General features: G+C 66.1%; 54 protein-coding genes (2 of these 54 only partly in view). 25 read left to right on the top strand and 29 right to left on the bottom strand.

Annotation, left to right across the window (positions count from 1 at the left end):
• Together ASC45_RS02255 and ASC45_RS02260 are read right to left on the bottom strand one after the other, a co-directional pair.
• Positions 1-425, bottom strand: partial view of a M23 family metallopeptidase gene (locus tag ASC45_RS02255; protein ID WP_055449386.1) — the start only. It extends 976 nt beyond the left edge of the window; the window shows 425 of its 1401 coding nt (coding positions 1-425); it begins with the start codon at positions 423-425; the stop codon falls past the left edge of the window.
• Positions 418-1851 carry a M23 family metallopeptidase gene (locus ASC45_RS02260; RefSeq protein ID WP_055449387.1) on the bottom strand — a complete coding sequence of 478 codons (1434 nt, stop codon included), beginning with the start codon at positions 1849-1851 and terminating at the stop codon, positions 418-420. The genes ASC45_RS02255 and ASC45_RS02260 overlap by 8 nt, the downstream gene beginning before the upstream one ends.
• 274 nt (positions 1852-2125) lie before the next feature.
• Here ASC45_RS02260 and tyrS point away from each other — a divergent pair, with 274 nt between their 5' ends.
• Positions 2126-3361 carry a tyrosine--tRNA ligase gene (gene tyrS / locus ASC45_RS02265; protein ID WP_055449388.1) on the top strand — a complete coding sequence of 412 codons (1236 nt, stop codon included), beginning with the start codon at positions 2126-2128 and terminating at the stop codon, positions 3359-3361.
• Between the two features lie 78 nt (positions 3362-3439).
• Here the strand turns inward: tyrS and ASC45_RS02270 are convergent, their stop codons facing one another.
• Positions 3440-3685 (bottom strand): GlsB/YeaQ/YmgE family stress response membrane protein, encoded by a 246-nt coding sequence (locus tag ASC45_RS02270; RefSeq protein WP_055449389.1) that lies wholly within the window; start codon positions 3683-3685, stop codon positions 3440-3442.
• 76 nt (positions 3686-3761) lie between these two features.
• Entirely contained in the window at positions 3762-6638 is a 2877-nt protein-coding gene (gene uvrA / locus ASC45_RS02275) for an excinuclease ABC subunit UvrA (protein ID WP_055449390.1), read from the bottom strand.
• Between the two features lie 454 nt (positions 6639-7092).
• Here uvrA and ASC45_RS02280 point away from each other — a divergent pair, with 454 nt between their 5' ends.
• The 12 genes from ASC45_RS02280 to ASC45_RS02325 all read left to right on the top strand — a co-directional run bounded on the left by ASC45_RS02280 (position 7093) and on the right by ASC45_RS02325 (position 18152).
• Positions 7093-8346, top strand: a complete 1254-nt coding sequence (locus tag ASC45_RS02280) for an MFS transporter (protein ID WP_245609916.1) — start codon at positions 7093-7095, stop codon at positions 8344-8346.
• 101 nt (positions 8347-8447) lie between these two features.
• The gene (gene ssb, locus ASC45_RS02285; RefSeq protein ID WP_055449489.1) at positions 8448-8930 is read left to right on the top strand and encodes a single-stranded DNA-binding protein; all 483 of its coding nucleotides are present in this window, start codon (positions 8448-8450) and stop codon (positions 8928-8930) included.
• A gap of 48 nt (positions 8931-8978) precedes the next feature.
• Positions 8979-11750: a type I restriction endonuclease subunit R gene (locus ASC45_RS02290; RefSeq protein WP_055449392.1), complete on the top strand. Its 2772-nt coding sequence runs from the start codon at positions 8979-8981 to the stop codon at positions 11748-11750.
• A gap of 17 nt (positions 11751-11767) precedes the next feature.
• Positions 11768-12076 carry a nucleotidyltransferase family protein gene (locus ASC45_RS02295; RefSeq protein WP_055449393.1) on the top strand — a complete coding sequence of 103 codons (309 nt, stop codon included), beginning with the start codon at positions 11768-11770 and terminating at the stop codon, positions 12074-12076.
• Positions 12066-12407, top strand: coding sequence for a HepT-like ribonuclease domain-containing protein (locus ASC45_RS02300; RefSeq protein WP_055449394.1), 342 nt, complete (start codon positions 12066-12068; stop codon positions 12405-12407). The genes ASC45_RS02295 and ASC45_RS02300 overlap by 11 nt, the downstream gene beginning before the upstream one ends.
• Positions 12404-12532 carry a hypothetical protein gene (locus ASC45_RS16135; RefSeq protein ID WP_281173286.1) on the top strand — a complete coding sequence of 43 codons (129 nt, stop codon included), beginning with the start codon at positions 12404-12406 and terminating at the stop codon, positions 12530-12532. Before ASC45_RS02300 ends, ASC45_RS16135 begins: the two co-directional genes overlap by 4 nt.
• 55 nt (positions 12533-12587) lie before the next feature.
• Positions 12588-12833 carry a type II toxin-antitoxin system Phd/YefM family antitoxin gene (locus ASC45_RS02305; protein ID WP_055449395.1) on the top strand — a complete coding sequence of 82 codons (246 nt, stop codon included), beginning with the start codon at positions 12588-12590 and terminating at the stop codon, positions 12831-12833.
• A complete protein-coding gene (locus ASC45_RS02310) occupies positions 12823-13110 on the top strand; it encodes a type II toxin-antitoxin system RelE family toxin (RefSeq protein ID WP_055449396.1) in 288 nt (95 codons plus the stop codon). The genes ASC45_RS02305 and ASC45_RS02310 overlap by 11 nt, the downstream gene beginning before the upstream one ends.
• Entirely contained in the window at positions 13107-13265 is a 159-nt protein-coding gene (locus ASC45_RS15670; protein WP_156346978.1) for a hypothetical protein, read from the top strand. The genes ASC45_RS02310 and ASC45_RS15670 overlap by 4 nt, the downstream gene beginning before the upstream one ends.
• Positions 13262-14728, top strand: coding sequence for a restriction endonuclease subunit S (locus tag ASC45_RS02315; RefSeq protein ID WP_055449397.1), 1467 nt, complete (start codon positions 13262-13264; stop codon positions 14726-14728). The genes ASC45_RS15670 and ASC45_RS02315 overlap by 4 nt, the downstream gene beginning before the upstream one ends.
• 19 nt (positions 14729-14747) lie before the next feature.
• Positions 14748-16652: a DUF262 domain-containing protein gene (locus tag ASC45_RS02320; RefSeq protein WP_055449398.1), complete on the top strand. Its 1905-nt coding sequence runs from the start codon at positions 14748-14750 to the stop codon at positions 16650-16652.
• Between the two features lie 21 nt (positions 16653-16673).
• Entirely contained in the window at positions 16674-18152 is a 1479-nt protein-coding gene (locus ASC45_RS02325) for a type I restriction-modification system subunit M (protein ID WP_055449399.1), read from the top strand.
• A gap of 36 nt (positions 18153-18188) precedes the next feature.
• Here the strand turns inward: ASC45_RS02325 and ASC45_RS02330 are convergent, their stop codons facing one another.
• Together ASC45_RS02330 and ASC45_RS02335 are read right to left on the bottom strand one after the other, a co-directional pair.
• Positions 18189-18842, bottom strand: a complete 654-nt coding sequence (locus ASC45_RS02330; protein ID WP_055449490.1) for a class I SAM-dependent methyltransferase — start codon at positions 18840-18842, stop codon at positions 18189-18191.
• 38 nt (positions 18843-18880) lie between these two features.
• Positions 18881-19330, bottom strand: a complete 450-nt coding sequence (locus ASC45_RS02335; protein ID WP_055449400.1) for an OsmC family protein — start codon at positions 19328-19330, stop codon at positions 18881-18883.
• Between the two features lie 141 nt (positions 19331-19471).
• Here ASC45_RS02335 and cydD point away from each other — a divergent pair, with 141 nt between their 5' ends.
• Positions 19472-21235, top strand: a complete 1764-nt coding sequence (gene cydD / locus ASC45_RS02340; protein WP_055449401.1) for a thiol reductant ABC exporter subunit CydD — start codon at positions 19472-19474, stop codon at positions 21233-21235.
• Positions 21235-23022 carry a thiol reductant ABC exporter subunit CydC gene (cydC, locus tag ASC45_RS02345; protein WP_055449402.1) on the top strand — a complete coding sequence of 596 codons (1788 nt, stop codon included), beginning with the start codon at positions 21235-21237 and terminating at the stop codon, positions 23020-23022. The genes cydD and cydC overlap by 1 nt, the downstream gene beginning before the upstream one ends.
• A gap of 6 nt (positions 23023-23028) precedes the next feature.
• Here cydC and ubiM read toward each other — a convergent pair whose 3' ends face one another.
• From ubiM to ASC45_RS02365, 4 genes are all read right to left on the bottom strand, one after another.
• The gene (gene ubiM / locus ASC45_RS02350) at positions 23029-24297 is read right to left on the bottom strand and encodes a 5-demethoxyubiquinol-8 5-hydroxylase UbiM (RefSeq protein ID WP_055449491.1); all 1269 of its coding nucleotides are present in this window, start codon (positions 24295-24297) and stop codon (positions 23029-23031) included.
• Between the two features lie 34 nt (positions 24298-24331).
• A complete protein-coding gene (locus ASC45_RS02355; RefSeq protein WP_055449403.1) occupies positions 24332-25735 on the bottom strand; it encodes a dihydrolipoyl dehydrogenase in 1404 nt (467 codons plus the stop codon).
• A gap of 78 nt (positions 25736-25813) precedes the next feature.
• Positions 25814-26146, bottom strand: coding sequence for a YegP family protein (locus ASC45_RS02360; protein WP_055449404.1), 333 nt, complete (start codon positions 26144-26146; stop codon positions 25814-25816).
• 191 nt (positions 26147-26337) lie between these two features.
• Positions 26338-27183, bottom strand: coding sequence for a 23S rRNA (adenine(2030)-N(6))-methyltransferase RlmJ (locus ASC45_RS02365; protein WP_055449405.1), 846 nt, complete (start codon positions 27181-27183; stop codon positions 26338-26340).
• A 169-nt stretch (positions 27184-27352) separates the two neighbouring features.
• Here ASC45_RS02365 and pyrE point away from each other — a divergent pair, with 169 nt between their 5' ends.
• The 6 genes from pyrE (at position 27353) to ASC45_RS02395 (ending at position 32434) form a co-directional block, all read left to right on the top strand.
• Complete coding sequence (gene pyrE / locus ASC45_RS02370) at positions 27353-28039, top strand: orotate phosphoribosyltransferase (RefSeq protein ID WP_055449492.1); 687 nt, start codon at positions 27353-27355, stop codon at positions 28037-28039.
• Between the two features lie 27 nt (positions 28040-28066).
• Positions 28067-29539: a sensor histidine kinase gene (locus tag ASC45_RS02375; RefSeq protein WP_055449406.1), complete on the top strand. Its 1473-nt coding sequence runs from the start codon at positions 28067-28069 to the stop codon at positions 29537-29539.
• Positions 29536-30033, top strand: coding sequence for a hypothetical protein (locus ASC45_RS02380; RefSeq protein ID WP_055449407.1), 498 nt, complete (start codon positions 29536-29538; stop codon positions 30031-30033). The genes ASC45_RS02375 and ASC45_RS02380 overlap by 4 nt, the downstream gene beginning before the upstream one ends.
• A 13-nt stretch (positions 30034-30046) precedes the next feature.
• Positions 30047-31417: a sigma 54-interacting transcriptional regulator gene (locus ASC45_RS02385; protein ID WP_055449408.1), complete on the top strand. Its 1371-nt coding sequence runs from the start codon at positions 30047-30049 to the stop codon at positions 31415-31417.
• 448 nt (positions 31418-31865) lie between these two features.
• On the top strand, positions 31866-32063 hold the full coding sequence (locus tag ASC45_RS02390) for a hypothetical protein (protein WP_055449409.1): 198 nt from the start codon (positions 31866-31868) through the stop codon (positions 32061-32063).
• A 53-nt stretch (positions 32064-32116) separates the two neighbouring features.
• On the top strand, positions 32117-32434 hold the full coding sequence (locus ASC45_RS02395) for a BON domain-containing protein (protein WP_245609917.1): 318 nt from the start codon (positions 32117-32119) through the stop codon (positions 32432-32434).
• Positions 32435-32557: 123 nt separating this feature from the next.
• Here the strand turns inward: ASC45_RS02395 and ASC45_RS02400 are convergent, their stop codons facing one another.
• The gene (locus ASC45_RS02400) at positions 32558-33196 is read right to left on the bottom strand and encodes an MBL fold metallo-hydrolase (RefSeq protein ID WP_055449410.1); all 639 of its coding nucleotides are present in this window, start codon (positions 33194-33196) and stop codon (positions 32558-32560) included.
• A gap of 438 nt (positions 33197-33634) precedes the next feature.
• Between ASC45_RS02400 and ASC45_RS02410 the strand changes: the two genes are divergently transcribed.
• From ASC45_RS02410 to ASC45_RS02420, 3 genes are all read left to right on the top strand, one after another.
• On the top strand, positions 33635-36409 hold the full coding sequence (locus tag ASC45_RS02410; protein ID WP_055449412.1) for an EAL domain-containing protein: 2775 nt from the start codon (positions 33635-33637) through the stop codon (positions 36407-36409).
• A gap of 110 nt (positions 36410-36519) precedes the next feature.
• On the top strand, positions 36520-38325 hold the full coding sequence (locus ASC45_RS02415) for a diguanylate cyclase (RefSeq protein ID WP_245609918.1): 1806 nt from the start codon (positions 36520-36522) through the stop codon (positions 38323-38325).
• Between the two features lie 81 nt (positions 38326-38406).
• The gene (locus ASC45_RS02420; protein WP_055449414.1) at positions 38407-38784 is read left to right on the top strand and encodes a c-type cytochrome; all 378 of its coding nucleotides are present in this window, start codon (positions 38407-38409) and stop codon (positions 38782-38784) included.
• Positions 38785-38790: 6 nt separating this feature from the next.
• Here the strand turns inward: ASC45_RS02420 and ASC45_RS02425 are convergent, their stop codons facing one another.
• From ASC45_RS02425 to ASC45_RS02440, 4 genes are read right to left on the bottom strand one after another with little or no spacing between them, the layout of a single operon-like run.
• A complete protein-coding gene (locus ASC45_RS02425; protein ID WP_055449415.1) occupies positions 38791-39231 on the bottom strand; it encodes an ExbD/TolR family protein in 441 nt (146 codons plus the stop codon).
• Between the two features lie 4 nt (positions 39232-39235).
• Entirely contained in the window at positions 39236-39889 is a 654-nt protein-coding gene (locus tag ASC45_RS02430; RefSeq protein ID WP_055449416.1) for a MotA/TolQ/ExbB proton channel family protein, read from the bottom strand.
• An 8-nt stretch (positions 39890-39897) separates the two neighbouring features.
• Positions 39898-40722: a 4-hydroxy-tetrahydrodipicolinate reductase gene (gene dapB / locus ASC45_RS02435; protein WP_055449417.1), complete on the bottom strand. Its 825-nt coding sequence runs from the start codon at positions 40720-40722 to the stop codon at positions 39898-39900.
• A 17-nt stretch (positions 40723-40739) separates the two neighbouring features.
• Positions 40740-41396, bottom strand: coding sequence for an outer membrane protein assembly factor BamE (locus tag ASC45_RS02440; protein ID WP_055449418.1), 657 nt, complete (start codon positions 41394-41396; stop codon positions 40740-40742).
• Between the two features lie 93 nt (positions 41397-41489).
• On the opposite strand from ASC45_RS02440, the gene fur reads away from it, so the two are divergent.
• Positions 41490-41963: a ferric iron uptake transcriptional regulator gene (gene fur / locus ASC45_RS02445; RefSeq protein ID WP_055449419.1), complete on the top strand. Its 474-nt coding sequence runs from the start codon at positions 41490-41492 to the stop codon at positions 41961-41963.
• A 49-nt stretch (positions 41964-42012) separates the two neighbouring features.
• On the opposite strand, the gene hprK is transcribed toward fur, so the two are convergent.
• The 14 genes from hprK to ASC45_RS02515 form a co-directional block, all read right to left on the bottom strand.
• Complete coding sequence (gene hprK / locus ASC45_RS02450; RefSeq protein WP_055449420.1) at positions 42013-42966, bottom strand: HPr(Ser) kinase/phosphatase; 954 nt, start codon at positions 42964-42966, stop codon at positions 42013-42015.
• Between the two features lie 76 nt (positions 42967-43042).
• The gene (locus ASC45_RS02455) at positions 43043-43513 is read right to left on the bottom strand and encodes a PTS sugar transporter subunit IIA (protein ID WP_055449421.1); all 471 of its coding nucleotides are present in this window, start codon (positions 43511-43513) and stop codon (positions 43043-43045) included.
• A gap of 128 nt (positions 43514-43641) precedes the next feature.
• Complete coding sequence (gene hpf / locus ASC45_RS02460) at positions 43642-43974, bottom strand: ribosome hibernation-promoting factor, HPF/YfiA family (RefSeq protein ID WP_055449422.1); 333 nt, start codon at positions 43972-43974, stop codon at positions 43642-43644.
• A 329-nt stretch (positions 43975-44303) separates the two neighbouring features.
• Complete coding sequence (locus tag ASC45_RS02465; RefSeq protein ID WP_055449493.1) at positions 44304-45326, bottom strand: substrate-binding domain-containing protein; 1023 nt, start codon at positions 45324-45326, stop codon at positions 44304-44306.
• Between the two features lie 33 nt (positions 45327-45359).
• Positions 45360-46148, bottom strand: a complete 789-nt coding sequence (tetH, locus tag ASC45_RS02470) for a thiosulfate dehydrogenase (protein WP_055449423.1) — start codon at positions 46146-46148, stop codon at positions 45360-45362.
• Positions 46149-46312: 164 nt separating this feature from the next.
• On the bottom strand, positions 46313-46645 hold the full coding sequence (locus ASC45_RS02475) for a DMT family transporter (protein WP_055449494.1): 333 nt from the start codon (positions 46643-46645) through the stop codon (positions 46313-46315).
• 65 nt (positions 46646-46710) lie between these two features.
• Positions 46711-47100 carry a lactoylglutathione lyase gene (gloA, locus tag ASC45_RS02480; RefSeq protein WP_055449424.1) on the bottom strand — a complete coding sequence of 130 codons (390 nt, stop codon included), beginning with the start codon at positions 47098-47100 and terminating at the stop codon, positions 46711-46713.
• 61 nt (positions 47101-47161) lie between these two features.
• A complete protein-coding gene (cls, locus tag ASC45_RS02485) occupies positions 47162-48586 on the bottom strand; it encodes a cardiolipin synthase (RefSeq protein WP_055449425.1) in 1425 nt (474 codons plus the stop codon).
• Between the two features lie 7 nt (positions 48587-48593).
• On the bottom strand, positions 48594-49466 hold the full coding sequence (locus ASC45_RS02490) for a M48 family metallopeptidase (RefSeq protein WP_055449426.1): 873 nt from the start codon (positions 49464-49466) through the stop codon (positions 48594-48596).
• Positions 49453-50190: a lysophospholipid acyltransferase family protein gene (locus tag ASC45_RS02495; RefSeq protein ID WP_055449427.1), complete on the bottom strand. Its 738-nt coding sequence runs from the start codon at positions 50188-50190 to the stop codon at positions 49453-49455. Before ASC45_RS02495 ends, ASC45_RS02490 begins: the two co-directional genes overlap by 14 nt.
• 10 nt (positions 50191-50200) lie before the next feature.
• The gene (gmhB, locus tag ASC45_RS02500) at positions 50201-50761 is read right to left on the bottom strand and encodes a D-glycero-beta-D-manno-heptose 1,7-bisphosphate 7-phosphatase (RefSeq protein ID WP_055449428.1); all 561 of its coding nucleotides are present in this window, start codon (positions 50759-50761) and stop codon (positions 50201-50203) included.
• Between the two features lie 22 nt (positions 50762-50783).
• Positions 50784-52910: a glycine--tRNA ligase subunit beta gene (gene glyS, locus ASC45_RS02505; RefSeq protein ID WP_055449429.1), complete on the bottom strand. Its 2127-nt coding sequence runs from the start codon at positions 52908-52910 to the stop codon at positions 50784-50786.
• Between the two features lie 62 nt (positions 52911-52972).
• Positions 52973-53917 carry a glycine--tRNA ligase subunit alpha gene (gene glyQ, locus ASC45_RS02510; RefSeq protein ID WP_055449430.1) on the bottom strand — a complete coding sequence of 315 codons (945 nt, stop codon included), beginning with the start codon at positions 53915-53917 and terminating at the stop codon, positions 52973-52975.
• A 57-nt stretch (positions 53918-53974) separates the two neighbouring features.
• Positions 53975-56054, bottom strand: partial view of a penicillin-binding protein 1A gene (locus ASC45_RS02515; protein ID WP_055449431.1) — the 3' portion only. Its footprint extends 485 nt past the window's final position; the window shows 2080 of its 2565 coding nt (coding positions 486-2565); the start codon falls outside the window, past its right edge; it ends in the stop codon at positions 53975-53977.

Genomic DNA, 56054 nt, shown 5'->3' on the forward strand with positions numbered 1-56054 from the left:
CCCTGCGCATTGACCACGGCCCGCACCGGCTGCGACGACGCCCCACCCGTCACCAGAGCGCGCATGCGCGCATCCGAGCCGAGCTGGCGCACGGCCTCGGGGTCGGTGACGCCCAGACGGCGCAGCAGTTGCTGCACCGTGTCCTGGCGGCGCACGGTGGTGCTATGGGTGTAGCGCAGATCGGCGTCGGCGATGGCGGCAGTCTGCGCCAGCACCTGGGCGTCGAACTCGGTCGCCACCGTGGCGCGCGGGGGCAGTTGCGGCTGGGCCTCAACCAGGGCGTAGGCCCCGGCGCTGCTCAGCAACAGCGCACCGCCCACGCCTGCGGCGAGGCGACGCGGATGGGCGCGCAGCGCCGAGTAAACCGAGGCGGACAGTTGGGTGAGCCGCAGGACGGCGAGCTTGCCACGGGAAAGATCAACCATGCCGCGCCTCCTTGCCGGTGGCGGCGTCGGCCTGCATCACCGCATCGGCGCCGCCGTCGATCAGCGCCAGCAACTGCCGCGGCTCCTTGGTCTGGGCCAGGAATTCGGCGCGCAGCGCGGCGGGCACCGGCGTGCCCTTGGGCGCGTATTGCGCGATGGTCAAGGGGTTGACCGGCGTGCCGTGGACGAAGAACTGGAAGTACAGGTGCGGCCCGGTGGACCAGCCGGTGTTGCCCGACAGCGCCACCACCTCGCCCTGCTTGACCTGCTCGCCCACATGCACCTTGAAGGCACTCAGGTGCGAGTAGATGGTGGCAAAGCCGCCGGGATGCTCGACCTTGACGTACTTGCCGTAGCCCGTGCCCCAGCCGGCGTACACCACACGGCCATCGGCGATGGTCTTGACCGGCGTGCCCACGGGAATGGCCAGGTCGATGCCCTTGTGAAACTCGTGGAAGTGCATCACCGGGTTTTCGCGCCAGCCCCAGCCGGAGGTGATGCGGTCGTAAGGCAGGGGCGACAGCAGGAAGGCGCGGCTCAGACTATCGCCATTCGGGGCGTAATAGCCCGAGGCCTTGGTATCGCCCTTGGCATCGAACCAGACGGCCTTGTAGTCGTGACCTTGATTGACGAATTCCGCAGACACCAGGCGGCCGTCGGTCAGCGTCTGGCCCTGCGCCTGGTACACCCGGTAGACCACGTTAAAGCGGTCGCCCGGACGCAGATTGCGGCGGAAATTGATCTGGGTGTCGAACACGTCGATCAGCTGCGAAGCGACGTTGTGCGGCATGCCGGCCTCGTCGGCTGCGGCAAAGAAAGTGGTTTTCACCGTGCCGCTGGCCACGCGCAGGGCCGCCTTCACGGTGCGCGACTGGGTCTGCACGTCCCAGCCGCTGGGCGTGGCCTTCACACTGAGTTCGCGCCACTGGCGGGCGTCCGCAGGGCCACCCTCCACCGGCTTGAGACCGGGCAGGCGGCCTTGAAGGGATTGCATCTCACCCAGATTGCTCACCTGGGCACTCACCACGCGGCCCGGATCGCCGCTCACCAGCGCACGCATCTCGGCGCTCGCGCTGAGCTGGCGCAACTGCTGCGGATCGGTCACCTGCAGCCTGCGCAGCAGCGACTCGACCGTATCGTTCGCCCGCACATGCGCGGTGGTGTAAACCACCTCATCGGCGACGGAGAGCTGGTCGGCCTGCTGCGGCGCGGTGCTCGCCACGGCCACGCTCACCCAGGTGGGCGCCGGCGGATGCGCCTGCGGACCTTCGTAAGCCAGCGCGAAGGCGGCGGCGCTGGTCAACAGCAAGCTCCCCCCCACGCCTGCCAACACCCGTTTGTGATGCTGATGCAGCCAGACCGTCAGATCGCGGCCCCAGGCCTGCGCGCTTTGCGCGGCGGCCTGCCTGAATTCGACAAAAGACATTCCCACTCCTCACACTTCAGGCCGGAAGCCCGACAATGGAAAGTGGCGCCAGAAACCCTGTTTCCGACACCGTGATGGCTCCACCGACAACGGGCTGCGAGGCGAACCATGCGCCTTCGAGCACACCCTGGGCGCGGCTGGAACCCACCCGGCTGAGCGCCGGGCTCCAACAGTCACGCTGTGGCACCGAATACACTGCACCCCTGAAACAGGGTGCAGCACGGACAAAGGCGCGAGTCTAGCAGCCCGCTTCACCTCCATTTTGATTTCCCCCATGACCGACTCAAACTCCCCCGCAGACCTGCCGGACGGCGTGCGCCAGGCCCTCGACATCACCAAGCGCGGCTGCGCCGAACTGCTGGTGGAGGCCGACTGGATCGCCAAACTGACCCGCAGCGCCCGAACCGGCCAGCCCCTGCGCATCAAACTCGGCCTCGACCCCACCGCTCCCGACATTCATATCGGCCACACGGTGGTGCTCAACAAGCTTCGACAGTTGCAAGATCTGGGCCACACGGTCATTTTTCTCATCGGCGACTTCACCTCGCGCATCGGCGACCCTTCCGGGCGCAACGCCACCCGCCCGCCGCTGACCCTCGAGCAGATCAAGACTAACGCCGAGACCTACTACGCCCAGGCCAGTCTGGTGCTCGATCCGCAGAAAACCGAGATTCGCTACAACTCCGAGTGGAGCGAGCCGCTGGGAGCCGACGGCATGATCCGCCTGGCCGCCAAATACACCCTGGCGCGGCTGCTCGAGCGCGACGATTTCACCAAGCGCTTCAAGGAAGGCGTGCCGATTGCCATGCACGAGCTGCTCTACCCGCTGATGCAGGGTTACGACTCGGTGGCGCTCAAGAGCGATCTCGAACTCGGCGGCACCGACCAGAAGTTCAATCTGCTGGTGGGGCGCGAACTGCAGCGCGAATACGGCCAGGAGCCGCAGTGCATTCTCACCATGCCGCTGCTCGAAGGGCTGGACGGCGTGGAAAAAATGTCCAAGTCCAAGGGCAATTACATCGGCATCCAGGAGCCGCCCGCGACCATGTTCGCCAAGCTGCTCTCCATCAGCGACACGCTGATGTGGCGCTACTTCGAGCTGCTGTCGTTCCGCCCGATGAGCGAAATTGCCGCGCTGAAGGCTGAAGTTCAGGCCGGGCGCAACCCCAAAGACGCCAAGGTGATGCTGGCGCGCGAAATCGTCACGCGCTTCCACTCGGCCGTCGCGGCCGACGCGGCCGAGGCCGACTTCGCCCTGCGCGCCAGCGGCGGCATTCCCGACGATATTCCCGAACTGCGCCTGTCCCTGCCTGAAGGCGGGCTCGCCCTGCCGCAGGCGCTCAAGCAGGCCGGGCTGGTGCCCTCCACCGCCGAGGGCGTGCGCATGATCGAACAGCGCGGCGTGCGCATCGACGGCACGGTCGCCGATGACCGCACCCTCAAGCTCGCAGCGGGCACGGTGGTGCTGCAGGTGGGCAAACGCAAGTTCGCCCGGGTGACGCTGGGCTGAACCTGAGGCGCCGCCGGGCGCGCGCCATCAAGACGCGGCACCCGTCGACGTTTTTCGTCGCCCAACCTGCAAAAGTTGTCAGGCTCTTTTCACCAGCCGGATCAGGAACAGCAGGATGATGGCGCCGATGGTCGCCACGATCAGACTGGGCAGGATGCCCGCGCCCGGAAACAGCCCCAGCGCGCGGAACACGAAGCCGCCGATGAACGCGCCCACCACGCCGACGACCAGATCGCCCAGCACGCCGAAGCCACCGCCGCGCATGATCTTGCCTGCAAGCCAACCCGCGATCAGACCGATGATCAGAAATCCGATGAGTCCCATCTCACCCTCCTTGGCCCGCAGGGGCTGTTGACATCGACGATGGGCGCGAAGGTAACAGCTTCGGAGTGTTTTCGTCTTACGCCATTCGCAGCACCCGCCCCAGGTACGGCCCGGTCACGCTGTCGGGATGCGAGGCGATGGCTTCGGGCGTGCCTTCGGCGATCAAACGGCCGCCGCCTGCGCCGCCTTGCGGGCCGAGCTCGACGATCCAGTCTGCGCTGGCGAGCACGTCGAGGTTGTGCTCGATGATGACGATGGTGTTGCCCGCTTCGCGCAACTGGAACAGCACGCCCAGCAGCAGTTCGATGTCGGCGAAGTGCAGGCCTGTCGTCGGCTCGTCGAGGATGTAGAGGGTGCGGCCGGTGTCGCGCTTGGAGAGTTCGAGCGCGAGTTTCACCCGCTGCGCCTCGCCGCCCGACAGGGTGATGGCCGACTGGCCGAGGCGGATATAGCCCAGCCCCACGTCCTTGAGCGTCTGCAACTTGCGGGCGATGGCGGGCACGGCCGAGAAGGTTTCCAGCGCCTGCTCCACCGTGAGGTCGAGCGCCTGCGCGATGCTCAGGCCGCGGTAGGTGACTTCCAGCGTTTCGCGGTTGTAGCGCTGGCCGCCGCACACGTCGCAGGGCACGTAGAGGTCGGGCATGAAATGCATTTCCACCTTCACCGCGCCGTCGCCCTGGCACGCCTCGCAGCGGCCGCCCTTCACATTGAAGGAGAAGCGTCCGGCGTCGTAGCCGCGCTCGCGCGCCACGGGGGTCTGCGCGTAAAGCTCGCGGATGGGGGTGAACAGCCCGGTGTAGGTGGCCGGATTGCTGCGCGGCGTGCGGCCGATGGGCGACTGATCGACCGCGATCACCTTGTCGAGCTGATCGAGCCCGTCGAGGGTGGCATAGGGCGCGGGCTCCACAGACGCGCGGTTGAGCTCGCGAGCGCAGGCGGCATAGAGCGTGTCGTTGATGAGGGTGGACTTGCCCGAGCCCGAAACCCCCGCCACGCAGGTGATGCGCCCCAGCGGAAAGCGCGCGGTGACGTCGTGCAAGTTGTTGCCGCAGGCCCCGCTCAGGGTAAGCCACTTTTCGGGCGCGGCGCTTTGCCGTGGCTTGCCGCGAAACACGCTGCGCTGGCCGCTCAGATAAGCGCCGGTGATCGAGTTGGGATCGGCCATGACCTGCTGCGGTGTGCCCTGGGCGATGATGCGCCCGCCGTGCTCACCCGCGCCGGGCCCCATGTCCACGACATGATCGGCGCAAAGGATGGCGTCGCTGTCGTGCTCCACCACCAGCACGCTGTTGCCCAGATCGCGCAGGCGTTTGAGGGTGGCGATCAGTCGGTCGTTGTCGCGCTGGTGCAGGCCGATGGAGGGTTCGTCGAGCACGTACATCACCCCGGTCAGCCCCGAGCCGATCTGGCTGGCCAGGCGAATGCGCTGCGCCTCGCCGCCCGACAGGGTGTCGGCGCTGCGGTCGAGGGTGAGGTAGTCAAGCCCGACGTCGATGAGAAAACGCAGGCGGCTGCCGATCTCGTGCACCAGACGCGCGGCCACTTCGGCGCGCTGGCCCTCGAGCCGCAGCGCCTCGAACCAGTCGTGCAGCTCGCGCAGGGGACGATGCGCCAAAGCCTGCAACCGCTCGCCGCCGACGGTGACGTTGCGCGCCACAGGCCCGAGACGCGCTCCCAGACAGTCGGGACAGGTCTGCACGGTGCGCATGCGCGCGAGTTCTTCGCGCACCGCCGGGCTGTCGGTCTCGATCCAGCGGCGCTCCAGATTGGGCACGATGCCCTCGAACGCATGCGTCTTGACCGTGGGCTTGTTGCGGTCGTTGAGATAGGTGAAGGCGATGGCCTCGGCCCCGCTGCCATGCAGCAGCACCTGGCGCACCGGCTGCGGCAACTGCTCGTAGGGCGTGTCGAGATCGAAGCCGTAATGCGCGGCCAGCGCCTGCAGCATCTGAAAGTAGAAGGCGTTGCGCCGGTCCCAGCCGCGAATCGCGCCGCTGGCCAGACTGAGCTCGGGGTGCGCCACCACCCGCGCCGGGTCGAAGCGCTCGACCTGCCCCAGCCCGTCGCAGGTGGGGCAGGCGCCGGCCGGATTGTTGAAGGAAAACATCTTCGGTTCGAGCAGCGGCGCGGTAAAACCGCAGACCGGGCAGGTGGGGCGGCTGTGGAAGGTGGTCAGCTCGCCGCTGTCGGCGTCGAGCGCGCCGACCTGGCCATCGGACAGGCGCAGCGCCGTCTCCAGGCTCTCGGCCAGACGCTGGCGCAGATCGGGGCCGGTCTTGATGCGGTCCACCACCACCTCGATGCGCTGCGGCGCCGGTGCATCGGGGCCGGGCAGGCTCTGCGCATCGACCACCACGCCATCGAGCCGAAAGCGCACGAAGCCCTGCGCCCGCAGCGCCGCCAGCCGCCCGGCTGCCGACGCTCCGGTCTGGCCCGTCGGCAGAGGCGCAAGGATGAGCAGACGACGCCCCTGCGGCCAAGCGACGAGGGCATCGACCATCTGCGAAATCGTCTGCGCCTGCAAGGGCTCGTCGGGATGGTTGGGGCAATGCGGCGTGCCCGCGCGGGCGTACAGCAGCCGCAGGTAATCGTGGATTTCCGTCACCGTGCCCACGGTGGAGCGCGGGTTGTGGCTGGTGGCCTTCTGCTCGATGGCAATCGCCGGGGCAAGCCCTTCGATCAGATCGACGTCGGGCTTTTCCATCAACTGCAGAAACTGCCGCGCATAGGCCGACAGGCTTTCCACATAGCGGCGCTGCCCTTCGGCGTACAGCGTGTCAAAAGCCAGCGACGACTTGCCCGAACCCGACAGCCCGGTGATGACCACCAGTTTGTTGCGCGGCAGATCGAGCGAGATGTTTTTCAGATTGTGAGTCCGCGCCCCGCGCACGCGAATCAGCGCCTCGCCCTGCACACTGGCCAGCGGTTCAGACGAAGGGGTGAGGTCGATCATGGGAGCAAGCGGAAAAAAACCAACCCGACACTATAAGGTGCCGAAGCGATCCGACCCCAACACGGACATTCGAGCGACGCGAACAGCACAAACCAGGAGTCAGTCGGACTTGAGGATCGCAGGCTGCAAAATGGCCCTGTGGCGCCCTGCGGCAGCGTCTTTTTGTCCCATAGTCCCGCTATGGGGCAAAAAGCCGTCGCCACATGCCCCTTTTTTCGCCATCCGCGCCCCAAGCCCGACAGACTCCTAGCCTAAAGAGAGCTTCGGATGAAACGGCATGTAAACACGGGCACTTCTCGACAGATTCCGTGACGAAACGGCTCGGCGCTTGCGCGAAAATGCGGGGAAATCGCAGCTTGCTCCAAACGTGTACACGTGTACGTGCGCAGGCCTTCATCAAGCGACCGCTCATGCGCGCCCCGATGCGTGCAGCGGTCCTTTCGAACTCCAGACCATGGCTTCCAAATCCTCCCGACGATCACCCTCCACCGCCGCCGATGCCATGACCCCGGCCGAGCGTCGTGCCAGCAACACGCTGGCGTCGATCTACGGCCTGCGCATGCTCGGGCTGTTTTTCATCCTGCCGGTCTTCGCCGTCTATGCGCAGCATCTGCCACATGGGCACGACAAGTTTCTCGTCGGTCTGGCGCTGGGCATCTACGGCCTCACCCAGGCCATCATGCAGATTCCCTTCGGCGTGGCCAGCGACCGGCTGGGGCGCAAGCCGGTGATGGTGTTCGGGCTGGTGCTGTTCGCCATCGGCTCCTTCGTGGCCGGGGCGAGCGACAACCTCTACCTCATCATCATCGGCCGCGCCATTCAGGGCTCGGGCGCCATTTCGGCCGCCATTTCCGCCATGATTGCCGACTCCACCCGCGAGCAGCATCGCACCAAGGCCATGGCCATGGTGGGCATGACCATCGGCTTTGCCTTCATCCTCTCGCTGGTGGCGGGCCCGCCGGTCTATCACGCCATCTCGGTGCCCGGCATGTTCGACCTCACCGGCATCCTCGCCATCGTGGCCATCGCCGTGGTCATCTGGGTGGTACCGCCCGCGCCCATGAGCACCTACTCCGAAGAGATCGAGGGTCATTGGGCCAAGGCGGTATTCACCCCGGCGCTGCTCAAGCTCGACTTCTCGATCTTCGTCGTCAACTTTCTGCAGGTGAGCATGTTCGTGGTCGTGCCCGTGGCGCTGGTGCAGTACGCCGGCATTCCGCTGCTGCACCACTGGATGGTCTATCTGCCCGTCACGCTGATCTCGTTCGCCCTGGCAATCCCCGGCATCATCTGGGCCGAGAAGTACGGCTACATGAAACCCGTCTTCGTCGGCAGCGTGGCGCTGCTGGTGCTCACCATGCTGGGCTTCGCCGCGGGCTACAAGCACCCGGTGGCGCTCATCGCCGCGCTGTTCTTCTTCTTCCTCGCCTTCAATGTGATGGAAGCGCTGCTGCCCTCGCTGGTGTCGCGCACCGCGCCGCCCAACCGCAAGGGCCTGGCGCTGGGCATCTACAACACCGGGCAATCGCTCGGTTTGTTCGCCGGGGGTGCCGTGGGCGGCTTGCTGGCCCAATACGCCAGCAAGGAAGGCGTGTTCCTGGCGGCCGCGGCGCTTGCGGCACTGTGGCTCGTCGTCGCGGCCACGATTCAGCCGCCGCCTAAGCGGCACAAGCCCAGCGAGGCCGAAGCAGCCCCCGCGCAGGCGTAGAGCGCCTGACCGATCGCATCCTGACCGGCTTGACGGCGGCTGGCGCTATGCTTGCCGCCATCGTTCCGCAGCCCGCGGGGCGCCGCAATTCAGGACACCTCATGGCCTCCGTCAACAAAGTCATCCTCATCGGCAATCTCGGCCGCGACCCCGAAACCCGCTACGCCCCCAGTGGCGCAGCCATCTGCAACATCACCCTCGCCACCACGCGCAACTGGAAAGACAAGGCCAGCGGCGAAAAGCGCGAGGAAACCGAGTGGCACCGAGTGGTTTTCTACGACCGCTTGGCCGAGATCGCAGGCGAATACCTGAAGAAGGGCCGCCCGGTGTACGTGGAAGGCCGCCTGAAAACCCGCAAGTGGACCGACAAGGACGGCATCGAGAAATACACCACCGAGATCATCGCCGAAGAAATGCAACTGCTCGGCAGCCGTGAAGGCGGAGTCGGCGCAGAAGACGACGGCGGCTACAGCCGCTCGCGCGACACCGTGCCCAGCCGCACCGCACCCAGCCGCGCCCCCGCCCCGGCCGCCAGCAAGCCGGCAAGCGACTTCAGCGACATGGACGACGACATTCCGTTCTAACCGGGCTCTTGCAAAGCTGACGGCTCGCCACCGCCCCCTGCGCCGCGCATGGATGCCCCCGAACAGCAGGCCCGCCGCGCCATCGATGACCTCCTCACCGCCGCGGGCTGGGCGGTGCAGGATGTGGCCACAGCCGACATCCGTGCCGCGCGCGGGGTGGCGATCCGTGAATTCCCGCTGAAGGCCGGCCACGGCTTTGCCGATTACCTGCTGTACGTGGACGGCAAGGCGGCCGGCGTCATCGAAGCCAAGAAGGAAGGCTTCGCGCTCACCGGCGTCGAAACCCAATCCTCCAAATACACCCAGGGTCTGCCCGACGGCCTGCCGCGCTGGCGCAGCCCGCTACCGTTTGCCTTTCAATCCACGGGCGTCGAAACCCGTTTCACCAACGGGCTGGACCCCGAACCGCGCTCGCGCCCGGTGTTCGCCTTTCACAGGCCGGACATGCTGGCCGATTGGCTCAAGCTCCTTCCAGCGGGTTCGACGCTCCACACCGGCATGGGAACGCCGATCCACGCCGTTGGGCAGCCTGCCGAAACCTTTCTGCAGCGGCTACGCCACATGCCGCCGCTGCAAGACGACCGCCTCTGGCCCGCCCAGCGCGAGGCCGTGCAGCGCCTGGAGCAGTCGCTGCGCGACAACCGCCCGCGTGCGCTCATTCAAATGGCCACCGGCAGCGGCAAGACCTTCACCGCCATCAGCTTCCTCTATCGGCTCATCAAGCACGCGGGTGCCCGGCGCGTGTTGTTCCTGGTCGATCGCGGCAACCTGGCCGACCAGACGCTCAAGGAATTCCAGCAATACCAGTCACCGGACAACAACTTCAAGTTCACCGAGGAATACATCGTCCAGCGCCTGCAGGGCAACACGCTCGATACCACCGCGCGTGTGTGCATTGCCACCATCCAGCGCGTGTACGCCATGCTCAAGGGCCGCGAGTTGCCCGAGGACCTGGAAGAAGCATCGCTCGATCAGGTGGGCGGCCTGTTCAAGCAGCCCGACCCCATCGACTACAACCCGGCCATCCCCATCGAGACCTTCGACCTCATCGTCACCGACGAGTGCCACCGCTCCATCTACAACCTGTGGGCGCAGGTGCTGGAGTATTTCGACGCCTATCTCATCGGCCTCACCGCCACGCCCTCTAAGCAGACCTTCGGCTTCTTCCACCAGAACCTGGTGATGGAATACAACCACGAGATGGCCGTGGCCGACGGCGTCAACGTCAACTACGACGTCTACCGCATCCGCACCGCCATCACCGAGCAGGGCGGCAAGGTGGAAGCCGGCTACAGCGTGCAGATCCAGGAGCGCGACACCCGCAGGAAACGCTGGGAACAACTCGACGACGACTTCGCCTACGACCCCGCGCAGCTCGACCGCGCCGTGGTCGCCCCCGACCAGATCCGCACCGTCATCCGCACCTTCCGCGACAGGCTGTTCACCGACATCTTCCCCGGCCGCACCTGGGTGCCCAAGACGCTGATCTTCGCCAAGGACGACGCCCACGCCGAGAACATCGTGGAGATCGTGCGCGAGGAATTCGGCAAGGGCAACGACTTCGCGCAGAAGATCACCTACCGCAGCACCGGCGCCAAGCCCAAGGACCTCATCAACGCCTTCCGCACCAGCCCCCTGCCGCGCATCGCCGTCACCGTGGACATGATCGCCACCGGCACCGACATCAAATCGGTGGAAGTCGTCATGTTCATGCGCGCGGTGAAGTCGCGCGCCTTCTTCGAGCAGATGAAAGGCCGCGGCGTGCGCGTCATCAAGCCCGACGACTTGCAGAGCGTCACCCCCGACGCCCGCGCCAAGGACCACTTCGTCATCGTCGATGCCGTGGGCGTGTGCGAGCAGGACAAGACCGACTCGCGCCCGATGGAGACCAAGCCCACCGTCAGCTTCGAAAAACTCCTGCAGGCCGTCGCGTTTGGCAACACTGAGGACGACGTGCTCACCTCGCTCGCCGGGCGGATGGCGCGCCTGGAGCACCGCATCCAACCGGCCGACGACGCACGCGTGCGCGAGGCCACCGGCGGCTACGGCCTGCGCGAACTGGCCCACGGCATCATCGCCGCGCTCGACCCCGACGCCCACCCCTCGCCAGACGCCCACCGCCAGGCCATCGAAACCGCGGTGCGCCCGCTGCAAGACCCCAAGGTGCGCGAGCTGCTCGCCGACCTCAAGCGCCGCGACGACCTGGTCATCGACACCGTCAGCGCCGACGAAGTGCTCGAAGCCGGCTTCAGCCCCGACGCCCTCGACCGCGCCCGCGGCATGGTGCAGAGCTTCGAGCAATTCATCGCCGAGCACAAGGACGACATCACCGCCCTGCAGGTGCTCTACAGCCTGCCCTACCGCCAGCGCCTCAGCTTCGCCGCCGTGAAGGAACTGGCCGAGCGCATCCAGGCGCCGCCCTACCTGTGGAATGAATCGCAGCTGTGGAACGCCTACGCCGCGCTGGAAAAGAGCAAGGTCAAAGGCGCCAGTGGCCGCCGCATCCTCACCGACCTCGTCTCCCTCGTGCGATTCGCCATCCACCAGGACAACGAACTCATCCCCTTCCCCGAGCGCGTGGGAGCCAACTTCAGGGCGTGGCTGGCGAGTCAGGAAGGCAACAGCAAGCAGTTCACCGCCGAACAGCGCCGTTGGCTGGAAATGATCCGCGACCACATCGCCGCCAACCTCGGCATCGAGCCCGACGACTTCGAATACGCGCCGTTCGCCCAGCACGGCGGCCTCGGCAAGGTCCACCAGCTCTTTGGCGACATGCTGCCCGAGTTGCTGGCTTCGCTGAACGACGCCCTCGCGGCATAATCGACCCCAGAGACACCATGACGAATCCCATCGACCTGCACCACGAAGAAGTCGCCCAACTGTGCCGACGTTCCGGCGCGCGGCGACTGGACGTTTTCGGCTCGGCCATACGGGACGACTTCGACCCCGACCGCAGCGACCTCGACTTCCTGGTCGAGTTCGACGACGTGCCTCCTGCCCACTACGCCCAAGCCTATTTCACCCTCAAGGAAGGGCTGGAGAAACTGTTCGGCCGGCCCGTCGACCTTGTCACCGGCAGCAGCCTCGCCAACCCCTACTTTCGTCAGCGCATCGCGAGCGAAAGTCGCACTGTCTATGCACGCTGACTCCCGTAAGCTGCTTTGGGATGCCCAGCAGGCCGCCGAGCGCATCGCGCGCTTCACTGTCGGCAAGGGGTTCGCCGACTACGAAGCGGACGAGTTCCTGCGATCCGCCGTCGAGCGCCAGTTCGAAATCATCGGCGAAGCCCTGAATCACCTCGCGCGAGTCGATCCCCAGCTCGCCGGCCGGATCGTTGAACTGCCGCGCATCGTTGCCTTCCGCAACGTCCTCATCCACGGCTACGCCACGGTCGATAACCGCTTGGTCTGGGGCGTTGTCGAAACCAGCCTGGGCCCGCTTCGCGACACCCTCGCAAACCTGCTCGGCCGGCCATGAGCCGCGCCCCACGCAGCGTGATCCGTCAACTCTCGAAAGACGGCGGCCTCGGCAAAGTGCATCAATGGTTTGGCGACAAGCTGAACACCCTCATCGAAGAGCTGAACGAAACGCTGGCCGCATAAAGACCAAATAAACGACTAAAATAAAGACCTATTTATGTTTCTGAAGGAGCGTCCCATGGAACTGCTCTACACCAACGCCTCAGTCAGCATCAGTGAGCTGAAGAAGAATCCCACCGCCGTCATCGACGAAGCGGACGGCTTCCCCGTCGCCGTGCTCAACCACAACAAACCCGCCGCCTACCTGGTGCCAGCCGCCGCCTTCGAAGCCATGATGGAAAAGCTGGACGATCTCGAACTGGTCAGGCTGGTGAAGGCACGCGAGAACGAGCCCACGGTCAAAGTCGATCCGAATGACCTATAGCCTCGAATTCCGGGACAGCGCCTGGAAGGAGTGGCAAAAGCTCGACCGGACGCTGCGCGAGCAATTCAGGGCCAAGCTGCTGGAACGGCTGGAAAACCCCCGTGTCGAATCCGCACGGCTCTCCGGCCTGCCGGACTGCTACAAGATCAAGCTGCGCGCCGCCGGCTATAGGCTCGTGTATCAAGTCTTCGACGACCGCGTAGTGGTCGTCGTCGTGGCCGTGGGCAAGCGGGAGGACAGCGCGGTGTATCGCAAGGCCAGAGGGCGGATGAAGTGACCTTCGACCACATCGCCACGGATCTAGGCATCGAGGCGGGAAACCCCAGACACGCGCCGTTTTCCCAACACGACGGGCTTGGTAAAGCGCACCAACTGTCTAGCGAGAAGCTGAATGCGATGATTGAAGAATCGAACGAGACGTTGGCGGCATGAGCGCAGTTATTGAAAGCCGCGACATACCGGTCTCTTGGCAGCTAGTGCCACTGAAGGAACTCGGCGTGTGGTCAGGTGGCGGCACGCCGTCGAAAGCAAAGCCAGAGTATTGGACGAATGGCAGCATTCCTTGGGTTTCGCCCAAGGACATGAAGACCGAACGCATCATCGATAGCGAGGACCACATAACTAAAGCCGCTGTTGAAGAATCAACCGCGAAGTTAATACCGGCTGGCGCCGTGCTAGTCGTTACACGAAGCGGGATATTGAGCCACACCCTTCCGGTGGCGATCTCCACTGTGCCAGTAACGGTCAATCAAGACTTGAAGGCCATAGCGCCGAAAGACGGCGTATTGCCCGATTATTTGGCGTGGGCGCTTCGCTGTTTTGCTCGGGAGATACTTAACACCTGCTCAAAACAGGGTACCACTGTCGCCAGTATCGAGACGGCTGCTTTGCACCGTTTCGAGATTCCAGTCGCACCCCTCGACCAACAAAAGCGCATCGTCGCGGAAATCGAAAAACAATTCTCCCGCCTCTATGATGCCGTCGCCAACCTCAAGCGCGTCAAGGCCAATCTCAAGCGCTACAAAGCCGCCGTCCTCAAAGCCGCCGTCGAAGGCCGCTTAGTCGTTACCGAAACCGAACTCGCCCGCCGCGAAGGCCGCAGCTTTGAAACCGGCGCACAACTCCTGCAACGCATCCTCGAAACCCGCCGCAGCCAGTGGAAAGGCAAGGGCAAATACAAAGAACCCGCCGCGCCCGAAACCTCTGACCTTCCCGAATTGCCGGAGGGGTGGGTGTGGGCGTCTATCGACCAGTTAGCTGCGCCGGAGCCTAACTCAATCACGGACGGCCCGTTCGGCTCGAATCTCAAAACGGAGCACTACCAAGAGTCTGGTCCCCGCGTTATTCGCCTTCAGAACATCAAAGACGGGGAATTCGCGGATGAGTATGCCCATATTTCCCAAATGCACTTTGAACGGCTTCGCAAACACGAGATTCAAGCTGGTGATCTTGTCATTGCCACCTTGGGTGACAATCCACCGCGCGCTTGCATTATTCCGGCGTTCGTCGGGGCTGCGATCGTTAAAGCAGATTGCATAAGGTTCAAGCCACATTCAGCACTGACGGTTGCCTACCTGAATGCCGCATTGAACTGTCAGCCTACGCGGAAGCGTGTCAAGAATGTGCTCCACGGTATAGGCAGGCCGCGCCTTTCACTCGGTGAGATTCGTGCAATTGCACTTCCAATTCCACCTGAAACGGAGCAGCGCCGCATCGTTGCGGAAGTGGGCCGCCGCCTCTCCCTCCTGCGCGACACCGAGGCCCAGGTGGACGCCAACCTCCAGCGCGCCGAGCGTCTGCGCCAGTCCATCCTGAGTCGGGCGTTTTCCGGTGGCTTGGTCAATGACAACTCAACAAACCCGATGAGCACCGCGGCAGTATCGGGCGCTGCATAACAATCCAAGGAACTAGCACATGGCCGGCTCGACCTTCAAGACCAACCCCATTGACCTGATCGAGCTGCTGGAGGATTGCCACCGTGGCAAGCTGCAGTTGCCGGACTTCCAGCGCAGCTGGGTATGGGACGAGGACCGCATCAAGAGCCTGATTGCATCGATCTCGCGCGCCTTTCCGGTCGGCGCGCTGATGACGCTGGACACCGGTGGCGAGGTGAACTTCAAGCCGCGTCCGGTGGAGGGCGCGCCGACCGAGGCGAAGAACGTGGCACCACAATCGCTGTTACTGGACGGCCAGCAACGCATGACCTCGCTGTATCAGGTGACGCTGCGCGGCAAGGTGGTGGAGACGGTCACGCCGAAGAACAAAAAGGTGAAGCGCTGGTTCTACATTGACATCCGCAAGGCGCTGGACCCGACCGTCGACAGGGAGGAGGCCATCGTAGGCGTGCCGGAGGATCGGATCATCCGCACCGACTTCGGCCGCGAGGTTGTGCTGGACCTGTCCACGCCCGATGGGGAGTACGTGGCGCTGATGTACCCGCTGACCCAGGTGTTCGACTGGGACCGCTGGCAGGACGGCTTCGATCAGCAATGGCTCGGCGACGAGCATGAGGCCATGCGCGAAACCTTCCGTGCCTTCAAGCGCCAGGTGCTGGAGAACTTCAAGTCTTACCGCGTGCCCGTGATCTCGCTGGACCGCTCCACGTCCAAGGAAGCAGTGTGCGTGGTGTTCGAGAAAGTCAATACAGGCGGCAAGGCGCTGGACGCCTTTGAACTGGTCACAGCGATGTATGCGGCGGAAGGCCACGAGCTGCGCAAGGACTGGTACGGCGACGACGAGCACAAGGGCCGGCACCGGCGCTTCGCGGATACTCTGCGGCCTGCTGATTCCGAGGCCGGGATCATTGCCGGTGTGAGCAATACAGATTTTCTCCAGGCGATCTCGTTGTTCTACACGCGCGAGCGTCGCCGCGAGGCGGAGCGTGCCGGCAAGACAGGCAAGGAACTGCCGGCGGTTATCGGCAACCGCCAGGCGCTGTTGAACCTGCCGCTGGCGGCCTATAAGCAGTACGAGAAGCCGGTGGAACACGGTTTCGTTCAGGCGGCTAAGTTCCTGCACATGCTGCACATCTACCGCATCTTCGACCTGCCCTATCGGTCGCAGATCGTGCCGCTTGCAGCGATCATCGCCGACATCGGCGAGGCTTGGGAGCATGAGGCCAACCGGGCCAAGCTGGTGCGCTGGTACTGGAACGGAGTGTTCGGCGAGCTGTACGGCTCGGCGGTGGAGTCGCGCATCGCCCGCGATTTCATGGAGGTGCCACGCTGGTTGCAGGGCGGGCCGGAACCGTCCACGGTGAGCGAGGTCATCTTCCGCGCCGACCGCCTGAAAACCATGCGCATGCGCCTGTCCGCCGCCTATAAGGGCGTGAATGCATTACTCATGAAGGAAGGCGCGCAGGACTTTCGCTCCGGGCAGAAGTTCGACCACACGGTCTTCTTCGGCGAGAACGTGGATATCCACCACATCTTTCCGCAGGACTGGTGCAAGAAGCAGGACATCAAACCGGCGGTATACGACTCCATCATCAACAAGACTCCGCTGTCGTATCGCACAAACCGGATCATTGGTGGTGTCGCGCCATCTGAATACTTGGCCAAGTTGGAAAAGGGCGACAAGCAGACCCCGGCCATTGACCAGACACGACTGGACGGCTATCTCCGTTCGCACCTGATCGATCCCGCCATCCTGCGCAGCGACGATTTTGAGGCGTTCATGGCAGACCGGCAGAAGCGCTTGCTGGGCTTGATAGAGCAGGCAACTGGGAAAGCTGCCTACACGGGCGAGGTGCCAGAAGAGGGTGAGGACGTCGGCGCGGACGAAGACGCTGTTGAGGCCGAAAAGATCATCGCCTCATGAAAACGACAAAGCAATTTAAATATGAATACATCAACCATCGTCGATAAACTCTGGAACTACTGCAACGTGCTGCGCGACGACGGCATGAGCTACGGCGACTACGTCGAGCAGCTCACCTATCTGCTGTTCCTCAAGATGGCCGACGAGCGCACCCGCGCGCCGTACCATCAAACCAGCCCGGTGCCGGAGCCCTACGGCTGGGCCAGCCTTCTCGGGAAAGACGGCGACGCGTTGTTCGATCACTACCGCCACACGCTGGAGGCGCTGGGCCGGGAGCGCGGCCTGCTCGGGCTGATCTTCGCCAAGTCGCAGAACAAGTTCCAGGACCCGGCCAAACTGCGGCGGCTAGTGGTGGACCTCATCGACAAGGAACAGTGGGTGTCGATGAGCGCCGACGTGAAAGGCGATGCTTACGAAGGCCTGCTGGAAAAGAACGCCCAGGACACCAAATCCGGCGCTGGCCAGTACTTCACCCCGCGCCCGCTGATCCAGGCGATTGTGGAGGTGATGGCGCCGAAGCCCGGCGAAACCGTGTGCGACCCGGCCTGCGGCACCGGCGGCTTTCTGCTCGCGGCGCACGACCATGTGGTGCAGCACAACCCGCACCTCACCAAGGACCAGCGCAAGAAGCTCAAGGAGGAAACCTTCAAGGGCTGGGAGCTGGTGCAGGCGACCGCCAGGCTGTGCGCCATGAACCTGCTGCTGCACGGCATCGGCAGCCAGGACTTCGAGCCCATCGTGGTGGGTGATTCGCTGGCCGCCGACCCGGGTGACCGCTTCGATGTGATTCTCACCAATCCGCCCTTCGGCAAGAAGAGCAGCACCACCATCGTGGGCGAGGAGGGCAAGGTCAGCAAGGAACGCGACGTGGTGGAGCGCGGCGACTTCTGGACCACCACCTCGAACAAGCAGCTCAACTTCGTCCAGCACGTCAAAACCCTGCTCCGGCAGAACGGCCGCGCCGCCGTGGTCGTGCCCGACAACGTGCTGTTCGAAGGCGGCGCGGGTGAGACGATTCGACGTAAACTGCTGCACGAGTGCGACGTGCACACCCTGCTGCGCCTGCCCACCGGACTGTTCTACGCCCAGGGCGTGAAGGCGAACGTGCTGTTCTTCGACAAGAAGCCCGCCAGCGAAACGCCATGGACGAAAACGCTGTGGGTCTACGACCTGCGCACCAACCGGCACTTCACGCTCAAGACCAACCCGCTGCAGCGGGAGGACTTGGATGAGTTCGTACGTTGCTTCAACTCTGCCAATCGGCATGCGCGCACGGCGACGTGGTCGCCCGCCGCACCCGAAGGCCGCTGGCGCGCCTACGACTACGAGGAACTCATCAACCGCGACAAGGCCAGTCTGGATATTTTCTGGCTGAAGGACGAATCGCTGTCCGACTCGGACAACTTGCCCGCACCGGAGGTAATCGCCGCCGAAATCGTGGACGATCTCGAAGCCGCGCTGGAGCAATTCCGGCTGATGGCCGCCGAGGCCGAGCCCTGATCAGGGACGGTCGGGAGGCCTGTGAGGCGCAGGCGATCAGCCGGGTTTGCGCGCCACGCCGTCGATCAGCGCGGAGCGGCCAACATGGCCGCGGCCTTCGTGAAGCTCCGCTTCGCGTTGCTCCAGCAGCAGCCAATCGGCCTGAGGCAGCAGGTCGCGCAGCAATTGCAAGGTGTAGAGATGGTCGGGTCGGCCGGGACCGCCGGTGCCGTAAGCCATCTGCTCCAGCGCATAGCCTTCCACCAGCAACAGACCGCCGGGTTTGAGGGTGCGCCACAGGCCGGAAAACAGCCGTGCGCGCAGGTCCGGGTCGGCAAACTGCACGAAGATGGCGGCAACCGCGTCGAATTGGTCGGGTTTCCAGTCCCATTCGTCCACCGCTGCTACGTGGAAGTCCACGGCGACGCCGCGTTCCTGTGCCCACACGCGTGCCTTGTCCACTGCAACCGGCGAAAGATCGAACGCGGTGACTTGGTGGCCTTGCTCGGCCAGCCAGATGCTGTTGCGGCCTTCGCCGTCTGCCGCGCTGAGGACGCGGCTGCCCGGAGCGAGTCGGACGGATTCACGCACCAGAAAGGCGTTGGGCTCGGCACCGTAATGCAGGCCAGGCTGGGCGAAGCGGGCATTCCAGGTGTCGCGAGGGTTGGCAAAGCCGCTTGCAGGCTGTGTGGCGGGAGTGTGCGTTGTCATGATGGGCAATGCGATGAAAAAGCCGTCATTCTGCGGGCTTATTTGAGTTTCTGCCCGGTGCCGTCAAACACTGAAACCGTCACCGGAATGCCCTGGCGTACGCTCTCGCCCACGGTGCAGAACTGCTCGAACTGCATGAGCACGCGGTCGAGCCGCTCCATGCCCTGGGCGGGAGCTCCCATGTGGATGTCCACCGCGATGGACAGCACGCGCAGGCGGCCTGCGGCGTTGCGACCGATCTCGCCGGTGGCGGTGGTGGTCAGGCCCTTGGGGTCGAGCTTGAACTTGCTCAGCGCGAAGTACAGGCTGGAACTCATGCAGTTGCCCACGGCGGCAAGCAGCAGGTGCGAGGGCGACGGCCCCGCGCCTTCGCCCAGTGGCGGCGGTTCGTCGGTGACGATGGGGGATTGGCCGTCGGCGTAGTGCAGATCGAACTGGTACTGGTTGAACTGCTTGAGGGTGACGCTGGGGGGTTGTTTGTCGTCCATTTGGGCTCCTGAAGGCGTGCTGCGATGCTGCATTGTCGGCCGCGGCGCTCAGCCAGGTGCATGATGCCAGTGCGCGCGGTCTATAAGATACGGATTGTCTCGCGCCACACACCGCTTGGCGCCCCACCTCCCGCCCCGATCTTGGCAACTCCCGAAGAACTCTGGCTGAAAGCCCGCAAGAAGGATATTCGCCCCGCGCTGAACCGCGCCGTGGGGCTGGGCCTGTTCGCGGGCTGGCTCATCATCGTGCAGGCCTGGCTGCTGGCGCGGGTGGTGGCAGGGGTCATCATCGAGCACCAGACACTGGGTGAGGTGTGGGTTTATCTGGCGGCGATGCTGCCGATTTTCGCGCTGCGCTTCGTGCTGATGCGCGCCTCGGAGAACGTGGCCTTCGAGGCTGCGGCGCAGGTGCGCCGCGATCTGCGCGAGCGCTTGTACGCACATCTGCAGACGCTGGGCCCGCTGTGGCTGACGCGTCAGTCCACGGGCGATCTCGCCAACAACGTGGTGACGGGCATCGACGCGCTGGAGGCCTATTACGCGCGCTATCTGCCGAATATGTCGCTCACCGCGCTGGTGCCGCTGTCCATCCTGGTGTTCGTGTTGCCGCAGGACTGGATCAGCGGCTTGGTGCTGCTGGGCACGGCGCCGCTGATCCCGATTTTCATGATCCTGATCGGCAAGGGCACGGAGTCGCTCAACCAGCAGCAGTGGCAACTGCTCACCCGCATGAGTGCGCGCTTTCTCGACTCGCTGCAGGGGCTGACCACGCTCAAGCTGTTCGGCGTGAGCCGTCACGAGGCCGAGGTGGTGGCCGCGCTGACCGAGGACTACCGCATCGGCACGATGAAGGTGCTGCGGGTGGCCTTTCTATCGTCGGTGGTGCTGGAGTTTCTCTCCACCGTCAGCATCGCCATGGTGGCGGTGTTCATCGGCTTTCGGCTGTTTTACGGCGAGATGGCGTTTTTTAACGGCTTTTTCGTGCTGCTGCTCGCGCCGGAGTTCTATCTGCCGCTGCGCAATATGGGCACGTTCTACCACGCCCGCATGGAGGCGATCGGTGCCGCGCAGGGTCTGTTGAAGCTGCTCGACACCCCGGTGCCGCCGCACGCCCGCGCCACCGGCGGCACGCAGCGCATCGACGGCGATGCGGTGCAGATCCGCTTCGATGCCGTCACGGTGCGCCATGCCGACGACCTGCCCCCGGCCCTCGACGGCGTGAGCTTCACCGCCCCGCCGCGCGGCCTCACCGCGCTGGTCGGCGCCAGCGGCGCAGGCAAGAGCACCGCGCTGCACGCGCTGATGGCGCTGGTGCAGCCGCAGTCGGGGCAAATCCTGGTCAACGACATCCCGCTGGACGCGCTGGACCTCGCCGACTGGCTGCGGCAGGTGGCCTGGGTGCCGCAGCGGCCGCATGTATTCGAAGGCACGGTGCGCGACAACATCGCCCTCGGCCAGCCGCAGGTGCCGCAGGAGGAGGTGGAGCGCGCCGCGCGCGCCGCGCAGGCGCATGACTTCATCGCCGCCTTGCCGCAGAGCTACGACACCCCGTTGGGCGAACGCGGCCTGGGGCTTTCGGGCGGGCAGGTGCAGCGCCTGGCGCTGGCGCGCGCCCTGCTCAAGCCTGCTCCGCTGGTGTTGCTGGACGAGGCCACGGCGCAGCTCGATGCCCATACCCAGTTGCAGGTCGGCGACGTCATCTTGGAACTGGCGCACCAGCGCTGTGTCATTCTTGCCGCGCACCGCCTGAGCACCGTGCTGCGCGCCGATCATGTGGTGGTGCTCGAAGCGGGCAAGGTGGTCGAGCAGGGCACGCCCGCCGATCTGCTGGCCCGGGGCGGCGCCTTTGCCGCGCTGGTGCGGGCGCATGAGCACGCACCCGCCATGTCCGGGGAGATGGCCTGATGCGTTTCAACCCGCTGCCGCCCGACTTCGATCTGACCCAGGCACGCGCCGATCTGCGGCGCCTGGTCGCCCTGTTCCGCCCGTATCGCTCGTGGATGCTGTGGGGCGCCGTCGCCGCGCTCCTCACCCTGCTGGCCAATGTGGCGCTGATGGCGACCTCGGGCTGGTTCATCGCCCAGATGGCGCTGGTCGGGCTGGTGGGCGCGGCGATGGATTACTTCACCCCGGCCGCCTTCATTCGCGGCATGGCCATCACCCGCACCGCCGGGCGCTACATCGAACGCCTGGTCACGCACGAGGCCACCTTCCGCCTGCTGCAGGCGCTGCGCGTGTGGTTCTACCAGAGTCTGGAGCCGCTGGCCCCGGCGCGGCTGCAGGAACTGCGCAGCGCCGATCTGAGCAGCCGCATCCTCAGCGACATCGACGCGCTCAACCACCTCTACCTGCGGGTGCTGGTGCCGGTGGGCGTGGCGCTGATCGGCGGCACGCTCATCGTGGCGATGATGGCGTTTTTCAGCCTGCGCGTGGCCGCGTCCACGCTGCTGTTCCTGCTGCTGGCCGGGGTAGCGGTGCCGCTGCTCACCTTCCGCCTGGGGCACGAGCCGGGGCGGCGACTCGTGGCGCAACGCGCCGAGTTGCGCAGCGTCGTGGTCGATGGCCTGCAGGGTCTGGGCGAGTTGCGGCTGTACGGTGGCACGACGCAACAGGCGCAGCGCATCGGTACGCTGACCGACGCCATGATCGCCGAGCAGCGCCGACTCAGCCGCGCCACCGGCCTGTCGCAGGGCCTGCTCGGTCTGGCGGCGAACCTGGCCATGTGGAGCACCCTGCTGCTGGCCATTCCGCTGGTGCATGCGGCCGACCTCACTCCGGCGCAACTGCCCATGCTGGCGCTGTTCGTCCTCGCCAGCTTCGAGGCGGCGATGCCGCTGCCGCTGGCGCTGCAAATGCTGGGCGAGACGCTGGCGGCGGCGCGCCGGGTGTTCGCCATTCTCGACGCCAGGCCGCAAATCGAGGAGCCCGCCGATCTGCCCGTGCCGCGCTGGGAGGGCGCCGAGCTCGTAGTCGACGGCCTGCGGCTGCGCTACCCCGGCGCGTCAGCCGACGCCGCCTGGGCACTCGACGGCCTGAGCCTGAGCCTGCGCCCGGGCGAGCGCGTCGCCCTGGTCGGCCCCAGCGGCGCGGGCAAGAGTTCGCTCATTGCCGTGCTGCTGCGCTTCTGGGACTATCAGGCGGGCAGCGTGCGCATCGGCGGCCACGATCTGCGCGCCTGGCCGGGCGAGGCGCTGCGCGGCCACATCGCCGTGGTGTCGCAGGACACCTATCTGTTCAACACCACCATCCGCGACAACCTCATGCTGGCCAAGCCCGACGCCACGCAGGAAGAAGTCATCGCCGCCTGCAAGGCCGCGCAATTGCACGACTTCATCACCGCGCTGCCCGAGGGCTACGAGACCTGGGTGGGCGAGGCCGGCATGCGCCTGTCGGGCGGGCAGGCGCGGCGCGTGGCCATTGCCCGCGCGCTGCTGCGCAACGCGCCGCTGCTCATCCTCGACGAGCCGACCGAAGGCCTGGACGCGCTGACTGAACGCGATCTGCTGCGCGACATCGCCACCCTGATGGCGGGACGCACCGTGCTGCTCATCACCCATCGACTTGCCGCGCTGCCCGCGGCGGTCGATCGGGTGCTGGTGATGGAGTCCGGACGCGTGGTCGAAGAAGGCGCGCCTGCAGAGCTGCTGGCACGGCCGCAAGGCGCTTTCCGCGCCCTGCACGACGCACTGTAGTCGGGCTTAGCGCAGCCCAGGCAGGGCCGGCAGAAAGCCGCGCAGGCTGAGGCCTTCTTCGCTCAGCGCCGTGGCGATGGCCAGGCGCAGCGGGCCGATGCGGCTGGAGGCATCGAGCACCAGCCGGCGCACCAGCCGCGCGGGGCCGCGATCGTCGGTGTAGAGCGTGGCAATGGCCTGGGTGGCGAGGTAGAGCGGGCGCGTGGCGCGCCGGTGCGCGGCCTCGAAGCGGTGCAGGCGCTCGGGCGCGGCGATGTCGGTGCCCGCTCGCTGCGCCGCGAGGATTTCACGCGAGAGCAGATCGACGCCGTGCAGGCCGAAGTTGAAGCCGTGCGCGGTGACCGGGTGCATGCCCACCGCGGCATCGCCGATGAGGGCGAAACGCGGGGCGACGAAGCGCTGCGCATACACCCCCACCAGCGAATAGGTGTGGCGGCTGCCAGCGATGTGCATCTCGCCGAGGCGCCCCTGGTAGCGGCGGGTGATGTCACGCTCGAATTCGGCCTCCGGCAGCGTCAGTAGCGCCTGCATCTCGTGCGGCGGCAGCGTCAGCACCACCGAGGAAAGATGCTCGGACAAGGGCAGCAGCGCCACGGTCTGGCCGAAGCCGAACCACTCCCAGGCGGTGTGATGATGCGGCTTCTCGTGGTGCATGCGGCACACCAGCATGGTCTTGCCGAAGTCGTGCGAGTCGGCACCGATGCCCATCTTGCGGCGGGTGTCGGAGAAGCGGCTGTCGGCGGCGATCAGCATGCGCGCGCGCAGGGTCATCGGCGAGATGTCGGCGGCGTCCGTGCCCGTCTGCCCGGCCTGTTGCGCCGCATCGGCCACTGGCAGCAGCTCGACCTCCACGCCCTGGGCATCGGCCTGGATGGCGCCGACGCGATTGCGGTCGAACAGCGTCAAGCCTTCCTGGCCCTGCACCGCGGCCCACAGCGCGCGGCGTATCTGCTGGTTGGGCACCAGCGCGCCCAGCGCCTCCTTGCCGCGCAACGGCGACACGCGCATCGGCCGCGGATCGTCGCCGTTGAACACCTCGGCGTGCTCGAGCGGAAAGACTTGATCGGGCGGGATATGGTCGAACACCCCCGACGCACGCAGGGTGCGCAGGGTGCGCAGGCTCAGGGCGATTTCGCGCCCGTCGAAGGGCGGATCGGCCAGCGCGGCGGCATCTTGCTGTTCGACGAGGGCGATGCGCAGGCCGCTGCCGGCCAGCGCCCGGGCCATGGACAGACCAGCGGGGCCGGCACCGATGATGGCGAGATCGAAAGTCATGTCGTTGTCCTGAAAAGTGAAGGCGCCGCCACGATCACAGCCGCGCCATTTCCAGCGGAGCATCACCATACACCGCGCGCGCCAGCACCCGCAAAGCGGCGCGCAAACCCTCTTCGAGTACCGGGTGATAGAAGGGCAGGGTGAGCAGTTCGGCCACGGTCATGTCGCGCTGCAGCGCCAGCGCCAGCAGATGCCCCAGATGCTCGGCGCCGGGCACGCACATCTCCGCACCCAGCAGCCGCCCGCTGCCAGGCTCGGCATAGACATGCAACTGGCCCGCCGCCCGCAGCATGGCCATGGCGCGCGCCTGCTGCGCGAAGTTGAAGCCCCCAGTGGCGAACGGCCTGCCCTGTAGCGCCTGCCACGACTGGCCGACCACGGCGGTCTGCGGGTCGGTGAAGGCGATGGCCAGCGGCACGCGGCGCTTGAAGCGCGCGCGGCCGTGCAGGGCGTTGAAGGCCGCGATAAAGCCTTCGTCGGAGGCCTCGTGCAGCACTTGCAGTTCGCCGTTCACATCGCCGGTGAAATACACCGGCAGATCGCCGATCTGCAAGGTGTTGCGATCGAACTCGGGCAGGCCGCGTGCATCGAGCGGCACGCCCAGGGTGTCCAGCCCGAGGCCGTCGGTATTGGTGCGTCGCCCCATCGCCGCCAGCACCGCATCGACCTCGACGACGGTCTGGCCGTTGCCGACGATGAGCGCGCCACCCGGGCCTTCGCGCAGTTCGACGGCACGCCCCAGGTGCAGGGGAAATTCGGCGCCGATGCGACGCTGCGCCTCGGCCTGCACGACGGGGTCGGTGAGCGGCCCGAGGCTTTCGCGCAGCTCGAAGCCGTGCACCGCGAGCCCCAGCCGCGCCAGCGCCTGCCCCAGTTCGAGGCCGATCACGCCCAGCCCGACCACGGCGATGCGGCGAGGCAGATCGGCGCGCTCGAACAGGTCGTCGGTGGTGAGGATGCGATCCCCGAACGCCCGCCATGCCTCGGGCACGACCGGGCGCGTACCCGTGCCGATGATCACGTGATCGGCGGTGATGACCTCCTCGTGGCCGTCGGCATGGGTGACGATCACCCGGCCCGGACCGTCCAGCCGGGCGCGTCCGGCGATGTTTTGCGCGGGCTGCAGGCTGTTGGTGGAGCCGAGCACACCGGCCACGCGGGCATCGCGATAGTCGCGCACCCGCTGCAGCACGGCGGGCAGATCGACCCGCAGACCCTCACCACCGCGGATGCCCAGGGTGGCGAGCTGGCTGCCGCGGTGAAAGTCGTCGGCGGCCTGAATCAGCGCCTTGGACGGCATGCAGCCCACGCGCGCGCAGGTCGTGCCGTACAGGCCATGATTGATGATGACGAAATCGTCGGTGTGCTTGCGCACCTGCGACAGCGCGGTCAGCCCTGCCGTGCCCGCGCCCAGAATGGCGATACGAACATGTCGCACGGAAAAACTCCGGTGAAGGAAAACCCGTGCAAGTCTATCGACGCGGCCGTTGCGCCGTTTTGGGCGGGGTCAAACCTCTCAGGTGTGGTCGTGCACCGCCGCGTGCTCGGCCTCGGCGTGGACCAGGGCGAGCGCGGCGTCGCGCTTGTCGGCGGTGCCGAACATGGGGCTGGTACCCACCACTTGGTGGTTAGCCGCCTTCAGCGTGAAGTAGGCCCGCCCGTCGCTGGCAACCTGCTTGTCGAAGCGCTCGGGCAGCACACTGTTCTTCTTCACCGAGGCGATGCCGTTCTCGGCGGACGCCTTGCTTTCATACTGCTCGCTGCTGAGCAGGGTGGAACCGTCTTCGCTCTTGAGCGAGAAATGAAACTGACCTTTTTCGTTTTTGCGCAACTCGAAGCTGACTGCCATGGAAGACTCCTGAAATAGATCGAACCTTGCGGGGCGACGCCCCACACGCCAGGGAGTCGGGCGCGAACAAGCCCACACGCCCCGAATGGTCGGCGGGTTCTGTGACAAATGCAAGGTTTCCCAATTTACTTTTGACAAAAGTTGACAGATCGGGGCGGCTCTCTGCCCACATTTGGGGGAGAAGCCGAAGGCTACGCAGCCTGTTGCTCCAGGGAGAAATGCGCCCCCTTGAACTGGCCCAGCACCCCGGTCAGCCAGGGCAGTACGTCACGCAGGGTGTCGTGCAGCGTCCAGGGCGGGTTGATGAGGAACATGCCGCTGCCCAGCAGGCCGAAGCCGCTGACGTCGGGTTCGCGCACCTGCATGCGCACGTCGAGCCAGTCGGCCTGACCGGCGATGCGGCGCAACTGTTGCGGCAGCAGATGCGACTCTCGCCGCTGCAGAACCGGGTACCACACCGCGTAGGTGCCCACGGCGAAACGCTGCAAGGCGTCGGTCAGCGCATGGCGCAGCGCGGCGTAATCGGTCTTGAGCTCGTAAGAGGGGTCGAGCAGCACCACGGCGCGGCGGTCGGGCGGCGGCAGCAGGCTCTTGAGCGCGACAAAGCCGTCGGCGCAGCGCACCTGCACGCCGGGCTGCGCGCCGAAGGTGGCCTCGAGCACGCGGTGGTCGGTGGGATGCAGCTCGAACAGCCTGAGCTTGTCCTGCGGTCGCATCAGCTGGTGAGCGATGGCGGGCGAACCGGGGTAATGCAGCAGGGCGCCGCTGGGGTTGAACGCCTTGATCAAGGCCAGATAGTCGGCCACGGCCTCGGGGGCGTCCTTGCATGCCCATAGCCGCTCGATGCCGTCGGCGTATTCGGCGTTCTTTTGCGCATGCGCCTCGTGCAGCGCGTAGCCGCCGGCGCCCGCATGGGTGTCGATTACCCAATAGGGCTTGTCTTTGCGGTTCATATGCCGCAGCACCTGCACCAGCACCAGATGTTTGAGCACATCGGCGTGGTTGCCGGCATGAAAGGCGTGTCGGTAAGCGAGCATGGGTGTAACCCAGATTGTCCATGAGGCGGTGCCCTCATGAACAATCTGGGTTGAATGTAGAGCAATGCAGGCGAATGTAGCGCGGTGGCCCGAAGGGCTGCGGCACAATGCGGGAAAACGCGTATCGGCGCTGCCGAAGCGCCCTCTTCTCGCTCCCATTGTGCACACCATGTCTTCGACTCCCCGCGCGGCTCAGACCGACCCCAACGCCCTGGACTTCATCCGCTTCGCCGTCGACAGCGGCGTGATCGCCTTTGGCGACTTCACCACCAAGGCGGGGCGGCAGTCGCCGTATTTCTTCAACGCCGGGCTGTTCAACGATGGCGCCATGCTGGGCGTTCTGGCGCAGTTCTATGCCCGCGCCCTGCTGGCCAGTGGCGTGGCCTTCGACATGCTGTTCGGCCCGGCTTACAAGGGCATTCCGCTGGGGGCGGTGGTGGCGGTGGAACTGGCGCGGCTGGGCCGCAACGTGGGCTTTGCCTACAACCGCAAGGAGGCCAAGGATCACGGCGAAGGCGGCACCACGGTGGGCGCGCCCATACGCGGACGGGTGGTCATCGTCGATGACGTGATTTCCGCGGGCACGGCCACGGGCGAATCGGTGCGGCTGATCCGCGCCGCCGGGGCAGAACCGGCCGCCGTGCTCATCGCGCTCGACCGCCAGGAGAAGGCCGCGATCGCCGGACGCACCCTCGACATTTCCGCCGTGCAGCATGTCAGCCAGGAGTACGGCCTGCCGGTCATTTCGATTGCCAATCTCGACAGCCTGCTGGCCTATCTGGCCGACAGCGGCCATGCCGAATTGGCACGCTGGCGACCCGCCGTGCAGCAGTACCGCGACAGCTACGGGGTCTGAGCGGCGAGTCTGACTGACCGACCTCGCATGACCGGGATGCGTTTGCCGCTGCGCATGGCGTTTTCGTCCATGCTGCTGTGGAGCTTCGCGCTGGTGGGGCTGCCGCTGCTGCTGGGCATGTCGGTCACGGCCTACCTGCTCGATCAGGTGGCGGCGCAGGCGCGCAGCTCGGTGGCGGTGGCGGTGCAGCTCACGCGCGCGTCGCGCCAGCTCGCTCAGGACATCGACAATCTGCAGCGGGCCAGCGGCCAGTGCCTGGTGCTCAAAGACGTCGCGTTGTGTGACGGGGTGCGGCAGGCGCACGTCGCTTTCGAGCAGGACGCCGCCCAGCTCGCGGCCATGCCGCTGCCCGGCGCGCAGCTTCGCACCCTGCAAACCTTGCGCGATCAGGAAACCGCGCTGTTTGCCAACGTCATGGCCTCGGGCGGGGCGAAAGATGGGTCGCGGGTGTTCGACGCCCTGAACCCCCGCTTCGACGCCATGCGCACCGCAGCGGGCGAGCTGATCGCGCACAGCAACCAACTGGTGGACGCGCAGGAAGCGCGGCTGCAGCAGGTCTCGGGACGGGTGTGGACGGTGCTGGGATGGCTGGCGCTGGCCAGCGTGAGCTTGTCGGTCAGCCTGGCGCTGCTGCTGTCGTGGCTTCTGGGACGGCCGCTGCGCCAGCTCAAGCGCGCCATCCGGCGGCTGGGCGAGGGGCGGCTTGACCAGGCGCCCGGCGTGGACGGCCCGCGCGATCTGGTCGATCTGGGCGTGCAGCTCGACTGGCTGCGCCGCCGCCTGGCCGAGCTTGAGGCGCAGAAGATACAGTTCCTGCGGCATGTATCGCACGAACTGAAAACCCCGCTGGCCTCGATGAAGGAGGGCGTGGACCTGCTGACCGACGGCGTGCCCGGCCCGCTCAATGCCGAGCAGCAGTCGATCACCCGCATCATGCGCGGCAATGTGCGCGATCTGCATCAGCGCATCGACAGCCTGCTCCACTACGACAGCGCGCTGCACGCCCCGGTGACCCTGCAGCTCGTCACGGTCAAGCTGCGGCTGCTGCTGGCCAGCCTGATCCGCCGCAACCACCTCACCCTGCGCGCCCGCGGGGTGAGGGTGGACTGCGGCTGCTCGGCGCTGCAGGTGCGGGGCGACCGCGCCAAGCTGGAAAGCCTGTTCGAGAATCTGCTGATCAACGCCATCCGATTCAGCCCGCAAGGCGGGCGCATCGGCTTCGACGCCGAGGCGGTGAGCGGCGGCGTCGACATCCGCATCAGCGACGAAGGCCCGGGCGTGGCGCCCGAGGATCTCCCGCATCTGTTCCAGCCCTTTTTCCAGGGCCGCAACCAGCCGGCCAGCGCGCTGCGCGGCACCGGGCTGGGGCTGGCGCTGGCGCGGCAGTATGCGCAGATGCACGGCGGCACGCTCGAACTCCTGCCGCACACCGGGCGCGGCGCGGTGTTCCGCGTCTTTCTGCCCGACCCTCCCCAACCCCCTACCGCCCTCAACGCATGACGCTCCCCCATTTCGCCCTTCGTGCCGCGCAGTCCCTGGCCCTGTGCCTCGCCCTGTCGTCGTGCGCGCAGTGGCCGCACCTGCCCGAGCCGCTGCGGGCGCCAGCTGTGGCCACCGCGCCCGACCGGCTGGACGACGACGCGATCCTCCGCGCGCTGCGCGACATGCCGCAGACCGCCGGGCCCGCGCTGCAGACCCAGACCGCGCGGCTGCTCGCCCTGGGCAAGCGTCGCGGCGTGGTCGAGCAGCTCCAGCTCGCCGTGCTGCTGCTCGCGCGATCCGAACCGGGCGACGCCGAACAGGCGCAGAATTTGCTCTCCGACCTGCAACCCCGCGCGACGGACGCCGCGGCGCGCAGCTTCCTCGCGCTGCTGCAACGCGATATCGCGCAGCAGCTCGCCTTGCAGCAGGCGCGCAAAAACGCCCAGACACTGCAAAAGCAGATCGACCAGATCAAGTCGCTGGAAACCCAGCTTCAGAACCGAGCCCGCTGACAGGGTCCTGCGCATGCCCGCAACGATTCTTCTCGTCGACGACGACCCCGACCTGCGCCAGCTTCTGGCCATCCGCCTGCGCTCGGCCGGCTACACCCCGCTGCTGGCTGCCAGCGGTGCCGAGGCGCTGGGCGCGCTGGCGGCCAACCGCCCTGCCGCCGTCATCACTGATCTGCGCATGGACGGCATGGACGGTCTGTCGCTGTTCGAGCACATCCGCGCCAAAGACCCCGCGCTGCCCGTCATCATCCTCACCGCGCACGGCACCATTCCCGACGCGGTGGACGCCACACAGCGCGGCGTGTTCGGCTTTCTCACCAAGCCCTTCGAGGCGCGCGAGCTGCTTGACCTTCTGGCGCGCGCCGCCGCGCTGCAGCCGTCGCAGACCGCCAAGCCCTCGCCCAAGGACGAAGCCTGGCGGGCCGACATCCTCACCGCCAGCCCGCGCATGCTCGCCCTGCTGTCCGAGGCCGGACTGGTGGCGCGCAGCGAGGCCAGTGTGCTCATCCGCGGCGAATCGGGCACCGGCAAGGAAATGCTGGCCCGCGCCATCCATCGCGCCAGCCCCAGACAGGACGGGCCGTTCGTCGCCATCAACTGCGCGGCCATTCCCGAGACCCTGCTCGAATCGGAGCTGTTCGGCCACGCCAAGGGTGCGTTTACCGGCGCCAGCCAGGCGCAGACCGGGCTGTTCCAGCAAGCCCACGGCGGCACCCTGTTTCTCGACGAGATCGGCGACATGCCGCTGCCCTTGCAGGTCAAGCTGCTGCGGGTGCTTCAGGAGCGCCAGGTGCGTCCCCTGGGCGCAACGCAGGCGATCGATGTCGATGTGCGCATCGTTTCGGCCACGCACCGCGACCTCGACGCCGCCATCGTGCAGGGCCAGTTCCGCGACGACCTCTACTACCGCCTCAACGTCGTCAGCCTGCACCTGCCGCCGCTGCGCGAGCGCCGCGAGGACATCGCCATGCTCGCCCGGCACGCCCTGCAGATGCTGGCGCCGCGCCTGCACCGCCGCATCACCGGCTTCACCCCCGATGCCCTCGATCTGCTGCAGCAGCAAGACTGGCCCGGCAACGTGCGCCAGCTCATGAACGTGGTCGAACAATGCTGCGCGCTCAGCACCACCAGCCGCATCCCGGCCAGCTCCGTGACCCGGGCGCTGCGCCTCAAGCCGGCCACCCTGCTGCCGCTGGCCGAAGCCCGCGACCAGTTCGAGCGCGACTATCTGGCGCAACTCCTGAAGATGAGCCAGGGCAATGTCGCGCAGGCCGCGCGCCTAGCGCAGCGCAACCGCACCGAGTTTTACCGCCTGCTCGGCAAACACCACCTCGATCCGTCGCAGTTCAAGGCCGCGGCCCAGGACATGCCGACGCAAGAGTAAGACTTCGCGCTGAGTAGTTCAGCGACGTCGCCTGAGTGTCGCCTGGCGGCGACAAAAAAGCGCCCCTAAATCAGTGGGTTGTATCGTGCCTGTCGAAGCTGTCGCCAGATCCCGACGGTTTTGACCTCGGCCGAGGCTGCGGTTCGCCGCCGACACTGCGTCTGCTCTATTCCTCTAAGGAGCAAGCCAACGTGGCACGCGTATTGCGAAGCAGAGCCAACCGATGGCGGTCGCGTTCGGCACTGACAAGAGAACCCACATGCTCTCTCCAGCGCCTCCAGCCGCCTTTCACCCCGAGCAGCATCTTGCTGGACAACTTGGGATGCCGTGCCCGCAGCACGTTGTCGCGGCAGGAAAGCCGCGCGAGGCCCGTGCCGCGCTGGCCCCGATTGTGCAGACGAAGCCGTCTCACTTGTCCACGCACTGACGCCAACAGAAAGGAACCGCGATGCTCAACATGGACTGGCTTGGATTTCTGACGGACAGCGCCGCAGACGATGGCGTCTTGATCGCCGCTGCGGGCTGCGTGCTGGCCTGGTTCGGTCGCTCGCTCGCACAGACGTACCGCCCGCACGGCAGCGCTCTGGGGGATGCGGTCGCTTCCAGCATTCTGACGGCCGTGGCGCTGCATGCCCTGTTGCATTGACGCGAAAGACTCACCAGATGCAGTCCGATTCGCCCTTCCCTGTCGAAACCATCATGTCCTTGCCCTCTCAGCGACCCTTCGCCGCGTCCCGCGCTGCCAGCCCGGACCCTCTGGACGCCGACCGGCTGCTGCACGCCCGGGTGAGGGATCGCCTGCGCCAAACCACGCTGCGCTGGCTGGACATCCAGATCCATGTGCATCATGGCCTGGTTCGCCTCTGTGGTTCGCTGCGCGATGCCCGGCTGCGCGCGCATGCCGAATGGCTGGTGTTCACCACGGATGGCGTGCGCGCGGTCTGCAGCGACTGGCGGGGCGAATGTCAGCACGTCCCCACGGCAACGTCGCGAACCATCCAAGATCAACCCCACTGATCCGGCTCGCCACCTTCGTCTTCGACCGATTCGCGCTCCTCGCACTCCCAGCCCTTTCCCCCGATGGGTTCGGGAGGGTGTTTCGCCGTAGCCCCAGGGCTGCGGCGCTTTTCTTACGCTGGCTCAGGTGCCACCCACGAAAGGATTGCTGCGTCTTTCCTCACCGAAGGTCGATTCCGGCCCGTGACCGGGGATGAACACGGTGTCGTCGCCCATCGGCCACAACTTGCCGGTGATGCTGTCGATGAGTTGCTGGTGGTTGCCGCCGGGAAAGTCGGTGCGGCCGATCGAGCCTGCAAACAGCACGTCCCCCACCCAGCAGCGCCGAGCCTCGGGCTGGTGAAACACCACGTGGCCCGGCGTGTGGCCGGGGCAGTGGCGCACGCTGAACGCCAGCGAGCCGAGCTGCAGGGTGTCGCCGTCGGCCAGCCAGCGATCGGGCGTGAACGCCCGCGCGGGCGGAAAGCCGAACATCTGCGCCTGTTGCGGCAGGGCGTCGATCCAGAACTGATCGACCGGATGCGGCCCGACGATGGGCACGCCCGCGCGTTGCGCCACCTCAGCCGCGGCCCCGGCGTGGTCGATGTGCGCGTGGGTGAGCCAGATCTCGCGCAACTGCACCCCGGCCTCGCGCACCGCCTGCATCAATCGATCGGGCTCGCCGCCCGGATCGGTCAAGACGGCGTCGCCCGTGACGTTATCCCACAGGAGGCAGGCGTTTTGGGCAAAGGCGGTGACCGGAAGAATGCGGTACTGGAGCATGGAGAACTTCGTCGTGGAGGGCGCGCGGCGCCACTCGCGCCACGCTGGGATTGAAGCACGAGGACAGAGGAACCGTACACCGGGCTTCTTTACATTTACCATGCGCTATCTGTCGATGATGGCGACGTTCATCACAACGGCATCGAAGTTGTCTTGTCATTTGTTTTGCAACGACTCGTGGAGGCAGGATGACGTTTAGTGCAGCGTTTCACGCTATCTGGAACATAAAACCGCGTCTTTGGCGCCAGTGCGGCGTTGCAAATCCGCGCGATACCTCCGGGTATCGCTGTGGTTTGCGCCTTGCCCTGACGCCAAATCCATCGGTTTTCTTTGCTCCATCAAACGTGAAACACTGCACCAGGCCAATCGACTTTCCCCGCCTTCCGGGCGCGACGCCCGGCCACGGCTTCTGAGCCGTCCTTTCGAACGGACACGGCTTTGGAAACGCTCCCCCCTCTCCTTGCCCAGGCGCTGGAAAAGGACGACACCCAGTCCGAGCGCACCCACCTGCAGCGGCTGCAGCGGCTGTTCTTCGCCGGTTACGTCGCGGTCGTCCTGGTCACGCTGGCGCTGTTCGGTCTTTACGCCCTGCAACACTGGCGCAACGAACGACAAAAGCTGAACCATCGCCTGGCCTTCGACACCCAACTGCTGGCGGGCGCCACCGACGGGCGGCTGCAGCAATACGCCGTTCTCTCGGACAGTCTGGCGCTGAGCATCCGGCGCGACCCGCAGTTGTTGGGCGATGCGTCTGCGCTGCAAGGCCGTTTGCGTCAGGCGCAGGCCACGGTCAAGGGCATCGCGGTCATCCGCGTCGTGGGTGCAGACGGCCAGGTCCTGGGGTCGACTGCCGAGCTCGGCCCCCGCTTCGAGATGCGCAACAACCCGCTGATCTGGGCCCAGCTGCTCGACGCCCGGCAGAGCGGGCGCATGGTGGTGGGCCCGCTCGTGCCCGTGGCCGCGCTGAAACGACGGGTCTTGCCCCAACTGCTGTTCTACCCGGCCAGCGGCAACGCTCCAGAGTTCTGGATCGGCATCGGCATCGAACGCACGGCGTTCAACAGCCTCTGGATCAGTCTGGCTCGGCAGAATCACCGGCTCGATGCCTTGCGCGAAGCCGAGGCGTTTCTTCTGGTGCGTCAGGATGGCTACGTGCTGGCACGCTGGCCGGATGTCCCCAGCGACCGCATCGACGCCTTCTACGGCCACCCGCAGACCGGCGCGCTGGTGCGCTCCCTGCAGGATCATCCCGACAAAGCGGAGATGCCCTTCACGGGCGTGGTGCGTTCGATCGACCAGACCCGAGTGGGATACTGGACACGCATGCAGCCCGATCTGGCCGTGGCGGTGTCGCAGCCATCCTCGACCCAGGTCGCGGCGTACTGGGCCTCGCTGATTCCCACCCTGGTGGCGGCTCTGGCGCTGCTGGCCGTGCTGACCCTGACGTATCTGCTGATTCGCCGGCGCATGCAGGCCGAGTCGCTGGCCATCGACGAGCGGCACCAGACCCTGCTGTCGTACAACGACCACCTGCGCCAGCTGGCCGAACGCGACTACCTCACCAAGCTGCCCAACCGCCGCTATCTGATGGCCCGGCTTGGCCGACTGTGCGATGCCGCGCAGCGAGAACGCGGGCAGCGATTCGCGGTGGGCATCCTCGATCTCGACGACTTCAAGCGCGTCAACGACACCTACGGTCATCAGGAGGGCGACCAGTTTCTGAAGATTCAGGCGTCCAAACTGCAGAACGTGCTGCGCGACGACGACGTGCTGGTGCGGCTGGGCGGCGACGAGTTCGCCGTCATCCTGCACAACATCGCGCAGGAACGCGATGCCCTCGCCGCCTGCCAGCGCCTGCTCGACAGTGCGCGCGCCCTGATCGAGCTCAGCAACCAGAGCGCCATCCAGGTCACCGCCAGTCTGGGTCTGGCCATCTGGCCCGACGACGGCACCGAGCCCGATGCCCTGCTGCGCCACGCCGACCAGGCGATGTACGCCGCCAAGCAGGACGGCAAGAACCTCCTGCGACGCTATCAGCCCGAGATGGAGGCCCAGGCCCAGGCGCTTCAGAACGCCTACGACCTGCTGGAACAGGCGCTGAGCCAGCAGTGGCTCAGCCTGCACTACCAGCCCATTCTTTGCATCAACGGCGCCGAGGCTGGACGCATCACCGGGGTGGAGGCGCTGCTGCGCATTCGCCACCCCGAGCAGGGCGTGCTCGCCGCGCAGAGTTTCATCAGCGCGCTCGATGCGCCGCATCTGGCGCGCCCCGTCGGCCGCTGGGTGCTGCAGCAGGCCATGGGCCAGGCGCAGTACTGGAATGCGCAAGGCCTCAACCTGGGCATGATGGTCAACATCAGCGCGGTGCACTTCCTCTCGCCGGACTGGCTCGACGATCTGAACGAGGCGCTCACCGCCCATCCCGGGCTGCAACCGGCGCAGGTCAAGATCGAGATCACCGAATCGGGCGCCCTGCGCGACCTCGACGTGGCGGCAAGAGTGATGATGCAAAGCACCCATGCCGGGGTGCGCATCGCCCTCGATGACTTCGGCCAGGGCGAAACCACGCTGCGCTATCTGCAGCGCCTGCCCGCGCACACCATCAAGATCGACCAGAGCTTCGTGCGCGACATGATCGACGATCCGCACGACTACGCCATCGTCGTCGGCCTGCTCGACATGGCGACCCTGCTCGGTCTGGTGACGGTGGCCGAAGGTGTGGAGGGCGAAGGTGCCATGCAATTGCTCGCCTCGCTGGGCTGCACCCATGTGCAAGGCTATGGCATCGCCCGCCCCATGCCCGCCGAGGCATTGCCAGGCTGGGTGGCACAGTGGTCGCCCCCGTCTCTGCCCAAGCCCGTCATGCGGGTCATGCCCAACCTGCCAGAAATCCAGCGGCAACGCTTCACGCGGCTGTTCGCGGCCTTGGAAGGCAAGGGCAGCTTTCCGCAATACGTCACACCGCTCGATGCCGAGCGTTACTGCCACCTCGGCCAGTGGCTGAGCGGGTCGGGACAGTTTTTCTACGGCACCGATCCGCGCTACGCCGATTTCCACCGCCGTCACGCACTGATCCACGAGCTGGCCCGCCGCGCCCACGCCGCCGCCGAGACCGGCGACCACGCACTGGCCCTGCAGCTTGCGACCGAAGCCCAGAACGTCAACGATGCGCTGCTGCAGGATCTGCGGGCGCTGGCAAACCCGGCGCCCTAGGGCGACGCCTGAATACGTCCCCCTGCTGAGGGGGATGAAGCGACTGGAGCCGCCCCATAGACTGGGTCGCGTCCGTTTCGTCCGCCATCGCCGTTCGTCCATGCCCTGCCATGTTCCGCCTGTCCCAGCGCCCAGATCGACGCGGCACGAGCCGTGCAGGGTTGCTGTTGCTGGGCGTGATGCTCGTGCTGTTGCTGAGCGCCTGCTCCCAGGCTGGCGCCGTGGGCGACGATCCGCCTGTGGTCGTTCTGGTGCCGACCGACCTCGGTCATCAAGACCTGCGGCCAGCGCTGCGGGTCTACCCGGAATCCGGGCGACGGCTGGAGCCGAACGCCGTCGCCGCCTTGCCCGATGCCCGGTTCCGGCGGGTCGACGGCGGCAATCTGGGCATCAGCGACGACGCCACCTGGGTGCGAATACGGCTGTTCCGCAGCGCCCAGGCACCAAGTCAGTTGGTGCTGCAACTCGGGCGCCCGGTCTGGCGCGAGGCGCAGGCCTATCTGCTGCCGACCGACCTGGCGAACGCCGACAGCGACCGCCCCTCCGGCATCGGGCAGCTGCGCGTTTTGCATTCGCGCTACACCGCCTATGCCTTCGATCTGCCCGAGGGGTCGAGCACGCTGTTGATGCGCGTAGCGCAATACGGCGGGTTCACCCCCGAATTTCAGCTCTGGGACGCCGCTGCCTTCCGCCAGCATACGGTCGATGACGCGCTGCTCCAGGGGCTGTTCTACGGCATGACCTTCGCGCTGCTGCTCTTCAACGCCTTTCTGTTTCTCAGCACCCGCGACCGGGCCTATTTCGCCTACATGCTGTGGCAAACGGCCACGCTGTTCTACATGCTGGCGATTTCCGGCGTAGGCCAGCACCAGCTCTGGCCGGGCATGCCCATCTGGAACGGCATCGGCCTGGTGGGCGGACTGGCGCTGATGTGCGCCGGAGGGCTGTATTTCATTCGTACCTATCTGCTGCTGCCGCGCTTCGCGCCGCGCACCGATCTGGTCATGCAGGTCGTGCAGTGGCTGGGCATCACCCTGGCCGTGGCGGTGCTGCTGCCCCACGGCGACTGGCTGCTCATTCCCGCGCAGATGGTCGCCGCGGCCTCGCTGATCCTCATCGCGTGGGCGGCGCTCCTGCGCTGGAAGCAGCACTTCATTCCCGCCATGATCCTGCTGGTCAGCCTGCTGCCGCTGCTGTTCGTCGGCTTTGCCAATATCGGCCGCACCTTGGGCTGGCTGCCCGAGACCTTCCTCACCTCCGACGCACTGCAATGGGTCTTGGTCCTGCTGGCCCTGGTGTTGACCTACGGCCTATCGGTGCGCGTGGCGCAGTTGCGCGAGCGCGCGACCAGGCTGCAGGATCTGCTGCTCAAAGACCCGCTCACCGGCCTGCTCAACCGCAACGGCCTTTTCGACTGCGGCCAGCGCCAGCTCGACCGCACGCAGGACAGCCAGGCCTTTGCCGCGGTGCTGTGGATCGATCTCGACGGCCTCAAGCGCATCAACGATGAGTTCGGCCATGCTGCGGGCGATGCCTTGATCCAGGCAACCTCGGCGCGGCTGCGCGAGGCCTTCGGGCCGGACGCGGCCTGCGCCCGGCTGGGCGGCGACGAGTTCGCCGTAGTGCTGCCTAACCTGCCCTCGCCGCGCTTGGCCGAGGAGCTTGCCGCGCATGTGCTCGAGCTGCTGCGCGCGCCTTACGCCTTGTCCGGCCGCGAGTTCCGCGCCTCGGGCAGCATCGGCGTGGCGCTGTATCCGGGCCATGCCCAGTCGCTGGAGGAATTGTTGCGCCAGGCCGATGTCGCCATGTATCACGCCAAGACACGCGGCCGTGACACCTTCGTGGTGTGGGCGCCGGAAATGGAGGCGGACGTGCAGACCTCGCTGTTCCAGTTCACCCATCCCGGACGATCTTGAACCCCTTCGCGCCGCAGGGCTGTTGTGGACACGCGCGGCAAAGCCCCGCACACTTGCCGCAAACAACACAGGGAGACAACCATGATCCGATCGATCTGCGGCGCGCCGCGCGCCCTCGGCAAGTGCGGCTTGGCCACCGTCATGGCGCTTGCGGCGTGGCACCCGGCCCAGGCAGCCGACACCGCGGCACCGCATGCGCTGCCCCCGCTGCTCGCGGGCGCCAACGTGGCGCAGGGACAGAAGTTCTACACCGACCTCAAATGCGCCGCCTGTCATGCCGAGCGCATGATGGGCTCGACTTCGGCGATGTACACCCGCCCGGATCTCAAGGTGCACAACCCCAAGCAGCTATTGGCTTTCACGCAGATGTGCGTCACCCAGCTCAACCACGACCTGTTTCCAGAAGAGGTCAAGGACATCGCGGCCTACCTCAACCAGACGTATTACAAGTTCAAGTAGCGGCGATCACCGCGTGGCGGCCGATGCGGCGCCGGTCGGCTGTTGGGTGATGAGACCGATGCGGCTCAGGCCGGCGCTCTGTGCCGCGCCCATCACCTGCGCCACGTCGCCGTAGGGCACGGCGGCATCGGCGCTAATGTGAACCTCGGTCTTGTCCGACTGCCGCGCTGCTTCGGCAAAGCGCGCCTTGAGCTGGACCAGAGTGATCGCCTTGTCGCCGAGATAGAGCTGGCCGTCCTTGCGCAGCCCCACATCGAGCACCGTGGGCACCTGCTGCGCCGCCGGGGCCTCGACCTTGGGCAGATCGAGCTTCAGACTGCCGGTGAGCAGGGGCGCGGTGATGATGAAAATCACCAGCAGCACGAGCATGACGTCGATCAGCGGCGTCATGTTGATGTCGCTCATCGCCTCGCCATCATCACCCTGATCGAAACGGCCGAAGCTCATGGACTCAAAGCGCCGGATTGGTGGCGAGCAGGCGCTGCAGGTCGTGGGCGAAGCCTTCGAGCTCGCCCTGCACGCGGCGGGCGCGCTTGCTCAGCGCGTTGTAGGCCAGCACGGCGGGGATGGCCACCGCCAGACCGGCCGCCGTCATGATGAGGGTTTCGCCGACCGGCCCCGCCACCTTGTCCACGCTGATCTGACCGCTGGCGGCAATGGCGGTGAGCGCGTGGTAGATGCCCCAGACCGTGCCGAACAGGCCGACGAACGGCGCGGTGCTACCCACGCTGGCGAGCAGCACGTGCCCGGCCTGCAGCCGCCGCTGCGCCGCCTGCAGCGCGTCACGCAATTCACGCGTGACGCGATCTTCGTGCGACTGCCAGCGATGCGCGGTATCGGGTCGCGCCAGCTTCGAGGCGGTATCGGCCATGAGGCTGGACAGACCATCGGGGTCGGCCGCCTGCGCCGCGGCTGCAGCCTGCAGCGCCGAGGCCGCGCCCCAGTAGGCGGCAATGCCCGCGGGCACGCGCCGCGTGGCGCGCCACAGCAAGGCGGTCTTCCAAAGAATGACGAACCAGCTCGCCACCGACATGGCCAGCAGCACCAGCGCGACCAGATGGCTGAGCGCGTCGCCCTGCTGCCAGAACTGTGCAAGCCCCCCCATGCGCCAGTTCAGTTCTTGAAGCCCAGCACGTCCTGCATGTCGTACAAACCATGCGGGCGGGCGGCGAGAAAGCGCACGGCGCGCAGACTGCCCTGGGCATAAGTGGCGCGGCTGCTCGACTTGTGCGTGATTTCGATGCGCTCGCCGGTGCCAGCGAACAGCACGGTGTGATCGCCGACGATGTCGCCGCCTCGCACGGTGGCGAAACCGATGGTGGACGGATCGCGCTCGCCTGTCACGCCTTCGCGGCCATAGACGGCGCATTGCTTGAGATCGCGCCCCAGCGCGCCCGCGACGATCTCGCCCATTTTCAGCGCCGTGCCCGAGGGCGCGTCCACCTTGTGGCGATGATGGGCTTCGATGATCTCGATGTCATAGCCCTGCGCCAGCGCGCGCGCGGCCTGCTCCAACAGCTTGAACACCACGTTGACGCCGATGCTCATATTGGGCGCCATGACGATGGCGATGCGCTGCGAGGCGGCGCGGATGCGGGCGAGCTGCGCGTCGTCGAAGCCGGTCGTGCCGATCACCATGGCCACGCCAGCGGCCTCACAAGCGGCCAGATGCGCCATGGTGCCTTCGGGCCGGGTGAAATCGATGAAAAAGCGGGCGTGCTGCAGCGCGGCGTAAAGATCGGAGCGGATGGCCACCCCGGTGTGCACCCCTGCGAAGGCGCCGGCATCCTGCCCGAGCGCGGGGCTGCCGGGCATGTCGAGCGCCGCGCTGACGCTGCAATCGGGCGCGGCCAGCACGGCCTCAATGAGGGTGCGGCCCATGCGGCCACTGGCACCGGCAATGGCGATGCGATGGGGTTCGGGCTGCGGTGTGGTCATACGGTGTGGGGGGAGGCTCATTGCGCGGCGGGCGCGGAGACGCTGGCGGCAGGCGCCGCGCTCTGCAGGGCGGCGATTTCGGACGGCGGCGCATACACGGTGAGATTGCCGGGCTGCGACGCTGCGGCCTGCGGCCGCTTGGTTTGGTCGAACTTCTTCTCGGCTGCGGCGATCTCGGCCTGCAACTGCGCTTCGGTCAACGACTTGGGTTTGCGCCCGCCGTCGCGAAGGGAGTTAATCTGGGCGACGAACTCTTCCTCGGAAGGCAGCGGGTCGCCATCGGCGCGCAGCATCTTGCCGTCCTTGTCGAAATAGACGGTGAAGCGGCGCACGATCGGAGCTTGATAACCCTGGCGCAGGCTGAACACATATTCCCAGCGGTTCTGGTTGAAAACGGTTTGCAGCAGCGGCGTGCCCATGATGGCCTGCACCTGCTCCTTGGTCATGCCCGGCTTGAGCTCCTCGGCCATTTCACGCGAGACGAAGTTGCCCTGAATGACATCGGCACGGAAGGGCTTGAACATCGAGGTCATGTCGCGCTGGGCTGCCATGTTGCCGCAACCGGCCAGCAAGGCCGTTGCGCTGACCGCCAGGGCCAGGGCCGCCAGAGCGGCGCCTCGCCGCCCGCCGGACGGCTGGCGTCGGCTCGGTTCAATCGGTTGGGGGGTGCGCAATGAGGGAGAAAACCGCATCGGGAATCTCGCGTGGTCAACGCGGCCGGGGTCGTTTAACATCGGCGCATTCTACGCAATGCAGTCCCGTTTCCTATGGTTCAGAGCAATGCACAGGGTTTGCGCAACACCGGCCTGAAAGTGACTCAGCCGCGCCTGCGCATCCTGGAGATCTTCCAGAAAGGCACGCAACGCCACATGACGGCGGAAGACGTGTACCGCGTGCTGCTCGAAGAGCAACAAGACATCGGCCTGGCCACGGTTTACCGCGTGCTGACGCAGTTCGAGCAGGCGGGCATTCTGTTGCGCAGCAACTTCGAGTCGGGCAAGTCGGTGTTCGAAATCAACGAAGGCAAGCACCACGATCATCTGGTCTGCCTTGACTGCGGCCGGGTGGTGGAGTTCTTCGATCCCGAGATCGAACGGCGGCAGAAAAAAATCGCCAGCGAACACGGCTTCGAGCTGCAGGAGCATTCGCTCTCCCTTTACGCCAGCTGCGCCAAGAAGGCCGATTGCCCGCACTACAACAAGGCGGATCACACTCCGCTGGCCGCGCGCCCGCAAGAGTAGGTACGTCGCGGGAGAAGCGCTGCGGCGTTCCCGCCTCGGCTGCTACAGCTCAATCATCGCCGTCCTGCATGGCCTGGCGCTGACGCTCCTGAAACTCGCGCAGGGTGTCGATGCCCCGCAGCTGCAGAATGGTGTTGCGCACCGCCGACTCGACCAGCACGCCGAGGTTGCGCCCAGCCTCCACCGGAATCATCACCTTGCGGATCGGCACGCCCAGCACGTCTTCGTCCAGATTGCCCGCGGGCAGCCGGTCGAAGGTGCGGTCGAGCACGTCGCGCCGGATCAGATGACAGATGAGCTTGAGCCGCATCTTGCGGCGCACCGCCGTCTCGCCGAAGATGGTCTTGATGTCGAGCAGGCCGATGCCGCGTACTTCCAGCAGGTTCTGCAGCAGCGGCGGACAGCGGCCCTCGATGGTGTTCTGCGCCACTCGCAGCAGATCGACGCAGTCGTCGGCCACCAGACCGTGACCGCGGGTGATGAGGTCCAGCCCCAGCTCGCTCTTGCCCAGACCCGACTCGCCGGTGATGAGCACCCCCAGCCCGAGAATGTCCATGAACACCCCGTGCTGGGTGATGCGGTTGGCGAAATGCTTGGACAGATAGGCGCGCAGCACGTCGATGGTGAAAGCGGCCGTCTCCGAGGTACGGAACAGCGGCACCTGTGCCGCATTGCATTCGTCGATCAGGCAGGGCGGCGGCTCCTTGCCGTCGGCCAGCACCAGCGCCGGCGGCTCCAGCCCGATGATGCGGCGGATGCGGCGCAGCCGATCTTCCTGATTGGAGTTGTTGAGGTAGTCGACCTCGCGCCAGCCCAGAATCTGCACGCGAAACGGGTGGATGTAGTTCAGATAGCCGACCAGGTCGGCCCCCGACGTGGCGCCCTCGACGGCAGCCATGTCGAAACGGCGCTCGGGATTGCTCTGCCCCGCGATCCACTGCCACATGAGTTGTGCGGCATTGGCCTCGAACAGGCGTTCGGCGGCAAGGGTGGAGGCTTTCAAATCAGAGGATCGGGTTCAAGGGCTGGCCGAGCGACGAGGCGCGCCAAGCGTTGATGACAGGCGCGGACACCGGCGCTCAGGCCGCGGTCTGCAAGGGCGCCCAGACGCTGATGCGATGATGCAGCGCTGCAGCGTCGGTCTCCCTCAGAAGCTGTTCGCGCAGATCGGCGTCGGAGAGCATTTCGGCGATGGTGGAAAGCAGTTCGAGGTGCTTGGCGTTGGCGCTCTCGGGCACCAGCAGCACGACCAGCAGCGACACCGGCAGATTGTCCGGCGCCTCGAAGGCAATGGGCTGGCGCAAACGGATAACCGCCGCGCTCGGCTGCTTGAGGCCCTTGATGCGCCCATGGGGAATCGCCACGCCCTGGCCCAAACCGGTGGAGCCCAGCCGCTCGCGGGCGAAAAGATTGTCGGTAATCAGCGCCCGGTTGAGGCCAAGACTGTTTTCGAACAACAGGCCGGCGTACTCGAACGCGCGTTTCTTGCTGCTGACATCCACATCGAGTTGAACGTGAGTCGGCGGCAGGATCTGGGCAAGACGGTTCATGGGATCGCGCTTGTGCCAATGAGGACAGCGAGTGTATACGCGTTTCGAGACAGTTCATCACAGCCCCGAAGCCGGTCGGCGCGGGGTGCGTCGCCAGCTCCGGGTGGATTCAGAACGGGTGGAGCCGATCAGCTCGCGAGGTGTTTACCCGCGGTGGCCTGATGGTCGCGCAGACGGTTTTTGTGCTCCACGACCTGGCGGTCGAGTTTGTCGACCAGGGTGTCGATGGCCGCGTAGAGGTCTTCATGCTGACTTTCGCAAAAAATCGACTTGCCCTTGACCATCAGACTGCATTCGGCATGCTGGCGTTTCTCTTTCTCCTTGAGTTTTTCCACGCTGAGTAGCACGTTCACATTCACCACTTGATCGAAGTGCCGTACCACGCGATCGAGCTTGGTCTCGACATAGGTGCGCAGCGAGGGGGTGACATCCAAATGGTGGCCGCTGATGGTCAGATTCATAGTGAGGCTCCTGATTTCGGAAAGAAAGAACGGCAGGGCAGAAGACCTTGCCGGAACGCTGTCTGTGGTGTGGGGACCTCCTCTTCGATGCGCGCCGAGGCGTGCCGGACGCGCGTTATGGGATGGAACTGTCAGATTCAGTGTGCTACCGCTCACAGCCAAAATCAAGCCCCGACCCGCCCTTGGCATCGGGTTTTTGATGACATGGCCCAAAACGTGAAAAGGTTCACACTTGGCGACGCCGCATGGCGTCGCACCGGACGAAAAAAATCGCTCCGGCCTTGCGGCGGGAGCGAACGGAGAGCCAAACTGCAGGGGTTCGCGGCGAATCAGGTCGGCTTGGACGGAGACACCGGCTTGAATCCGTAGCCTTCAAAGATTTTCAGTGCGGCGGGTGAGCGCAGGAACTCGGCCCACATCAGACCGGCTTGCGGATGCGCCGCGCCCTTGACCACGGCAGCGGCATAGATCGCCGTGGTGTTTTGGTCGGCAGGAATCGGCACATTGCTGATGGCATGGCCCACCTGCTCCTGAAAGATCGCTTCGGACTTCCAGGTCACACCCGCCTGCGCCACGCCCTGCATCAGATAGAGCGGCGTCTGGCGATGGTGGATATGGGTGAGCACCGTCTCGCCATTCTTCACCTTGGTGTCGTAGACCGTTTTCTCCAGCGCATCGCCGCCGGCCTTGACGAGCGAGGCCTCGATCTGGCGCGCCACCCCTTCCCAGGCGGGATTGGGCATGGACAGGGTGACCCCCGGCTTGCCCAGATCGGCCAGGCCGGTGATGTGCGCCGGATTGCCCTTGGGCACCATGATGGTGAGGTCGTTGGTGACGTAGGGAATGGCCTTGCCGGTGAGCACGCCATCCTGAATGCCGGTTTTGATCTTTTTCAGCCCGGCGGCGAACACATCGGGCTTGACCGTCCAGGTCATATTGCCCACGGTCACCGTGCCGCCGACTTTCATCTGCTGGAGCAGGATGCCCGGGGGCAGGGTTTCATAGAACACGTGGCCCTTGTATTCGGGGTGCTCCTTCTCGAAGGCCTGCACCAGCGGGGCCATGGCGAAGTAATAGTTGCCCGCCACGAAGATCACCAGCTTGGGATGATCGAGATCGCCATGAAAGTCGGGCAGGTCGTTGATCTCGGGCACGGTGAATTCAAGGCCCTTGTTCAGCGCCGGATTGTTGGCACCATGCTGCCAGGGCGGAAACACCGTTTCCTTGTACTGCGGGGCGTGAACCTTGCCGTGCCAGAGGGTGTCGGCCTGTTGCGCGTGAGCAAGCACCGGCAGGGCCAGCAAAAGCGCGGCCAGAAGCGGCTTGCGCGAGATAGAGGGGGTGAGGCGCATCTTGGTCTCCTTCATTGCATCGAGGTCGGGCATTCAGGCGTAGCGGTAGCCCGCGTCTTCGAGTTCCACCAGGGTGGCCACGATGCCGGGCGTGAGCACCACACCGGGCACCAGATGGTTGGTGAACTCGGCGGCCATCTGCTCGTGCGACAGTTTGTCGGGGTTGTTGCCCTTGGCGTGCAGATGTCCGGTGAGTTCCCAGATGGCGTTGTGGCAGGCCAGAAACACGGCGCCGCGTTGCTGCAGCACGGTGATGCTGTTGTCGGTCGGCGAATACACGCCTTTGGCATCTTCGATGGCGGCGGGGTCGGCGGCGGCGGCAGGCGGCGTCTTGATCCAGGTATTGGTCTTGGCCTTGCCGTGGGTCAGGCTGCCCAACTTGTATTTGGCCCAGATCGCATCGTCATACAGGGCCAGATGCGCAGGGCCGTGGGTGGCCGAAACGGCGAGAAAGTCCGGGTGCTTGAACGACCAGATCTGCGCATTCATGGCGTTGCGCATCAGGTTGAGCCACGGTCCTTCGAGCTGGGTGTTGTTCCAGACCTGCTTGGGCTTGCCTGCGTACGCAAGAACCAGATCGAGCGCCTCGCTGTCCCACTCGTCACGATTTTGCAGAATCATCGGCGTGGTCTTGAAGTTGCGGCGGCGGGGCGCTGCGGCGAGCTTCTGGCCCAGTTCGGCCATGGTGGTGGCGCCTTTGGGCATGAAGCGTTCCTGCGCCGCCGCGGCCTGGGCCGTCTTCGAGCCTAGCGCGGCCAGCCCGAGGCCGGTGACGAGGGTGGATTGCAGCGCCAGACGGCGCGAAGGAAGAGGCAATGCCATGAGAAGTTCTCCAGAGCGATCGCGCGTGACATGGGCGCGTCCATGGCTCTAAAAGATAGGACCGCTCTTCTCATAAATCCAACGGCTAATTTTTCTGATATCAACCTATCGGATCGATGGATTCGCCCAGCGCTCAATAAAACGCCGGGCCGCCCCGCAGGCGCTCAATGCGCGACGGACTTGGAAAACAGATGAATCACCAGCACACCGGCCAGAATCAGCCCCAGGCCGATGAGCGCCGCCAGATCGAGCGTCTGGTGGTAGACCACATAGCCGATCAGGGTGATGAGCACGATGCCCACGCCCGACCACACCGCATACGAAATGCTCATCGGAATGGTCTGCATGGTGCGCGACAGCAGATAGAAGGCCAGCGCGTAAGCCACCACGACCACCAGCGACGGCAGCAGCCGGGTGAAGCCGTGGGTCGCCTTGAGCGCGGTGGTGCCAATCACTTCGGCCGCAATGGCGCCAAACAGAAAAAGCCAGGATTGCATGGCGGCAGCATACCCGGCCACCGTTTCATTCCCGGTGCCGAGCATGGAACTCGCTCAGCCCGGCTTCACAGCGTGCCGTGCTGGATCAGCTCGATCTTGTAGCCGTCGGGGTCCTGCACGAAGGCGATGATGGTGCTGCCGCCGGCCACGGGCCCGGCCTCGCGGGTGACCTTGCCGCCCGCCGCCTTGATGCGCGCGCAGGCTGCGGCGGCGTCGTCCACGCCCAGCGCGATATGGCCGTAAGCGGTGCCGAGGTCGTAGTGATCGACGCCGTAGTTGTAGGTCAGTTCCAGCTCGGCCTGCGCCGGATTGGGCTCGAAGCCCAGAAAGGCCAGGCTGTATTTCTGCTCGGGCCGGTCGGTGGTGCGCAGCAGTTTCATGCCGATCACCTGGGTGTAGAAATCGATGGAGCGCTGCAGGTCGCCGACGCGCAGCATGGTGTGCAAAAGACGCATGATGAATCCTGAAAAGTAGTCAGCCGAAAGCGTAGCGTGCCCACGATCTTTGCGTTCGCTGTTACAGAATGGGACCGACGATGGCCAGGGTGTTCTGCCACAGCCGCTTTCCCATGCCCCAGGCGGCCACGTCGTCGAGGGTGATGCGACGACTGCTGGCGAGGTAATGCGCCTGACGCGCGCGCACGGTCGCGGTGAACGCCTCATCGCGCACGAGGATGTTGTTCTCGTAGTTCAGATCGAAGCTGCGCCGGTCCATATTGGCCGAGCCGACGAGGGTGAGATGCCCATCGACGGTGAGGGTCTTGGCATGCAGCAGACCGGGGCCGAATTCGTGGAGCTGCACCCCGGCTTCGAGCAGCGCCTGGTAGTGGCTGCGGGAGGTCGCGCCCACGGCGAAGTCGTCGTTGCGGGCCGGCAGAATGAGCGTGGTCGCCACGCCCCGATTGGCCGCGGCGCACAGCGCGGCCTGCAGCGCAGGCACGGGAACGTAGTAGGGCGTGGTGATGACCAGCTCGCGCCGTGCCGCGTAGATCAGCGACTCGAACATCTCGGGCATGGCCGCGGCCCGGTCGGTCGGCCCGGTGGCGATGACCTGCGCGGCGAAGCCGGGGCCAGAGGGCGGCACAGGCTCGGCTAGCAGCGGGGTGATGTCGTCTCCGCCGTGGCCCATCCAGTCGGTGGCGAAGAGGTGCTGGTTCTGCCGCACCACCGGCCCTTCGAAGCGCAGGAAGACGTCCACCCAGGGGCCGTACTTCGCCTTGGGCAGAAAAGCCGGATCGGCGCAGTTCTGGCTGCCGCAATAGGTCAGACGGTTGTCGATGACGACGAGCTTGCGGTGATTGCGCAGATCGATGCGCCCCCGCAGCGCCCGCAGCAGCGGATTGCCCACCGGCAGCGCCCGCAGCACGCGCACCCCGGCGTCCTGCAACGCAGTCCACTGCGTGCTGCGAATGAAGCTGCGCGAGCCGAGATCGTCCACCAGCGCGCGGCAGACCACACCGCGCCCGGCCGCGCGGCGCAAGGCCTCGGCCACGCGGCTGCCGTTGCGGTCGTCCAGCCAGATGTAGAAGATGAGATGCACGCTGTGAGCAGCAGCGTCGATTTCGGCCACGAGGCGGTCGATCGCGGTATCGGAATCGGCCATCAGCTCGGCCCGGTTGCCGCCGACGGCGCCATAGCCGGAAATCGACCTGCCCAAGTGAAACAGCGGAGCGTCGGCGGCATCGAGCTGCGCAGCCTCCACGGGCCAGCCGGGCGCTGCATCGGGTCGCGGCAGCGCGCGGGCGATGGCGGTTAGGCGCGTCGCGCGCCGATGGCCGATATTGGTGGTGCCCAGCAGCAGATAGGCCAGCACGCCCAGATAGGGGAAGGCCACCAGCATCAACAGCCAGGCGGCGCGCGATTCGGGCTGTCGATGTCGTCGCAGCAACACATGCAGGGCGCACGCCACGGTCAGGACGAAATGCGACAAAAAGACGAGCATGACCTGCTCAATCCCAGGGCGGCAAGGTGGACTGGCGCAGATGCTGCCGCGCCTGACGAAACTCGGGGTAAAGCGATCCCACATGTGCCCAGAACCGGGGGCTGTGATTCATCTCGCGCAGATGCGCCACCTCGTGCGCCACGACGTAATCGACCAGGCTCGGACTGAAATGCAGCAGCCGCCAGTGCAGGCGGATGCTGCCGTCACTCTTGGCACTGCCCCAGCGGGTGGTGGCCTGGCTCAGCCCGACCCGGCTTACCTGCACGCCCAGTTGACGGGCAAAGTGGGCGGTGCGAGCGGTGAACAGCGCCAGCGCCTGCCGCTGCATCCAGGCAGCCACGCTGTCGCGCACGCGGTCGGCGGCGCTGCCGTGGGGCAGCGGCAGATGCAGTTCGCCGGTTTCAGGCGCGTGACGCAGCACCTTGTCGCCACGCACGCGCAGCAGCAGCGTGCCGCCGAGGTAGGGCAGACGTCCGCCGTCACACCAGTCGATGCGCGCTGCGCCGAGCGCCTGCAGCCGCTCGGCGCGCTGCTTCAGCTTGCGCACCACCCACGCGGCGTGACTCGCGACGAAGGCATGAATCGCCGTGAGCGTGGCGCCGTGCGGCGCCATCACCCTCACCCCGCGATCGTCCACGCGCAGCGCCAGCGTGCGGCGGGCCGCGCGGTGCAGCGACCAATCGAAGCGATGGATGCCGTCGTCGTGACGATGCATCGGCGCGGTCTGAACGGGCGGTGGCGTCGGCGCCTCGGGCGCCGGGATCGGCGCGACAGTCACAGGGACGACTGCCGCGACGGCCTCGGGCTCGGGCCAGTCGAATAGGCCGAGCTGCGCCGCGCCGGCCAGGGACGCAGGGGCGGAGGGTTCAGTGCGGGGCATGCGCGTAGGCCTGCGGATCGAGACGGCGCATCTCGGCCTCGATCCATTGCTCGACTTCGGCCATCAGCTCGGCCGGTTGACGCCCCTCGGGCGAGATCGGCTTGCCGATGGAGACATCGACCACGCCCGGCGTCTTGATGAAGGCCTGCCGCGGCCAGCACCGCGCCGAAGTCACCGCGATGGGCACCACCTGCGCCCCGGTGGCAATGGCCAGCCGCGCGCCGCCGGTCTTGTAAACCCCTTGCCCGCCACGCGGGGTGCGCGTGCCTTCGGGAAACATGATGATCCAGTAGCCCTGCTGCAGGATGCGGCGACCCTGCTTCTCCACGCGGCTGAACGCCTCGGCGCGTTTGCTGCGGTCGATATGCACCATGTCCAGGCGGCCCAGGGCCCAGCCGAAAAACGGCACGTAGAGCAACTCACGCTTGAACACATAGGCCAGCGGCCGCGGCATGATCAGCGGAAAGGCCAGCGTCTCCCAGGCCGACTGATGTTTGGACAGCAGGATGACCGGGCCGTCGGGCAGGTTCTCCATGCCCGAGACCCGGCTGCGGATACCGCACAGATAGCGCGCGCCCCAGATCGAAAGATGCACCCATCCCAGCGTGAAGCGGTACAGCCGCATGCCGCGCAACACCAGCGACAGCGTCACCACCACGATCGCGTAAGGCACCACGGTGACGATCAGCCAGGCCATGTAGAGCAGGGAGCGGAGAAAACGCATGGCAGCTCGATCAGGCCTTGTCGGGCGAGGCCTTCACCTGCAGCAACCAAGTGGCAAACGCCGCCAGATCGTCATGCACTCGCGTGCCCACCGGCAGATTGCCCAGGTCGGCGATGCGCTCGCCCTTGCCGGTGCGCACCAGATGCAGGCTGCAGCCCAGCGGCTGCGCGGCCTGCAGGTCGCGCACACTGTCGCCCACCGCGGGCACGCCTTCGAGGTTTTCGAGCTCATATCGGCGGGCGATGTCCTGGAACAGACCGGGCTTGGGCTTGCGGCAGCTGCAGTGATCTTCCGGCGCGTGCGGGCAAAAGAAAATGGCGTCGATGCGCCCGCCCACCGCAGCCAGCGCCTTGAGCATCTTGCGATGAATGGCGTTGAGCGTATTCATGTCGAACAGCCCGCGGCCGATGCCAGACTGATTGCTCGCCACCACCACATGCCAGCCTTCGTGGTTCAGTTGAGCGATGGCCTCCAGGCTGCCGGGAATGGGCACCCATTCATCGGGCGACTTGATGAAGTCGTCGCTGTCGTGATTGATGACGCCGTCGCGGTCGAGGATGAGCAGTTTCATGCGGTGATTGTCGTGCAGGAACTCACGCAGCGAGGCGCGACAGGTCGGCGACCTGGTTCATCGCGCTCTGCAGCCGCGCCAGCAAGGCCAGACGGTTGGCACGCAGCGCGGGATCTTCGGCGTTGACCATCACCTGATCGAAGAAGGCGTCCACCGGGGCCTTCAGCGCGGCCAGCGCCTTGAGCGAGGCGGTGTAATCGGCCTGGGCGTAGGCCGCGTCGGCCTGGGGGGCAATGGCCTGCAACGCCTGCGCCAGCGCCTGCTCGGCGGGCTCGATGAGTCGACTGGGGTCGATCGCATCGGCGCTGACCGCGACTTCGGATTTTTTCAGGATATTGCCCACCCGCTTGTTCGCCGCAGCCAGCGCTGCCGCCTCGGGCAGCGCGGAGAACGCTCGCACCGCGTCCAGCCGGCGCGGCACCTCAGCCAGCATTTCTGACCGAAGCGCCAACACGGCATCGACTTCCTGCGCGGTATAGCCCTGCTCGCGCAACGCATTGGCCAAACGCTCGAGCACAAAGGCCGCGACCTCCTCGCTTGCATCCAGGTATCCAGCCACACCCTGAAACGCCGCGTTACCGATGGCCAACAGCGCGGTCAGTGGCAGGGAACGCAGGACGTTTTCTTTCTCGATCAACATGCGCACGATGCCCAGCGCATGACGGCGCAGCGCGAACGGGTCTTTGTCACCGGTGGGACGCTCGCCGATGCCGAACAGGCCGACCAGCGTCTCGGTTTTGTCAGCCAGCGCCACTGCCAGGCCCACATCGCTTCGCGGCAGGTGGTCGCCCGAAAAACGCGGCTTGTAGTGGTCTTCGATGGCCTCGGCGACGAGCGCATCCTCGCCGTCGTGCAGGGCGTAGTACCGGCCCATGATGCCTTGCAGCTCGGGGAATTCGCCCACCATATCGGTGAGCAGATCGGCCTTGGCCAGCAACGCGGCGCGCTCGGCCAGCGCAACGGGACGGGCCGGGACGATTTCTGCGGCGATCGCCCCGGCGATTGCGCGCACGCGGCGCATGCGTTCACCCTGCGACCCCAACTTGGCGTGATAGACCACCTTGTCCAGACCGGGCACGCGGCTTTCGAGGGTGCGCTTGCGGTCCTGCTCGAAGAAGAACTGGGCGTCGGCCAGGCGCGGGCGCACCACGCGCTCGTTGCCCTGAATGACCGCGCTGGGGTCGGCGGGCGAGATGTTGCTGACGACGAGGAAACGATGGGTCAGCTTGCCCTCGGCGTCGAGCAGGGGAAAGTATTTCTGGTTGGCCTTCATCGTCAGGATGAGGCACTCCTGCGGCACGGCAAGAAAGGCGGGATCGAACTCGCACCGCAGCACATTGGGGCGCTCGACCAGCGCGGTGACTTCGTCGAGCAGCGCAGGATCATCGATGGGGCGCAAATGCTCGCCTGCTGCTGCCGCCGCTGCGCTCAGCTGGCGGGCGATGGTGTCGCGGCGCTCGGCGAAGTTGGCGATCACCGCGCCCTCGGTGCGCAGTTGCTCCGCGTAGCCGTCGGCATGCCGCAGGGTCACCGGGTCGGCGCTGGCTTCGAAGCGATGGCCTTGCGTTTCGCGTCCCGCCGTCAGCCCCAGCGCCTGCACCGGCACCACGTCGGCGCCATGCAGCGCGACCAGGCCATGTGCGGGGCGCACGAATTTCACCGTGGTCCAGCCGTCGGCCAGTTGGTAGGCCATGACCTTCGGGATGGGCAGTTTGGCGATAGCCTCGGCCAGCGCCTTCTGCAAGCCGTCGGCCAGCGAGGCGCCGGGTGCCACGGTGTCGATGAACAGCGTCTCGGCCTTGCCTTCGCCTTCGCGCCGCAGGCGAGGGGCGGCGTCGGCATCCAGCCCCAGGGCGCCGAGCTTTTTCAGTAGCGCCGGGGTGGGTTTGCCGTCGGCATCGAGCCCCACGGCCACGGGCATGAGCTTTTGCGCCAAGGCCCTGTCGGCCGCCTTGGCGGCGACGGCGGTGATGTGGGCCGCCAGGCGGCGCGGGCTGGCATAGGGCGTGACCACGCTGTCGGCGGACGCCAGTCCCTGGGCCTGCAGACTCGCGGCCAGAGTGTGGGCGAAGGCCTCGCCCAGCGCGGGCAGGGCCTTGGGCGGCAGTTCTTCGACGAAGAGTTCGACAAGCAGATTCTGTGTGTTCATGGCAGGCAGTTGCGGGCCGCCGTCGGCCCGCGACAGGGCGCGGGCGAGGCGTGCGGCTGACGTCAGGCGGCTTTTTTCTGGGCGAGTTGGGCAGAGACTTCGTCGGCCCAGCCTTTCGGCGCCAGCGGGAAGCCCAGGCGGGCGCGGCTGTCGAGGTATTCCTGCGCCACGCCGCGCGCGAGGTTGCGGATGCGGCCGATGTAGGCAGCGCGCTCCGTGACCGAGATGGCGCCGCGGGCGTCGAGCAGGTTGAAGCTGTGGGCGCACTTGAGCACCTGCTCATAGGCCGGCAGCGCGAGCTGTGCGGCCATCAGGAGCTTGGCCTGCCTTTCATGGGCGGCGAAGGCGGTGAGCAGAAAGTCCACGTCGCTGTGCTCGAAGTTGTAGGTACTCTGCTCGACTTCGTTCTGGTGGAACACGTCGCCGTACTTCAACAAAGCCTTCTGCCCTGCAACGTCGGTTTCGGTCCACACCAGGTCGTATACGCTCTGCACGCCCTGCAGATACATGGCAAGACGCTCCAGCCCGTAGGTTATTTCGCCGGTGAGAGGCCTGCAGTCGATGCCGCCGACCTGCTGGAAATAGGTGAACTGGGTGACTTCCATGCCGTTGAGCCAGACCTCCCAGCCCAGCCCCCAGGCGCCCAGCGTGGGGTTCTCCCAGTCGTCCTCGACGAAGCGCACATCGTTGGTCTTGAGGTCGAAACCCAGCGCTTCCAGACTGCCCAGATAGAGGTCGAGAATGTTCTCGGGCGCGGGCTTGAGCACGACCTGGAACTGGTAGTAGTGCTGCAGCCGGTTGGGGTTGTCGCCGTAGCGGCCGTCTTTCGGGCGGCGGCTGGGCTGCACATAGGCGGCCTTCCACGGCTCGGGGCCGAGGGCGCGCAGAAAGGTGGCGGTGTGGCTGGTGCCCGCGCCCACCTCCATGTCGTAGGGCTGGAGCACGGCGCAGCCCTGCCGGGCCCAGTAGGTCTGCAGGGTCAGTATGAGGTCTTGGAAGGTGCGCATGGAATCGGCCTTGAAGAAGCCGCCATTGTAGGAAGCACCGACCCTCCAACCCGCGGTTCAGGGCGTAAGGCGCGGCAGGATGGCGCCGGGCTGCAGCGCGGGTTGCTGCGGTACCGGCTGGGCGATGGCCGCGGGATGGGTGCCCGGCCCCTGACCGCGCACGCTCACCGTGGAGGTTCCCACCGGCACCCCGCCCGGCCCGACCAGCGCGCCGCCGCTGCCGGTGCTCACCCCGCCCGAAGCCAGCGGCCCGGAGGACGCCGACAACGGCAGTTCAGGGTCGATGGCCAGCGGCGGGAAGTTCTGCAGGAAATAGCCGGTGACGGCGCTGGACGAACTGGAAGCAAAGCCGGTGGCCGGGTTGACCTGGGCGCTGATGATGCCCGGCGGCACGGGCCACGGCACGTCGGGCTTGCCTTGGAGGGCGACGCGCATGTAGTCCATCCAGATCGGCAGCGCGGCCTTGGCGCCCTGCTCGCCGCGGTAAAGGTCGCGCTGGTTGTTGTAGCCCATCCAGGTGATGGCCACGAGATCGGGGTTGAAGCCGTCGAACCAGGCGTCGTGGAAGTTCTGCGAGGTGCCTGTCTTGCCCGCCAGATCGACACGGCCGAGCGACAGCGCCGCCGCGCCCGTGCCATGCTGGATCACAGCCTGCAGCATCTGGGTGGTGAGGAAGGCGTTGGCCGCGCTGATGATGCGCGGCGCGCTCTGTCCAGCGATCACCGGCTTGTGGGCGTAGACCTCGGCGCCATGGGCGTCGACGATGCGCTTGATCAGATAGGGCTCGACCAGCGAGCCGCCGTTGGCGAACACGGCGTAGGCGGTGGCCATCTGCAAGGGCGTGAAGCTGCCCGCACCCAGCACCATGGTGGGATAGGGCGGGATCTGATCGAGCGGCAGACCGAAGCGCGAGGCGAACTGTCGGGCGTAGGGAATGCCCACGGCCAGCAGCACCTTGACCGCGCAGACGTTGTCGGAGTGCGCCAGCGCCAGCGAGGCGGGAACGGCGCCGAGGCGCTCGTTGTCGTAGTTGTGCGGCGTCCATGGCGGCTGACCCGGGCCGGGGTTGAGGGTGATGGGCGAGTCGTCGATGATGGTGGTGGGCGCCAGACCCTCGTCCACTGCGGCCGAGTAGATGAAGGGCTTGAAGCTCGAACCCGGCTGGCGGAAGGCCTGGTTCACATGGTCGAACTTTTCCTGGTTGTAGTCGAAGCCGCCGACCCAGGCGCGCACCGCGCCGTCTTTCGGATCGAGCGACACCAGCGCCGACTGCACGTCGGGCATCTGCGCCAGGCGCCAGCCCTTGGCGAGCTTCTGCAGCCAGACCACCGAACCACGATCGATGCGCTGCTTGGCCGTGGCCTTGGGCGACAGGCCAGCGGCCGCGAACCTGAGCGCATCGCCGCTGAGTTCGACCGTGTTGCCCGTTGCCAGCACCGCCTCGACCAGCTTGGGGCTGGCGTGCAGCACCACGGCGGGGTAGAGGCCGCCGGCAGAATCAAAGGCCTTGAGCGCCTTGGTCGCCGTGCCCAGGGCGTCGGCATCGTGCGGCGGCAGGTCGATTCTCGCCTGCGGGCCGCGCCAGCCGTGGCGCTGGTCGTAGGCGAGCACACCGCTGTGCACCGCGCTCACCGCGGCGGCCTGATCCTTGTCGTGCAGGGTGGTGTAGACCTTGTAGCCATCGGTGTAGGCCGACTCGCCAAACCGCGCCACCATGATCTCGCGCACCTGTTCGGCCGCGTAGTCGGCGTCCACCTTGTAGCGCAGCAGGCCCTGTCCGGCCACCACGTCGAGCGGCGCATGCATGGCATGGTCGTATTCGGCGCGGGTGATGTCGCCCAGCGCCAGCATGCGGCCGAGCACGTAATGCTGGCGAATCAGCGCCGCCTTGATATTGGTCTGCGGGTTGAAGGCCGACGGCGCCTTGGGCAGGCCCGCAAGCACGGCGATCTGCGCCAGGCTGAGCTGGTCGAGCGGCTTGCCGTAATACACCTGCGAGGCGGCGGCCACGCCGTAGGCACGCTGGCCGAGATAGACCTGATTCAGATAGCGCTCAAGAATCTGGTCCTTGCTCAGCTCGTGCTCGATCTTGTAGGCCATCAGCGCTTCGGTGAACTTGCGCAGCGGCGTTTTTTGC

This window comes from Thiomonas bhubaneswarensis (genome assembly GCF_001418255.1).
Taxonomy (GTDB): Bacteria; Pseudomonadota; Gammaproteobacteria; order Burkholderiales; family Burkholderiaceae_C; genus Thiomonas; species Thiomonas bhubaneswarensis.

Excerpts from the sequence above, each read along its gene's own strand:
- ASC45_RS02260 (WP_055449387.1), bottom strand. The coding sequence starts at position 1,851 with ATGTCTTTTGTCGAATTCAGGCAGGCCGCCGCGCAAAGCGCGCAGGCC.
- tyrS (WP_055449388.1), top strand. The coding sequence starts at position 2,126 with ATGACCGACTCAAACTCCCCCGCAGACCTGCCGGACGGCGTGCGCCAG.
- ASC45_RS02270 (WP_055449389.1), bottom strand. The coding sequence starts at position 3,685 with ATGGGACTCATCGGATTTCTGATCATCGGTCTGATCGCGGGTTGGCTT.
- uvrA (WP_055449390.1), bottom strand. The coding sequence starts at position 6,638 with ATGATCGACCTCACCCCTTCGTCTGAACCGCTGGCCAGTGTGCAGGGC.
- ASC45_RS02280 (WP_245609916.1), top strand. The coding sequence starts at position 7,093 with ATGGCTTCCAAATCCTCCCGACGATCACCCTCCACCGCCGCCGATGCC.
- ssb (WP_055449489.1), top strand. The coding sequence starts at position 8,448 with ATGGCCTCCGTCAACAAAGTCATCCTCATCGGCAATCTCGGCCGCGAC.
- ASC45_RS02290 (WP_055449392.1), top strand. The coding sequence starts at position 8,979 with ATGGATGCCCCCGAACAGCAGGCCCGCCGCGCCATCGATGACCTCCTC.
- ASC45_RS02295 (WP_055449393.1), top strand. The coding sequence starts at position 11,768 with ATGACGAATCCCATCGACCTGCACCACGAAGAAGTCGCCCAACTGTGC.
- ASC45_RS02300 (WP_055449394.1), top strand. The coding sequence starts at position 12,066 with ATGCACGCTGACTCCCGTAAGCTGCTTTGGGATGCCCAGCAGGCCGCC.
- ASC45_RS16135 (WP_281173286.1), top strand. The coding sequence starts at position 12,404 with ATGAGCCGCGCCCCACGCAGCGTGATCCGTCAACTCTCGAAAGACGGC.
- ASC45_RS02305 (WP_055449395.1), top strand. The coding sequence starts at position 12,588 with ATGGAACTGCTCTACACCAACGCCTCAGTCAGCATCAGTGAGCTGAAG.
- ASC45_RS02310 (WP_055449396.1), top strand. The coding sequence starts at position 12,823 with ATGACCTATAGCCTCGAATTCCGGGACAGCGCCTGGAAGGAGTGGCAA.
- ASC45_RS02315 (WP_055449397.1), top strand. The coding sequence starts at position 13,262 with ATGAGCGCAGTTATTGAAAGCCGCGACATACCGGTCTCTTGGCAGCTA.
- ASC45_RS02320 (WP_055449398.1), top strand. The coding sequence starts at position 14,748 with ATGGCCGGCTCGACCTTCAAGACCAACCCCATTGACCTGATCGAGCTG.
- ASC45_RS02325 (WP_055449399.1), top strand. The coding sequence starts at position 16,674 with ATGAATACATCAACCATCGTCGATAAACTCTGGAACTACTGCAACGTG.
- ASC45_RS02330 (WP_055449490.1), bottom strand. The coding sequence starts at position 18,842 with ATGACAACGCACACTCCCGCCACACAGCCTGCAAGCGGCTTTGCCAAC.
- ASC45_RS02335 (WP_055449400.1), bottom strand. The coding sequence starts at position 19,330 with ATGGACGACAAACAACCCCCCAGCGTCACCCTCAAGCAGTTCAACCAG.
- cydC (WP_055449402.1), top strand. The coding sequence starts at position 21,235 with ATGCGTTTCAACCCGCTGCCGCCCGACTTCGATCTGACCCAGGCACGC.
- ubiM (WP_055449491.1), bottom strand. The coding sequence starts at position 24,297 with ATGACTTTCGATCTCGCCATCATCGGTGCCGGCCCCGCTGGTCTGTCC.
- ASC45_RS02360 (WP_055449404.1), bottom strand. The coding sequence starts at position 26,146 with ATGGCAGTCAGCTTCGAGTTGCGCAAAAACGAAAAAGGTCAGTTTCAT.
- ASC45_RS02365 (WP_055449405.1), bottom strand. The coding sequence starts at position 27,183 with ATGCTCGCTTACCGACACGCCTTTCATGCCGGCAACCACGCCGATGTG.
- pyrE (WP_055449492.1), top strand. The coding sequence starts at position 27,353 with ATGTCTTCGACTCCCCGCGCGGCTCAGACCGACCCCAACGCCCTGGAC.
- ASC45_RS02375 (WP_055449406.1), top strand. The coding sequence starts at position 28,067 with ATGACCGGGATGCGTTTGCCGCTGCGCATGGCGTTTTCGTCCATGCTG.
- ASC45_RS02380 (WP_055449407.1), top strand. The coding sequence starts at position 29,536 with ATGACGCTCCCCCATTTCGCCCTTCGTGCCGCGCAGTCCCTGGCCCTG.
- ASC45_RS02385 (WP_055449408.1), top strand. The coding sequence starts at position 30,047 with ATGCCCGCAACGATTCTTCTCGTCGACGACGACCCCGACCTGCGCCAG.
- ASC45_RS02390 (WP_055449409.1), top strand. The coding sequence starts at position 31,866 with ATGCTCAACATGGACTGGCTTGGATTTCTGACGGACAGCGCCGCAGAC.
- ASC45_RS02395 (WP_245609917.1), top strand. The coding sequence starts at position 32,117 with ATGTCCTTGCCCTCTCAGCGACCCTTCGCCGCGTCCCGCGCTGCCAGC.
- ASC45_RS02400 (WP_055449410.1), bottom strand. The coding sequence starts at position 33,196 with ATGCTCCAGTACCGCATTCTTCCGGTCACCGCCTTTGCCCAAAACGCC.
- ASC45_RS02415 (WP_245609918.1), top strand. The coding sequence starts at position 36,520 with ATGTTCCGCCTGTCCCAGCGCCCAGATCGACGCGGCACGAGCCGTGCA.
- ASC45_RS02420 (WP_055449414.1), top strand. The coding sequence starts at position 38,407 with ATGATCCGATCGATCTGCGGCGCGCCGCGCGCCCTCGGCAAGTGCGGC.
- ASC45_RS02425 (WP_055449415.1), bottom strand. The coding sequence starts at position 39,231 with ATGAGCTTCGGCCGTTTCGATCAGGGTGATGATGGCGAGGCGATGAGC.
- ASC45_RS02430 (WP_055449416.1), bottom strand. The coding sequence starts at position 39,889 with ATGGGGGGGCTTGCACAGTTCTGGCAGCAGGGCGACGCGCTCAGCCAT.
- dapB (WP_055449417.1), bottom strand. The coding sequence starts at position 40,722 with ATGACCACACCGCAGCCCGAACCCCATCGCATCGCCATTGCCGGTGCC.
- fur (WP_055449419.1), top strand. The coding sequence starts at position 41,490 with ATGGTTCAGAGCAATGCACAGGGTTTGCGCAACACCGGCCTGAAAGTG.
- ASC45_RS02455 (WP_055449421.1), bottom strand. The coding sequence starts at position 43,513 with ATGAACCGTCTTGCCCAGATCCTGCCGCCGACTCACGTTCAACTCGAT.
- hpf (WP_055449422.1), bottom strand. The coding sequence starts at position 43,974 with ATGAATCTGACCATCAGCGGCCACCATTTGGATGTCACCCCCTCGCTG.
- ASC45_RS02465 (WP_055449493.1), bottom strand. The coding sequence starts at position 45,326 with ATGCGCCTCACCCCCTCTATCTCGCGCAAGCCGCTTCTGGCCGCGCTT.
- tetH (WP_055449423.1), bottom strand. The coding sequence starts at position 46,148 with ATGGCATTGCCTCTTCCTTCGCGCCGTCTGGCGCTGCAATCCACCCTC.
- ASC45_RS02475 (WP_055449494.1), bottom strand. The coding sequence starts at position 46,645 with ATGCAATCCTGGCTTTTTCTGTTTGGCGCCATTGCGGCCGAAGTGATT.
- gloA (WP_055449424.1), bottom strand. The coding sequence starts at position 47,100 with ATGCGTCTTTTGCACACCATGCTGCGCGTCGGCGACCTGCAGCGCTCC.
- cls (WP_055449425.1), bottom strand. The coding sequence starts at position 48,586 with ATGCTCGTCTTTTTGTCGCATTTCGTCCTGACCGTGGCGTGCGCCCTG.
- ASC45_RS02490 (WP_055449426.1), bottom strand. The coding sequence starts at position 49,466 with ATGCCCCGCACTGAACCCTCCGCCCCTGCGTCCCTGGCCGGCGCGGCG.
- ASC45_RS02495 (WP_055449427.1), bottom strand. The coding sequence starts at position 50,190 with ATGCGTTTTCTCCGCTCCCTGCTCTACATGGCCTGGCTGATCGTCACC.
- gmhB (WP_055449428.1), bottom strand. The coding sequence starts at position 50,761 with ATGAAACTGCTCATCCTCGACCGCGACGGCGTCATCAATCACGACAGC.
- glyS (WP_055449429.1), bottom strand. The coding sequence starts at position 52,910 with ATGAACACACAGAATCTGCTTGTCGAACTCTTCGTCGAAGAACTGCCG.
- glyQ (WP_055449430.1), bottom strand. The coding sequence starts at position 53,917 with ATGCGCACCTTCCAAGACCTCATACTGACCCTGCAGACCTACTGGGCC.